The organism is Sporosarcina siberiensis, assembly GCF_042681925.1.
Taxonomy (GTDB): Bacteria; Bacillota; Bacilli; order Bacillales_A; family Planococcaceae; genus Sporosarcina; species Sporosarcina siberiensis.
Genome location: NZ_JBHUGI010000037.1, coordinates 145,017 through 202,687, shown reverse-complemented (window position 1 = coordinate 202,687; position 57,671 = coordinate 145,017). Strand labels below are relative to the sequence as shown.

At 38.1% G+C, this 57,671-nt stretch carries 53 protein-coding genes, 5 tRNA genes and 1 CRISPR repeat array (2 of these 59 cut by a window edge); of the genes, 14 read left to right on the top strand and 44 right to left on the bottom strand.

What is annotated here, in order from left to right; genetic code table 11:
• A protein-coding gene (locus ACFSFY_RS17480; protein WP_381540349.1) for an ABC transporter substrate-binding protein crosses the window boundary here: on the bottom strand, window positions 1-1,018 show its 5' portion. Its footprint begins 611 nt before the window's first position; the window shows 1,018 of its 1,629 coding nt (coding positions 1-1,018); its start codon is at window positions 1,016-1,018; its stop codon lies off the left edge, out of view.
• A 134-nt stretch (window positions 1,019-1,152) separates the two neighbouring features.
• A complete protein-coding gene (locus tag ACFSFY_RS17475; RefSeq protein WP_381540347.1) occupies window positions 1,153-1,527 on the bottom strand; it encodes a hypothetical protein in 375 nt (124 codons plus the stop codon).
• Window positions 1,528-1,808: 281 nt separating this feature from the next.
• On the opposite strand from ACFSFY_RS17475, the gene ACFSFY_RS17470 reads away from it, so the two are divergent.
• Entirely contained in the window at window positions 1,809-2,639 is an 831-nt protein-coding gene (locus tag ACFSFY_RS17470) for a metallophosphoesterase family protein (protein WP_381540411.1), read from the top strand.
• A gap of 252 nt (window positions 2,640-2,891) precedes the next feature.
• Here ACFSFY_RS17470 and ACFSFY_RS17465 read toward each other — a convergent pair whose 3' ends face one another.
• The 9 genes from ACFSFY_RS17465 to ACFSFY_RS17425 all read right to left on the bottom strand — a co-directional run bounded on the left by ACFSFY_RS17465 (window position 2,892) and on the right by ACFSFY_RS17425 (window position 12,692).
• Window positions 2,892-5,468: a YfhO family protein gene (locus ACFSFY_RS17465; protein ID WP_381540409.1), complete on the bottom strand. Its 2,577-nt coding sequence runs from the start codon at window positions 5,466-5,468 to the stop codon at window positions 2,892-2,894.
• 35 nt (window positions 5,469-5,503) lie between these two features.
• A complete protein-coding gene (locus ACFSFY_RS17460; protein ID WP_381540344.1) occupies window positions 5,504-5,881 on the bottom strand; it encodes a GtrA family protein in 378 nt (125 codons plus the stop codon).
• Window positions 5,868-6,836 carry a glycosyltransferase family 2 protein gene (locus ACFSFY_RS17455; protein WP_381540342.1) on the bottom strand — a complete coding sequence of 323 codons (969 nt, stop codon included), beginning with the start codon at window positions 6,834-6,836 and terminating at the stop codon, window positions 5,868-5,870. Before ACFSFY_RS17455 ends, ACFSFY_RS17460 begins: the two co-directional genes overlap by 14 nt.
• 35 nt (window positions 6,837-6,871) lie before the next feature.
• A complete protein-coding gene (locus ACFSFY_RS17450) occupies window positions 6,872-7,603 on the bottom strand; it encodes a glycerophosphodiester phosphodiesterase (protein WP_381540339.1) in 732 nt (243 codons plus the stop codon).
• Between the two features lie 24 nt (window positions 7,604-7,627).
• The gene (locus ACFSFY_RS17445; protein WP_381540337.1) at window positions 7,628-8,452 is read right to left on the bottom strand and encodes a carbohydrate ABC transporter permease; all 825 of its coding nucleotides are present in this window, start codon (window positions 8,450-8,452) and stop codon (window positions 7,628-7,630) included.
• Between the two features lie 16 nt (window positions 8,453-8,468).
• Window positions 8,469-9,338 (bottom strand): carbohydrate ABC transporter permease, encoded by an 870-nt coding sequence (locus ACFSFY_RS17440; RefSeq protein WP_381540335.1) that lies wholly within the window; start codon window positions 9,336-9,338, stop codon window positions 8,469-8,471.
• A 1-nt stretch (window position 9,339) separates the two neighbouring features.
• On the bottom strand, window positions 9,340-10,422 hold the full coding sequence (locus ACFSFY_RS17435; RefSeq protein WP_381540333.1) for an ABC transporter ATP-binding protein: 1,083 nt from the start codon (window positions 10,420-10,422) through the stop codon (window positions 9,340-9,342).
• A gap of 24 nt (window positions 10,423-10,446) precedes the next feature.
• Window positions 10,447-11,265, bottom strand: coding sequence for an HAD family hydrolase (locus ACFSFY_RS17430; protein ID WP_381540331.1), 819 nt, complete (start codon window positions 11,263-11,265; stop codon window positions 10,447-10,449).
• Between the two features lie 119 nt (window positions 11,266-11,384).
• Window positions 11,385-12,692 carry an ABC transporter substrate-binding protein gene (locus ACFSFY_RS17425; protein WP_381540329.1) on the bottom strand — a complete coding sequence of 436 codons (1,308 nt, stop codon included), beginning with the start codon at window positions 12,690-12,692 and terminating at the stop codon, window positions 11,385-11,387.
• Between the two features lie 328 nt (window positions 12,693-13,020).
• Between ACFSFY_RS17425 and ACFSFY_RS17420 the strand changes: the two genes are divergently transcribed.
• The 4 genes from ACFSFY_RS17420 to ACFSFY_RS17405 all read left to right on the top strand — a co-directional run bounded on the left by ACFSFY_RS17420 (window position 13,021) and on the right by ACFSFY_RS17405 (window position 15,427).
• A complete protein-coding gene (locus tag ACFSFY_RS17420; RefSeq protein WP_381540327.1) occupies window positions 13,021-13,740 on the top strand; it encodes an ABC transporter ATP-binding protein in 720 nt (239 codons plus the stop codon).
• Window positions 13,741-13,752: 12 nt separating this feature from the next.
• A complete protein-coding gene (locus ACFSFY_RS17415; RefSeq protein WP_381540325.1) occupies window positions 13,753-14,496 on the top strand; it encodes an ABC transporter permease in 744 nt (247 codons plus the stop codon).
• 65 nt (window positions 14,497-14,561) lie between these two features.
• On the top strand, window positions 14,562-15,020 hold the full coding sequence (locus tag ACFSFY_RS17410; protein ID WP_381540324.1) for a LytTR family DNA-binding domain-containing protein: 459 nt from the start codon (window positions 14,562-14,564) through the stop codon (window positions 15,018-15,020).
• The gene (locus tag ACFSFY_RS17405; protein ID WP_381540322.1) at window positions 15,017-15,427 is read left to right on the top strand and encodes a DUF3021 domain-containing protein; all 411 of its coding nucleotides are present in this window, start codon (window positions 15,017-15,019) and stop codon (window positions 15,425-15,427) included. The genes ACFSFY_RS17410 and ACFSFY_RS17405 overlap by 4 nt, the downstream gene beginning before the upstream one ends.
• Before the next feature lie 132 nt (window positions 15,428-15,559).
• On the opposite strand, the gene ACFSFY_RS17400 is transcribed toward ACFSFY_RS17405, so the two are convergent.
• The 13 genes from ACFSFY_RS17400 to ACFSFY_RS17340 all read right to left on the bottom strand — a co-directional run bounded on the left by ACFSFY_RS17400 (window position 15,560) and on the right by ACFSFY_RS17340 (window position 31,834).
• Window positions 15,560-16,756, bottom strand: coding sequence for a class I SAM-dependent rRNA methyltransferase (locus ACFSFY_RS17400; protein WP_381540406.1), 1,197 nt, complete (start codon window positions 16,754-16,756; stop codon window positions 15,560-15,562).
• A gap of 159 nt (window positions 16,757-16,915) precedes the next feature.
• Window positions 16,916-17,512, bottom strand: coding sequence for a hypothetical protein (locus tag ACFSFY_RS17395; RefSeq protein ID WP_381540320.1), 597 nt, complete (start codon window positions 17,510-17,512; stop codon window positions 16,916-16,918).
• A 421-nt stretch (window positions 17,513-17,933) separates the two neighbouring features.
• Window positions 17,934-20,079: direct repeats of the CRISPR family, unit length 32 nt; unit sequence ATTTCAATCCACGCACTCATATAGAGTGCGAC.
• A 167-nt stretch (window positions 20,080-20,246) separates the two neighbouring features.
• Window positions 20,247-20,537: a CRISPR-associated endonuclease Cas2 gene (cas2, locus tag ACFSFY_RS17390; protein ID WP_381540403.1), complete on the bottom strand. Its 291-nt coding sequence runs from the start codon at window positions 20,535-20,537 to the stop codon at window positions 20,247-20,249.
• A 10-nt stretch (window positions 20,538-20,547) separates the two neighbouring features.
• Window positions 20,548-21,579 (bottom strand): type I-C CRISPR-associated endonuclease Cas1c, encoded by a 1,032-nt coding sequence (gene cas1c, locus ACFSFY_RS17385; protein WP_381540317.1) that lies wholly within the window; start codon window positions 21,577-21,579, stop codon window positions 20,548-20,550.
• Window positions 21,576-22,235 (bottom strand): CRISPR-associated protein Cas4, encoded by a 660-nt coding sequence (gene cas4, locus ACFSFY_RS17380; protein WP_381540315.1) that lies wholly within the window; start codon window positions 22,233-22,235, stop codon window positions 21,576-21,578. Before cas4 ends, cas1c begins: the two co-directional genes overlap by 4 nt.
• On the bottom strand, window positions 22,222-23,100 hold the full coding sequence (cas7c, locus tag ACFSFY_RS17375; protein WP_381540312.1) for a type I-C CRISPR-associated protein Cas7/Csd2: 879 nt from the start codon (window positions 23,098-23,100) through the stop codon (window positions 22,222-22,224). The genes cas4 and cas7c overlap by 14 nt, the downstream gene beginning before the upstream one ends.
• The gene (gene cas8c / locus ACFSFY_RS17370; protein WP_381540309.1) at window positions 23,087-25,045 is read right to left on the bottom strand and encodes a type I-C CRISPR-associated protein Cas8c/Csd1; all 1,959 of its coding nucleotides are present in this window, start codon (window positions 25,043-25,045) and stop codon (window positions 23,087-23,089) included. The genes cas7c and cas8c overlap by 14 nt, the downstream gene beginning before the upstream one ends.
• Window positions 25,042-25,770 (bottom strand): type I-C CRISPR-associated protein Cas5c, encoded by a 729-nt coding sequence (gene cas5c / locus ACFSFY_RS17365; protein ID WP_381540307.1) that lies wholly within the window; start codon window positions 25,768-25,770, stop codon window positions 25,042-25,044. The genes cas8c and cas5c overlap by 4 nt, the downstream gene beginning before the upstream one ends.
• A 15-nt stretch (window positions 25,771-25,785) precedes the next feature.
• Window positions 25,786-28,227, bottom strand: coding sequence for a CRISPR-associated helicase Cas3' (gene cas3, locus ACFSFY_RS17360; RefSeq protein ID WP_381540304.1), 2,442 nt, complete (start codon window positions 28,225-28,227; stop codon window positions 25,786-25,788).
• Window positions 28,228-28,722: 495 nt separating this feature from the next.
• The gene (locus tag ACFSFY_RS17355) at window positions 28,723-29,454 is read right to left on the bottom strand and encodes a MerR family transcriptional regulator (protein ID WP_381540400.1); all 732 of its coding nucleotides are present in this window, start codon (window positions 29,452-29,454) and stop codon (window positions 28,723-28,725) included.
• 172 nt (window positions 29,455-29,626) lie between these two features.
• Window positions 29,627-30,511 (bottom strand): DMT family transporter, encoded by an 885-nt coding sequence (locus ACFSFY_RS17350; RefSeq protein ID WP_381540302.1) that lies wholly within the window; start codon window positions 30,509-30,511, stop codon window positions 29,627-29,629.
• A gap of 85 nt (window positions 30,512-30,596) precedes the next feature.
• Window positions 30,597-31,604 (bottom strand): NAD(P)H-dependent flavin oxidoreductase, encoded by a 1,008-nt coding sequence (locus tag ACFSFY_RS17345; RefSeq protein ID WP_381540301.1) that lies wholly within the window; start codon window positions 31,602-31,604, stop codon window positions 30,597-30,599.
• A 35-nt stretch (window positions 31,605-31,639) separates the two neighbouring features.
• Window positions 31,640-31,834 carry a YwbE family protein gene (locus ACFSFY_RS17340; protein ID WP_381540298.1) on the bottom strand — a complete coding sequence of 65 codons (195 nt, stop codon included), beginning with the start codon at window positions 31,832-31,834 and terminating at the stop codon, window positions 31,640-31,642.
• A gap of 175 nt (window positions 31,835-32,009) precedes the next feature.
• Here ACFSFY_RS17340 and ACFSFY_RS17335 point away from each other — a divergent pair, with 175 nt between their 5' ends.
• Window positions 32,010-32,456 carry a MarR family winged helix-turn-helix transcriptional regulator gene (locus ACFSFY_RS17335; RefSeq protein ID WP_381540297.1) on the top strand — a complete coding sequence of 149 codons (447 nt, stop codon included), beginning with the start codon at window positions 32,010-32,012 and terminating at the stop codon, window positions 32,454-32,456.
• A 3-nt stretch (window positions 32,457-32,459) separates the two neighbouring features.
• The gene (locus ACFSFY_RS17330; RefSeq protein ID WP_381540293.1) at window positions 32,460-34,934 is read left to right on the top strand and encodes an MMPL family transporter; all 2,475 of its coding nucleotides are present in this window, start codon (window positions 32,460-32,462) and stop codon (window positions 34,932-34,934) included.
• 77 nt (window positions 34,935-35,011) lie between these two features.
• Here the strand turns inward: ACFSFY_RS17330 and ACFSFY_RS17325 are convergent, their stop codons facing one another.
• Window positions 35,012-36,583 (bottom strand): amidohydrolase, encoded by a 1,572-nt coding sequence (locus tag ACFSFY_RS17325; RefSeq protein WP_381540291.1) that lies wholly within the window; start codon window positions 36,581-36,583, stop codon window positions 35,012-35,014.
• 108 nt (window positions 36,584-36,691) lie between these two features.
• On the opposite strand from ACFSFY_RS17325, the gene ACFSFY_RS17320 reads away from it, so the two are divergent.
• The 5 genes from ACFSFY_RS17320 to pstA all read left to right on the top strand — a co-directional run bounded on the left by ACFSFY_RS17320 (window position 36,692) and on the right by pstA (window position 41,256).
• Entirely contained in the window at window positions 36,692-37,132 is a 441-nt protein-coding gene (locus ACFSFY_RS17320) for a YtoQ family protein (RefSeq protein ID WP_381540290.1), read from the top strand.
• Between the two features lie 259 nt (window positions 37,133-37,391).
• Window positions 37,392-38,165: a phosphate ABC transporter ATP-binding protein PstB gene (pstB, locus tag ACFSFY_RS17315; RefSeq protein ID WP_381540398.1), complete on the top strand. Its 774-nt coding sequence runs from the start codon at window positions 37,392-37,394 to the stop codon at window positions 38,163-38,165.
• Between the two features lie 164 nt (window positions 38,166-38,329).
• Window positions 38,330-39,328, top strand: a complete 999-nt coding sequence (locus ACFSFY_RS17310; protein WP_381540288.1) for a PstS family phosphate ABC transporter substrate-binding protein — start codon at window positions 38,330-38,332, stop codon at window positions 39,326-39,328.
• A 90-nt stretch (window positions 39,329-39,418) separates the two neighbouring features.
• On the top strand, window positions 39,419-40,369 hold the full coding sequence (pstC, locus tag ACFSFY_RS17305; protein WP_381540286.1) for a phosphate ABC transporter permease subunit PstC: 951 nt from the start codon (window positions 39,419-39,421) through the stop codon (window positions 40,367-40,369).
• Complete coding sequence (gene pstA / locus ACFSFY_RS17300; RefSeq protein WP_381540283.1) at window positions 40,369-41,256, top strand: phosphate ABC transporter permease PstA; 888 nt, start codon at window positions 40,369-40,371, stop codon at window positions 41,254-41,256. The genes pstC and pstA overlap by 1 nt, the downstream gene beginning before the upstream one ends.
• Before the next feature lie 79 nt (window positions 41,257-41,335).
• Here pstA and ACFSFY_RS17295 read toward each other — a convergent pair whose 3' ends face one another.
• The 13 genes from ACFSFY_RS17295 to ACFSFY_RS17235 all read right to left on the bottom strand — a co-directional run bounded on the left by ACFSFY_RS17295 (window position 41,336) and on the right by ACFSFY_RS17235 (window position 52,136).
• Window positions 41,336-42,943, bottom strand: coding sequence for a GGDEF domain-containing response regulator (locus tag ACFSFY_RS17295; RefSeq protein WP_381540395.1), 1,608 nt, complete (start codon window positions 42,941-42,943; stop codon window positions 41,336-41,338).
• A gap of 153 nt (window positions 42,944-43,096) precedes the next feature.
• Entirely contained in the window at window positions 43,097-44,446 is a 1,350-nt protein-coding gene (gene glmM / locus ACFSFY_RS17290; RefSeq protein WP_381540281.1) for a phosphoglucosamine mutase, read from the bottom strand.
• Between the two features lie 42 nt (window positions 44,447-44,488).
• Window positions 44,489-45,769, bottom strand: coding sequence for a CdaR family protein (locus ACFSFY_RS17285; RefSeq protein WP_381540278.1), 1,281 nt, complete (start codon window positions 45,767-45,769; stop codon window positions 44,489-44,491).
• The gene (cdaA, locus tag ACFSFY_RS17280) at window positions 45,762-46,601 is read right to left on the bottom strand and encodes a diadenylate cyclase CdaA (RefSeq protein ID WP_381540276.1); all 840 of its coding nucleotides are present in this window, start codon (window positions 46,599-46,601) and stop codon (window positions 45,762-45,764) included. Before cdaA ends, ACFSFY_RS17285 begins: the two co-directional genes overlap by 8 nt.
• A gap of 127 nt (window positions 46,602-46,728) precedes the next feature.
• On the bottom strand, window positions 46,729-47,364 hold the full coding sequence (locus ACFSFY_RS17275; RefSeq protein WP_381540274.1) for a zf-HC2 domain-containing protein: 636 nt from the start codon (window positions 47,362-47,364) through the stop codon (window positions 46,729-46,731).
• A 12-nt stretch (window positions 47,365-47,376) separates the two neighbouring features.
• Entirely contained in the window at window positions 47,377-47,940 is a 564-nt protein-coding gene (gene sigW, locus ACFSFY_RS17270) for an RNA polymerase sigma factor SigW (RefSeq protein ID WP_381540271.1), read from the bottom strand.
• A gap of 209 nt (window positions 47,941-48,149) precedes the next feature.
• On the bottom strand, window positions 48,150-49,055 hold the full coding sequence (rocF, locus tag ACFSFY_RS17265) for an arginase (protein ID WP_381540270.1): 906 nt from the start codon (window positions 49,053-49,055) through the stop codon (window positions 48,150-48,152).
• An 84-nt stretch (window positions 49,056-49,139) separates the two neighbouring features.
• A complete protein-coding gene (locus ACFSFY_RS17260) occupies window positions 49,140-50,873 on the bottom strand; it encodes a putative bifunctional diguanylate cyclase/phosphodiesterase (RefSeq protein WP_381540267.1) in 1,734 nt (577 codons plus the stop codon).
• 206 nt (window positions 50,874-51,079) lie between these two features.
• Window positions 51,080-51,150, bottom strand: a tRNA-Gln gene (locus tag ACFSFY_RS17255).
• Between the two features lie 182 nt (window positions 51,151-51,332).
• A tRNA-Tyr gene (locus tag ACFSFY_RS17250) sits at window positions 51,333-51,417 on the bottom strand.
• A 244-nt stretch (window positions 51,418-51,661) separates the two neighbouring features.
• Window positions 51,662-51,733 (bottom strand) — tRNA-Glu (locus tag ACFSFY_RS17245).
• Between the two features lie 249 nt (window positions 51,734-51,982).
• Window positions 51,983-52,058: transfer RNA gene (locus tag ACFSFY_RS17240), tRNA-Thr, on the bottom strand.
• 3 nt (window positions 52,059-52,061) lie between these two features.
• Window positions 52,062-52,136, bottom strand: a tRNA-Asn gene (locus ACFSFY_RS17235).
• Window positions 52,137-52,308: 172 nt separating this feature from the next.
• Here ACFSFY_RS17235 and ACFSFY_RS17230 point away from each other — a divergent pair.
• On the top strand, window positions 52,309-52,971 hold the full coding sequence (locus tag ACFSFY_RS17230) for a polysaccharide deacetylase family protein (protein WP_381540264.1): 663 nt from the start codon (window positions 52,309-52,311) through the stop codon (window positions 52,969-52,971).
• Window positions 52,972-53,039: 68 nt separating this feature from the next.
• Here ACFSFY_RS17230 and ACFSFY_RS17225 read toward each other — a convergent pair whose 3' ends face one another.
• Window positions 53,040-53,726, bottom strand: a complete 687-nt coding sequence (locus ACFSFY_RS17225; RefSeq protein ID WP_381540262.1) for a KinB-signaling pathway activation protein — start codon at window positions 53,724-53,726, stop codon at window positions 53,040-53,042.
• 143 nt (window positions 53,727-53,869) lie between these two features.
• On the opposite strand from ACFSFY_RS17225, the gene gerD reads away from it, so the two are divergent.
• The gene (gene gerD, locus ACFSFY_RS17220; protein ID WP_381540260.1) at window positions 53,870-54,460 is read left to right on the top strand and encodes a spore germination lipoprotein GerD; all 591 of its coding nucleotides are present in this window, start codon (window positions 53,870-53,872) and stop codon (window positions 54,458-54,460) included.
• A 23-nt stretch (window positions 54,461-54,483) separates the two neighbouring features.
• Here gerD and ACFSFY_RS17215 read toward each other — a convergent pair whose 3' ends face one another.
• The 5 genes from ACFSFY_RS17215 to rpsI form a co-directional block, all read right to left on the bottom strand.
• Window positions 54,484-55,542, bottom strand: coding sequence for an Mrp/NBP35 family ATP-binding protein (locus ACFSFY_RS17215; RefSeq protein WP_381540258.1), 1,059 nt, complete (start codon window positions 55,540-55,542; stop codon window positions 54,484-54,486).
• 79 nt (window positions 55,543-55,621) lie between these two features.
• Entirely contained in the window at window positions 55,622-56,335 is a 714-nt protein-coding gene (locus tag ACFSFY_RS17210; protein ID WP_381540255.1) for an N-acetylmuramoyl-L-alanine amidase, read from the bottom strand.
• A 125-nt stretch (window positions 56,336-56,460) separates the two neighbouring features.
• On the bottom strand, window positions 56,461-56,757 hold the full coding sequence (locus ACFSFY_RS17205) for a rhodanese-like domain-containing protein (RefSeq protein ID WP_381540254.1): 297 nt from the start codon (window positions 56,755-56,757) through the stop codon (window positions 56,461-56,463).
• A 67-nt stretch (window positions 56,758-56,824) separates the two neighbouring features.
• Window positions 56,825-57,532, bottom strand: a complete 708-nt coding sequence (locus ACFSFY_RS17200; RefSeq protein WP_381540251.1) for a YetF domain-containing protein — start codon at window positions 57,530-57,532, stop codon at window positions 56,825-56,827.
• Between the two features lie 132 nt (window positions 57,533-57,664).
• Window positions 57,665-57,671: the 3' portion of a 30S ribosomal protein S9 gene (gene rpsI, locus ACFSFY_RS17195; protein WP_381540249.1), read on the bottom strand. Its footprint extends 386 nt past the window's final position; only the last 7 of its 393 coding nucleotides appear in the window; its start codon lies off the right edge, out of view; the stop codon is at window positions 57,665-57,667.

The following is a 57,671-nucleotide window of genomic DNA, read 5'->3' as shown; positions in this document are numbered from 1 at the left end:
CGGCTTTCATAACGGAATCGTAGTCAAGTGCCATATTAAACGCATGGCGCATATCTGGATTCGTCATCAAACCTTCTTTTTTATTAAAAACAACAACTGGACCGCTTGCTAAAGCTATTTCAGTTTTCAACTCATCCATGCTTTTAAGTTGGTCATAACTATCTACAGGCATTGCAATGCCGATGTCATACTCCTCTGTAGTCATACCCGCAACACGAGTTGAACTGTCCGCTACAAACTCAATAAAAATAGTATCCACAAGCGCTTCACGTTTTCCAGCTAATCCACTCGGTGTTCCTTCAACAGGTTGATACTCTTCATAGCGTTCATACTTAATGTATTGATCTTGCTTCCATTCAACAAATTTATATGGCCCTGTACCAATGTATTCGGTAATTCCATCTACAGGTGCATTATCAACGATTTCTTTTGGCATAATTCCACCAAACTGATTAAATGATGCCAAAACATGTAACGCTCCTACAGAAGGTTCAGGTAGAGTTAACGTCACAGTATATTCATCTACTATTTCAAATTTCCCATCACCAATTGCATTCTTCGCTCTTCCCGCCTTACTAACCCAACGTTCTAACGACGCAACAACATCTTCTGCTTTCATTTCGTTGCCATTATGGAATTTGATGCCTTGTCTTAAGTTAAATGTGAATTGCAAACCATCTTCACTTTGTTCATAACTTTCAGCAAGCATTGGTTCAACTTCATAATTTGCATTTAAAGCTAAAAGCGTTTCAAAAATTGGTCTTGCTGCGTCCTTTGTTGCAGTCGCAGTTCCCATATGAGGATCCAAAGATGGCGGTTGTGTATTTAAAGCTACACGGATTTCTCCACCTGTATAAGCTGAATCAGTGCTTGGTTCATCAGTTTCTGTCGATTCAGTAGACTTGTCCGGCTCTGTAGTTTCTTTCTCATCTTCATTCGCCGAATCATTTGTACAACCTACAATAAAGATAAATAATAATCCAACCAACATAAGTAAGCCATACTTTTTGATTTTCAATTAAACTCCCCCTTATCTCTTACTAGTAGTATTAATGTTTAATTATAAACAAAGTCTTATCTCAATACAATGAAATTTCAGAATATATTTATTACTAAAAAAACAGAACCCACTCATCATGGATTCCTTAAAGTTTATTTTTCAGCTGTGATTTCATAAACATCGAACACGTTCTTATTAAACAACACACATATCGTTATATTTTCTTTACTAAAGAAACGAATCATATCGCTGCTTCTTTCTTCTACAGGTTCCCAACCCCATTCCTTAATCTCATTAAGATAATGTGCTGGGGGGCCATTTTCATCTCCGCCAATATTTTTTAATTTATATTTGGAAGACTTCGATATTTCACCCACACAGGCTTCAGGTTTAATTTCACTCGAATTTTTTGGTATCGGAAAACCATAATTAATTAGCGACATACGATATCCCTCGTCTGCACTGTATACATTCGAACAACCAACCATCGTAACGGCAATTAAAAGAAGTAACACGATTCGCTTCATGATTAAACCCTCCTCACAAAAACTTCACAATCTATTGTTATCAGAATACTAAAGATGGAACAGTTTGTCATCCGACATATTGGTGACATTTAATAACAAGAATTTAAAAGGCGATTACTTCGACATGCTACTTATACTTAGTACGAATTTACAAATTCTTAACCGTATCTTACTAAAACGTTAATATGCCTTCTTTATAATAAAGAGTAGAAATCGTTATCCTTACTGATTTCTAAACTAAAAAACGAGCATGACTCGAGAGGAGATTTCATTTGAAAATTGTGCTAATTGGTGATTTGCACTATCCCGCAATTGACGAAACAGTCCCCGGTCTTTTTGAAGCACGTGAAGAGTTTTACGAACAATTTATTGGATGTTTTTTAAACGTAGACGCGGATTTGCATGTATCCGTTGGAGACTTAACAAATTTCGGTCGTCCACTAGAACTTAAAGGTATTTATTCACTACTAGGAGACCACAGAGAATTTATTCATGTCCTTGGCAACCACGATGTGTACTCATTACCCAAAGATGAGTTGTTAGAAATTACAGGACAAAAGCGATATAGCTCATTTGAAACAGACCAAGCAGTTTTTGTATTTTTAGATACAGCAAGAGAATTAGATTTTGAAGTTTGGGGTGGTTGGGTAGACGAAGACCAACAAGAATGGCTCGAACATATTGTACAAGAGTCGGGTGAAAAGCCATTGCTCGTATTCGCACACCATCCCGTATACAATACTACCGAAAGATCAGATGGTGAAAATGGTTCGATTCATCCCAGCATTGATATGTGGAGGATTCTCGACCAAAAGCAAGGCGTTGGAATTTATTTTAACGGCCATACTCACAAGGATTCAATCGTTCAGCGTGACAATTGGTCATTTATTCAGACCTCATCATGTTTAGACCAACCCGCTTTTCGATTAATTGATATTGGTGATGAAAAAATAACGGTTTCCGCCATTGATATAGACACTGAAGAACTACTTGAAAAAGCAGCAGTCATCTACGAGAACATTAATCATTATACACACCAGCCCGATGCGCGTGGATCCGAGGATAATCGTAGTTGCGTAATTCCACTCGCTATAACTGCAAACTTGGTTTAGTTCGGCGAGAAGGGGCTGTCCAGAAAGTCAGTTAAAACTGATTTTCTGTGACATCCCCTTTTTTTATTGGCTCGCCTTATATATAGTTAGTCCGAAAGTCACTACTTGCAAGCAAATGAGCGCGTGGAGCAAGGAAACACAACCGGAGTGCAAGCAACGAGTGCCGAGTGCAAGCAAACCAAACTGAGTGCAAGCAAACACGATTTGCTTGCACTCAGTTCAGCCATTACGGCCTTCATTTTCTCCGGCAGCCTATTTCTTCTCCCTAAAAGCAATAAATGTCACTAGCATAGAAAGTAACGTTAGGAACAATGCTGGAAAAAAGAATGGTGGATAATACTTAAATTTCACATCATTTATACCTGGTTTCAACTTTATACCTGTAAATGCATAGTTTGCTCGCTCAATTGTTTGTTTTTCACCATTGATTTTAACAGACCATCCTTTCTCATAAGGAATGGGCACAGTCAAATACTTTTGTCCTGTATCATTTATATAAGATAACGTAGCCGTGTTGCCTTCCCATATCACCGGAATCTCTTTCTCTACCTCGCTTTTTCTTTTGGCTGATTTAAGTACTTCGTAATTCTCACCGAATAATTCAAAGTCCTTTAATGAATAATTCCCTTTCGGAAGTCGAATGGAAATACGTTTTTCATTTGCAACTCTTATTGTGAGGTCATTGACATTCGTTCGGTAAATGGATTCGTTATTCTTTCGCTCTGTTACGAAATCATTCACTTTTAGGTTATAATCTTTTCCGCTTCCTATCTTCTTCAGGTAAAACGAAACGAATAGATCTTCGATGTCTTCATTTATTTCTTCTACTACAATATCCAGTCCGCCTTCCTTACCCGTTACTGTAAGGATATCGTCCTCATATTTTGAATTCACTTCTACAACCTGTGTTTGACTGATTATGTTCACACTCTCTGGAATCGGACGATTTTCATCCAAGGCATTCTCCAAAATGATTCCTCGGAGCATCGCTTGCTCTTTCGCTAAAGCTGAGGCAACTGCCAAACTTTTCTCTGAATAAACTTCCGTTGTTACACGGGCAAAGGGTAATGCATAATTGTTTTTATATGCAGTATAATTCCCTTCTTTAGCGTATTTAGAAAATCCATAAGGAACATTTCCATCTTCATTTTCCGAAATGTAGTATTTCCCATTTAGAATTCCATATAAGTTCGCTCGATTTCCAAGTGAAGCATAGCGACTTACACTTTCTCTTCCCATATCAATCTTTAAATCATTCAAATAAAACGATAGTAAATGTTTGTTTAATATACTGGAATAGACACTCATTCCCTTGAAGTCTTGAACAATTGGCGTATTATTTCTCGTTGGAACCATCCAATCTATTCGTGCCAATGGATCACTTTCATTCGCCTGAATCTTCCCTACTAGCTTTCTTTGGTCAACACCAAAATAGTCTTCACCTAGCATATATTCTTTCGAGACTCCGTTCTCTAACCCTATCTCTTTTGCTTGATACATTAACTTATCTTGTTGAAACATATTTACGGTTAAAAGACTTGTAATTAAAATCATCAGACCTACGAACCTGTACGCCCACTTTTTCCGTTTCCATGCCGCAAAAATTACCGAACAAATAATAATCAACGAACAAAACACCATATAACTGTCTTTAATCGATGAGATAATTAATTTCGGGTCGGCAACGTATGAAAGAGTATACAAACCACATATCACAATAATCGCAAATGTAAGTTGCCGTTTTTTCACAGTCTTCAATAGTTGGAATCCAGCTGCCGATAAGCCTCCTGCCGCCAAAGAAAGAAAGTATTCCCATCTGTACTGCGGTGCAGAAAAACCATTAAACAAACTCGCAACAAGTGGACTGTAATGTAAGATTACTAATACTCCAGTCAGACTGGCAAAAAGTGCAAAACGCCGATCCCTGTAAAACGAAAATAGGAATAAACACAGGAATGCAAACGTAGGTAAAATAACAATACGTCCGTTCAATAAAACGTTATCTACCACACCAAACATAGATATCGAATCTTTATAAGGAGGTCTGTCATTATTTAAATAACCATAAACAGAAGGAATGAAAAAGACTGCACTTACACCGAAACCCAGCAATCCACTCATTAAAAATTGTTTTGTTTGCTTTAACTTATTTACTTCATTTTCACTTAATCGAAAGAACCAACGAAACAGGATATAAATAGCCGCCAGTAGAAAATTCACATAAGCAAAATAAAAATTATCAATCATACTTAAAGACACTACAACAATAAACCAGCGCGGATTGTGATGCCGAATAATTTTTTCGACACCAATTAACAGTAAAGGCAAAAATAACATTGCATCCGCAAAAAACTCCCAGTACGTTACATGTCTAAAATAAATGATGCTTGTACCGTAAATACTCGCCCCAATAAAGGCAGGAAACAATTTGAATTTCATCATCGAAAAATAGGTTGTCGTTACCGTAATAATTAATGTCAATCGAATGATGCTTATGAAAATAACTGCATTCGCCCAGTATAATAAATCAGGCTTTTGAATAATATGTAACACTTCTAGTAAATACGTGAAAAGAACTGTACTTATGAAAACGAGTGAAGTAGAAAAATAATAACCCAGTTGTGAAAAAGTTCCTCCTCCAAAACCAAACTCGTTCGAATAAAAAAAGTTGCCGTTTGTATACTCATTATATAAAAAATATTTAAATGGAATCATTTGTGATAACCCATCATTCAATCCCGTCATATACCTGCCTTCCAAGAACTCAGAAAAAAAGAATAAATGACTTAAAAAAGCGAGCAGAAAACTACTTATAAGAAGGATACCCATCCGAAACCGATTACCTCTATTTCGAAAGAAAACTTTCACGCGGACTTCAGCACCCTTCCCGTGATGATAAAGGTAATCGGAATTGTAACAACTAATGCTAGAAGAGGTGCAAACTGGCTATTTACATGTAATGATTCAACCAATAATACGAGCAATAACATCGTGACGATTACATTCACAAGTTGTGTAAGCGGAAAATAGAAAAACTTTCTCCATGTGATTTCCACATTATATGTATACTTCGTGTTAAGAAAAAATGATCCAACAATACTGATTACGACTGAAAAGATATGTGCAACGAAATAATGCAAGTTTAAAAAATGAAGACAGAACAAAAAAACGAAATAATAGATGGCTGTATTTAATACCCCTACTACTATAAACTTCAAGAACTCTTCATTAATAAACCGCATGTTTTTCTCTCTCTTCAACGATCGATTGCTCAATGTTTGTCTGTTTGATCAAAAAATGAGGCCTTTTCTTTGTTTCATTATAAATCCGACCAATATATTCACCAATTATCCCCAAAGAGAGTAATTGAATTCCCCCTAAAAAGAGGACCGCTGATATTGTTGTAAAGTATCCTGGCACATCCACACCGTGTTTACTTATTTGAAAAAAAGTAATGCATATATATAGAAGAGCAAGAGATAAAGCAAATGATCCCATATAGAAACAAAGACGTAATGGTTTATTGTTAAACGAAACAATCCCATCAATTCCGTAATTTAGAAGCTTTGAAAAAGACCATTTTGTTGCTCCTTCTTCACGTGCGACATTTTCATAGGAAATCGTTTTTTGTTCTAGACCAATCCAAGAGTAAAGACCTTTCGAAAAGCGATTTCCTTCACTCAGCTGCAACAATGCATTAACTGCTTTCCGATTTAACAACCGGAAATCTCCTTCACCATCCGTCAATTGAACATCCACCGCCTTATTTACAAAGCGGTAGAATGATTTAGAAAGTGCGGAACGAACAGGTGAATCCCCTTTTCGGTTTCTTTTCGCAATCACTTGGTCGTACCCTTCTTCAAATCCTTTCAACAACTCAGGGATCATTGAAGTTGGGTGTTGCAAATCTGCATCCATCATAATTACAGCATGACCCTTAGCATGTTGGAGGCCAGCTAAAATAGCCGACTCTTTTCCGAAGTTTCTCGTAAAAGAAAGATACCTTGCCTCTGGATAAGCAAATATAACTTTTCGAATTTCTTCCATTGTTTCATCCGTACTACCATCGTCAATGAAAATGATTTCAAAGCCATAATAGTGACGATTCATTTCGTGGTGAATCGCTTTACATACATTTGCGATGTTTTCTGCTTCATTATACGAAGGGATAATAAATGAAATCGTCAAATTGTTCATAAGCTCACCCACTTTTCAAGTTTTTAACACAGACTTTAGATCAGTAAATTCCGATTATCGACTACTAAATCCGGATAATTTGTAGTAATGATCAAATCGCTGCTTATTTTTCCAAGCTTTAAAATTGCATCTGCATCATTGACGGTCCACGCACCTACTAAAACGTCCACATCTTTTAGTGAATCTACAAATTCTTTTGTTATAAACTCATGATGCAATCCAATATAACTTGCACTCGTATGCTGTATTTGTTCAGCCTGTAATGTCGTAACGCCCAGATAAACAAGACCAATTTGTATAGTTGAATCCAGCTCTTTCATTTTCATTAACGAAGGATGATCAAAAGAAATGACGAGCACTTCTTGCTGCATCTCAAGTTGTTGGATGAGTTCCACGACTTTCACTTCTATATCTTTATAAAAACGGGCTTTCTGTTTTAATTCAATAAACACTTTCGTTTTCCCCTTAGCCAGTTTCAACACTTCTTCTAATAAAGGAATCTTTTCGTTTGAAAAGCTCTCGTCAAACCACCGGCCCACATCAAGCGTGCGTAATTCTTCAACTGTGTATTCACTAACTAAACCCTTTCCGTTCGTTGTACGTTCCAGTGTATAGTCATGAATGACAACGGGTACCCCGTCTTTTGAAAGATGAACATCCAATTCAATTGCATAAATCGATGTGTCTTCTATCGCAAGTGAAAATGCAGCAATTGTATTTTCAGGAGCCTTACCCGACCACCCTCTGTGTGCTACTGCTTTCAGCATTTAAACTTCCCCATTTCATTTTCATTATTTTACTCCAGTGTAAACAAACGCTTGGATAATCTGACGTTGAGCAAAGAAAAACACGATGAGTATTGGAATAACTAATATTAAGTTCCCAGCCATTAACACGTTCCATGCAACACCGCCATCTACTTCACGTAGTTTTGTAATACCGAGCGGCAACGTTCTAGAAGCATCCGTTGTCGTCATAACAAGTGGCCAAAAGTAATCATTCCAGTGTGTAATAAAACTAAACAGAGCAAATGTTATCAGAACAGGTTTAGCGATAGGCACCATGATTCGCGTGATAATCTTCCATTCACTTGCATTATCTAGCCGCGCTGCTTCCAAAAGCTCTTCCGGAACCTGCTTAAAGGACTGTCTCAATAAAAAAATTCCAAATGCGCTGGAAGCAAAAGGCAGAATTAGAGCCCAAAGCGTATCGAGTATCCCCCATGAACTCATTTGCAAATAGACAGGTAGAAAAATAAGTTGTGTTGGAATCATAAGTGTGATCATCGTTAGAGCGAAGAAAAAGTTACTCCCTCTAAATTTATATCGGGCAAAGGCATAAGACGCGGGAATAATTGTTAAAAACTGCAAAGCCAATATCCCTACCGAGACAATCACACTATTAAGAATGTATTTGGGGAATGGACCTGAATTCCAAGCCTTGGAAAAGTTTTCCCACAAAAACTGATTTGGTATCCACTTAGGTGGAAAAACCATTGTCTCACCTAACGTTTTAAATGACGTAGATACCATCCACAAGAAAGGAAGGGCAAAAATACAAACGACCAACAATAAGGCAAGTCCATTCAAAATATTTTTCAGTGGCGTTTTCTTCATAAATACCATCCCTTTCTTATTGATAATGAACTTTCTTTGAAAGTACTTTGAAATAGACAATCGTTAACAACCCAATAATGATGAGAAGTAAAACTCCCGCAGTTGATGCATAACCGATTTTAAAGAATCGGAAGCCGTTCTCATATATGTAATAGACTATTGTGTTCGTTGAGTTAATGGGCCCCCCTTGCGTCATAATTGAAATCGTTTCAAACACTTGGAACGAATTGATCACGCTTATTATTGTTAAGAAAAACATTGTTGGGGATAGCATTGGTATCGTTAGATGTAAAAACGTTCTGATTTTACTTGTGTTATCAAGTGAAGCAGCTTCATATATATCTCGCGGGATACTTTGAAGACCAGCTATAAAGATAAGCGTATTAAAACCAATTCCTTTCCACACCGCAACAATAACAAGTGAGATAAGTGAAGTGTTCGGATCCGTTAGCCAAGCAACACTAGATATACCAAACAAATTTAAAAACCAGTTCAATAATCCGTAGTCTTTATCCATAATCCACATCCAAAGCATTGATATAGATACTAGAGAAATGATATGTGGGCTAAAAATGGCTCCTTGAACAAATCCATACATTGTTCCTTGTTTGTTTAACCAAAGTGCAAAAAGCAAAGAGATACAGATTGTCAACGAAACAGTTAATGATGTATATAGAAAGGTATTTCTAAGGACTTCAAGAAACTTCTCATCTGCAAGAAGAGTTGTAAAGTTCGACAGTCCTACAAAATCTTTAACCGGATTAACAAAATTCCAATCATACATACTCAAGTACATCATGTATCCTATTGGGTAAATGAAGAATAAGGAGAATACAAGAATTGCTGGAAAGATCATTGCATAAGGTCGAAATTTAATCCAAGCCATCTTAAATTCCTCCAACTAACTCATGTTCACGGGCGAAATCATCAATTGAGACTGACCTAATTCGGCTTCCTTCTTCATCAAAAAAGTAAAGATTTTCATAAGGAATGTTGATATGAATCTGTGAAATATCCAACATAGGATCTATAAAACTTTTTACATTCATCACTCCAACACTGTTTTCAACTGTATAAATCGTTTCCGAACCTAATGTTTCTACAGTTATTACTTTGCTAAGCAATGATATTTGATGTGCAGTTTCGTTCGATATCGTAGTCAAAGTCGCTTGTTCAGGCTTAAACCCGATATAATATACACTCTTATTAAAAAGCGGAAGAACGTTTTTCATATCGTCATATTTCAATACATTCATTGCGGGAGTTCCGATAAATTCTGCTGTAAAGATATTATTCGGATCATAATACATAGTCATAGGAGAATCTACTTGCTGAACTTCCCCTTTATTTAATAGAATTATTTCATCACCCATGGACATTGCTTCCACCTGGTCATGAGTTACATAAACGAATGTTGTTCCCAGACGTTTATGTAAGTGAATCAATTCCTTTCTCATCTGCCCACGAAGTTTTGCGTCAAGATTTGACAGTGGTTCATCTAGAATAAAGACTTTCGGCTTTTTCACCATGGCTCGCGCTAAAGCAACACGTTGTCTTTGACCGCCCGATAAATTTTGTGGTTTCTTATCCAGATATTCTGTTAAACCAACGATTTCACTAATCTCTGCTATTAATTCATTTCGCTCCGCTTTTGGCACCTTATTATTTACGAGTCCAAACTCAATATTTTTTCTAACCGTCATCGTTGGATAAAGTGCATAGTTTTGAAACACCATTGCACTATTCCTTTTTCCAGGAGGGGTATGTGTAACACATTCGTTGTCAATCCAAATCTCACCACTTGTAGGCTGTTCAAGTCCCGCGATCATACGAAGTGTAGTTGACTTCCCACAACCTGATGGTCCAACAATAACTGTAAATGAACCGTCCTTAATGGTTAGATTTATATTATTTACCACTACATCATCTTTAAATTTTTTCACGATATTTTCCAACCTAATTTCAGCCATTCAAAACATCTCCTTTTTTCGCTTTTATATATAAATCGCGGTCTTGTTACTTAACAAATGGGCTAACTCTTCAATTGTTTCAACTGAGAAATCCCATTCATTCGTCCCGTGGTGTTCATACTGCGAAATAAGACAAGTTCTTCCTCCCAGTTTTTTGACTGGAAACAAATCATTGTAAGGATTATCTCCTATCGATAAAATCTCGTTCGGCTTATATCCATTTTCGATTAATTCTTTAACAGCCATTTCCATACCTAATGGTTTTTTTGCATCGTATACATACTCATCGAATAACTCATCCATTTGAAGATGTTTCACAAATGCAGGACCAGTAACTCCAGGCGTGTTTGTCATAAGTATTTTCTTTTCTACTTCAAGTTTCCCTATTTGATCGAATAATGGAGAATGTCGATAAATTTCGGTTGGCTTTTGAATCATTTCATTGCGCACTTTTTCAAATGCAGTGCTCCGTATTTCCTGATTCACTCCATATTGTTCCGCATAGATATTTGCAATCCCCCATGGATCTCCGATGAAAAAGAGCGTATCCATCACTACATTTTGACTCGATTTTTCAATTCCATTCCAATAATATGTTTTTACCGGCAAAAAATTTTCATGGGCATGAACAACAAAACTTTCTTTGTCCATGAAGTAACCTAAACGAACAGTATGTTTTCCTTCAAGAATCAAATAACTTTCCTCAATCTTTAGATCGATTTCTTGCTCTGTCAGAGAACCTTCCAATAAATACTGTATATAACGCCCTAAGAAGGTATAGTCTTGATATAATGTCCCATCCATATCGAAAATAATAACTTTTATATCATTCAGCCGCTTCATTTGTTTGCTCCTTTTTAAGAAAACGAGGGAGAAGAGTCTATCAGAATGCTCTTCTTCCAAGTTTTTTATTTGGATTTTGCTATACAATCGTATTGCGTCCGATCTACACAACGAAAACTTTATTTTAACAATCGATTTGAAAGTTCAGCAGCCTTGTCTAGTGCATCTTGAGGGGATAAATCTTCTTCAAGTAATGTTCTTGTTATTTCATCTCTTAATATTGTTGAGATTTCGGGATATGCTTCAGCCATTGGGCGTGCATGTCCATTTTTCAATTGATCGACGGCAACTTTATATTGAGGTACTTCTTCATACAGGGCTTGCATTTCTTCCGAATCAATAGCAGATAGACGACTTGGTAAGTAACCAGTATATTTACTTGCATAAATTGTTTGCTCTTTCTCTGTCATCCATTTGATGAACTCCCAAGCAGCATCTTGTTTTTCAGATGATAATCCCGCTATCATCACAAGGTTTGCTCCACCTGTTGGAACTCCGCTTACTTTATTTGCAGGCATAAACGCAGTGTTTACTTTAAATCCATTCTCTTCAGACAATGCCAAAACATTTGAGAGGTTAGCTGTTGAAGAGAAATACATCCCTGAACGACCGTTTGAGAAGTCTTGTATTGCTATAGCTGATGCCTCTTCTCCACCCGGTATTTTTATAATGCCTTCCTCGGTAAGCTCTTTCCAAAATGTTAAAGCCTCAACACCGGCTTCATCGTTAAATGTGACTTCAGATTCATCATCAGAAATCATTTGACCCTTTCCCTGTCTTACAAAAGCTTCGAAAAACCACATGTCGACAGGCATACTCATACCAACCGTTTCCCCTTCTACCGTAAGTGCTCTTGCATACTCTTCAAACTCTTTCCAATTCTTCGGTCCCTTTGGATCAAGTCCAGCTTTTTCAAGCATATCTACATTCAAATATAGAATGGGAGTACTTCGTAGATAGGGAAGTCCGTAAAGCTTTCCGTCCACATAGGAATTCCCCATTAGACCCGGATTGAAATCTTCCAAATCAATATCGTCCTTCTCAGTAAATGGAGTTAAATCCTGTGTCATACCGGATTTAGCAAAAACACCAATAGTCGCAATTTCATTCAATGTGACTTCAGGAGCATTCTTTGCTGCGAAAGCTGCCTGAGTTTTCGAGTGAAGGTCTGCGTAGTTTCCTTGAAATTCTGCATTGACTAGAATTTCATCCTGTGAATCGTTAAACATTTCTACTAGATTCACGTTATTTTCCCCTATTTTATCTCCAAATGGATACCAGTACGTAATTTCAACCCTACCGCTATCGGCCGACGCTGAACTTCCATTTTCCTTTTTCTCTTTACTGGCTTCGTCGGCCTTGTCACTACAAGCACCTAGTACTAAAATTATTGCCAGGAAAAACAATGCTTTGGTAAAAGTTTTCAATTTGTATTCCTCCATTTCTAGAATTAAAGTACATGCTTAGAATGAATGTTATTTTTTTACGATTTAATCTACATCCACACTTCCTTTCAGATTGAGAAGGTCACTTCGATGAGTTCTAGTGGTGAACCTGTATCTTACATTTCAAACTATACCGTTCATTTGTTAAGCAATTATTAGGAACATGTAAAGGTTCTGTTAAACCTGCATTTCACCGAGCACTTTCTACGAGTTAGCTACCTATTCAGGCGAGTCGTCTAAATTTGAGCGTACGGAAACCAATATACGTATACACTTTATATACAAAGTCAATTCGAATGGGGGATATAAAGTGGCTATTATTAGCGTTAACAATTTACAAAAAGCATATGGAGCAAACATAGTTTTGAAGGGTATTGATTTCGAGGCTTATGCGGGAGAAGTAATTGGGGTCATCGGGAAAAATGGGGCAGGGAAATCGACGTTTCTTGAAACCCTTATGACAATTAAGGGATATGATGCTGGAAGTGTCGTTTTATTTAATTATGATTTAAAAAACATTACTGCAAACCAACTTGAAAAAGTACGCAAAAACATTTCCGTCGTTCTACAACCAACTCAGTTTTATAAGACGTTAAAAGTAGGTGAGTTGCTAAAGTTGTTTAAGTCGTATTACCAATCTCCTGTTGATATTGAAAACATTATCGAAGATTTCAAATTAGAACCGTATCGGAAAAAGTACTTTGACAAGCTTTCAGGCGGTTGGAAACAAATTGTCAGTCTTGCAATCGCCTTTTTATCGGAACCCAAACTGCTTATTTTAGATGAACCAACGACTGGCCTTGACCCGCATATGAGAAATCTCATTTGGTCTTATATTAAAAATTACAATGAGCGAACCGAAGGGACAGTCATTTTGACTACCCATAATATGGACGAAGTCGAAATGTATTGCGACAAAGTAATGCTGATAAATAATGGAGTCAATGAAGTGTTTAACACTACGAGCGATTTACTAACGTCAGGTTACAAAACGATTAATGAGTTCTATTTGAAAAATGTAGAAATTTAAGGAGGGAACCGCATGCTAGCAACACAACTTAAGTTCGACTTACTCATGTTCACGCGCGAATTATTTTACTTATTATTTATCGTAGTCGTTCCACCAGTTACGTATATATTCATGGGGCAATTGTATGGTGATTTTACGTACGCTGGAGATCTTAGTTACGGGCAAGTCTATACCCCATCGTTTATCTTACTTATTACCTTTGGTGTGATCTTTTTCACATTTGGATTTGAACAAGTAATGAATCGAACTACGGGCGTAGAAAAAAGAATTCGCCTCACACCTGTACCGAAAAAAATATTGTTGTTTTCCAGTATTTTAAAATCGATTATTCTAACAAGTATCGGATTTTTCTTAGTTTATACCATCGGAATCGTTGCTTACGATTTAGAATTCCAGCTTATTAGTTTAATTAAATCATACGTTTTCTTCATTCTATTAAATGTAATACTTCTCATCACTTCTTCCGCAATCTACTCGTTATTCAACAATGTGAACGGTGCACTTGTGTTTTCCATTATCATTTTCCAAGTCATTATGATTACCGGTGGATTCGCCATACCCATCGAACTTATGCCAACATTCGTTAAAACAATTGCAAATTTGAATCCGGTTTATCATATGAACCAGCTCTTTATAGATGTTTGGAACAATCAGCTTTTGTTTGACAAGAGTACAATGATTGCCACCGGATACATCGTCAGTTTAGTAGTTATAGCACTATTCGTCTTGCATTTTTCAAATAAGCGGAACTCTTAAAGTCTGATAATTGCAGACACGTCGCCCTGGAACGACTACAATTATATCGAGAGGAGTGTCTAAAATTGAAAGTTTCCTTAACGATTGATAGTGATTTTGAAGAAACAAAAGTGATTATTCAATGCAAAGAGATGGACAATTCCATACAGGAAATCCTTGATTTTTTAAAGGGGCAAGAAACAGATTTTCTCATTGGAAGAGATGGAGAAATGCAACACATTTTAAAACCTGACGACATTCATTATTTCCACACAGAAGAAGATAGCGTCAAGGCGGTAACCTTAAATGGATCTTATAAACTGAAAGAAAAGCTATATGAACTTGAGGCTCTGCTCCCTTCAAATAAATTTATTCGACTTTCGAAATCGGTTATAGCGAACTTACATGAATTAAGTCGTTTCGAAGCGTCGTTTAATGGCACTCTTTGTGTCTATTTTAAATCAGGCACAAAAGAGTATGTATCAAGAACATACGTGAATTCCATTAAAGACGCATTAAAAATGAACAGGAGGAAAAATGGATGAAAACGTTTTTAATTAGAAGCATACTCGGCATTTTCTTCGGGGCATTTCTTGCACTTGTCGCCATGTTTGCAATTATATACTTAGAAAAAATGGAAAGCTTAAACTCAAACCTTTTCGTAAAGAACTCACTTGGAGCGGTCTTTTGCGGTTGGTTTTTCACTGTATCACCGTTATATTTCGAGAATAAGAATATGAATTTACAACAGCAGACCGTCCTTCATTTCGCTACAAGCGTGCTTCTTTATTTTGTTTTGGCATTTGTAATAGAATGGATTCCGTTCACAATAATTAGCGCTTTACTGAACTTGGCTCTATTCATTATCGTTTATTTAATTATATGGACTTCATTTTATCTGCATTTCAAAAGAGAAGCCGATAAGTTAAATGCAGAACTTAATGATTTATAATCAAAAAAATGCCCTACTTGAGTTATCCAAGTAGGGCATGGTCATTGTATAAGCCGGACTTTCCATCATTTCCCAAATCCATCAGAAAAAGCCATCGTCAATAAAAATGACAATGGCTTTTTATGTTGTTACTTATTTTGTTTTCCGAATCACAACAACTTTTAAATAGTTGAATTCAGGATAATCGCGGTTTGTACGGAAATCTCTTGGCAATGTAGATTCCTCAAGTATTTTATATCTAGAGCCGGCTTCATTAAATGCCTCTTCTATAAATGTCTTAAACTTCTTCATTCCAAAACTCGCATTATTCGTCGAAGCTACAATTACGCCGTTTTTCTCAGTAATTGCAATTGCATCCATCAAAAGTGCAGGATAATCCTTCGCTGAACTAAACGTATATTTCTTCGAACGCGCAAAGCTTGGTGGATCTAAAATAACAAGATCAAATTTCAACTCATGACGTTTTGCGTAACGGAAATAGTCGAAAACATCCATGACTTTAATATCTTGTTGCTCATAATCGATACCATTCACACTAAATTGCTCAATTGTTTTCGCAAGGCTTCGTTGGGCAAGATCAACGCTTGTCGTCTTCTTTGCACCGCCGAGCATTGCAGCTACAGAAAATGCTCCAGTATAAGAGAATGTATTTAACACATTCTTACCTTCAGAGTAATTATCACGAACGACTTTCCGCATATCCCTTTGATCTAAAAAGATTCCAGTCATAGCTCCGTCATTTAAATTAACTGCAAATTTCATACCGTTTTCTCTAACAATAATAGGGAAATCACCTTGCTCACCTTTTACAAAGTCATCTTGTTCAATATATTGACCCTTCGTATCGAATCGCAATTTCTCGTAAATTCCTTCATACTCGATAATTTTATCAAACACACTGTATACATGGTGTTTCATTGAATAAATACCTTCGCTGTACCAGCTCACTAAAAAGAAACCATCGTAATAATCAATAGTTAGTCCACCAATACCGTCGCCTTCTCCGTTAAATACACGGAAAGCAGTTGTATTGGGGTTTTCAAACAGTTCTTCACGACGCTCGAATGCTGCTGCAATTCTTGACTCGAAAAAGTCAAAATCAATTTCGACCTCTTCTCTTCTTGTAAGTACCCAACCAATTCCTTTATTTTGAATGCCGTAATACCCTTTTGCGACGAACTGTCTGTTTTTATCCAGTAAGCGAACAATAGTCCCTTCAGTTGTCAGTACATCAGAATTAATAATGGCGTCTTTCAAAATTAAAGGATAGCCTTTTTTAAAATCTGCAATATTTCTTGCATTTACTTGTAAATCAATTGTTTTTGTCATATTGTCATCCATTCCATCGTTTTCTCCATTATCGCACGTTTTCTCCACAATAGCGAAAACAAAAAAGCGACCTGGACATAGAAGGTCGCCAAAAAGGGCTGTTATTAAAAACTGTTTTCTATGTTCGAATACTGTTCATTTCCGTTTATATCGGACAGATTATGCCAGTATTCGAAACACAAGACTTTTCCAAGCACTCATATGCGCAGTGCGTCGTTCTTCACGACCCCTTGCCATATCTAAATACGAATGTAAATTTCCTTCATAAACATGGTTAAAGCATTTAATTTTCGAAAAATGATGCGGTTGAACTAAACTTGGTGATACGGAAAACATCGGTAAATCACTTTCATTTAGAACTGTGGCAACGAATTGTGAACAGAAATAAGCACGCTCACGATCAATCCCCTTATTTACAGCAACACCAAATAATCCTATGAAGTTGAATCGATACTGTTCTTTATTTTGTTCAATGTGACGAATTTTAAATCGAATACGTTCAAATTCTCTTTCAGATACTTTCCAACTGAAAACCGCACAACTAGCTTCTCGAAATATACCTTCCGCAACATTCTCTTTAACAAATCCTGCTATGAAAGGGTTGCTTTGATATTTTCGGCCGAAACTGTACACTTCAGTTAACTGCTCATCGAAAGCAATCGATGCATGATTAAAATCTTTCCGAGTATACATGCCGATCATTTTGGACAAAACGGTTCCAGTATCCGTTAATACAATATAAATCGTTTTTCCCATGGCGCTTCCCCCTGCTTTCCCGTTCGTCGGGAGACAGTGCCCCCTCTTGGAGTCCCCATTCCAATTATGGACTAGTCAAGTTCTTTTCATAACCGACGAGAGGTGGTATTTCACTAAGACTTCAGTCGTAGTTTTTCTCTATACTGTATTATACGTTTTATAATAGCCATTAGTTTCAATTCCAAAAGTTATTTTTTATAATAATTAAAAAATGCCTAGAGGACGGTATTGTTCTCCACGCACAGACAGTTGTTTATTTATCGAGAGTAAATTCAAGGTTGATTCATTTTATTCATTATCTCATATTTTCCGAATTGCTGCTGATATATTTTAGATATCTTCAAAATTTGTACAGACCTACACCAAGGACTCACAGAGAATGCGACCGAACTTATCTGAAAAAGAATTAAGCACAAATCTGATTTCAATCCACGCACTTATGAAGAGTGCGACGCAATCGAGGCAAGTCCTAACCAAACATTACGATATTTCAATCCACGCACTCATATAGAGTGCGACAAATCGAACGACTTGCGAGAGCCTACAGTCCGGAATTTTAATCCACGCACTCATATAGAGTGCGACCTTGGTACACACCGGACGGTCGACTTGCTAACGTATTTCAATCCACGCACTCATATAGAGTGCGACATCTAATGACTAAATACAAGATTGTACGCTATTTAATTTCAATCCACGCACTCATATAGAGTGCGACCTCAAATCTAAATCTTGTTTCTGATGCTGGACTTATTTCAATCCACGCACTCATATAGAGTGCGACGAAGTAATGACTACCACACAGGAGGACAAAACTGCATTTCAATCCACGCACTCATATAGAGTGCGACCCTGAAAACAATCCTCTTGTCGGCGCTTTAAGACATTTCAATCCACGCACTCATATAGAGTGCGACGTCGTTTCCGGTAGAACGCTGTGGAGATGGTTGAAATTTCAATCCACGCACTCATATAGAGTGCGACGGCAAAAGACGCGGGGTTGAAAGTTGGGAAAATGATTTCAATCCACGCACTCATATAGAGTGCGACCACATCAAATCCGACTGATGCAAACACGGGAACAATTTCAATCCACGCACTCATATAGAGTGCGACACAAGATTTGTTGCCTTTGCAATACACAGGATTATTTCAATCCACGCACTCATATAGAGTGCGACCTCGTGTTAGTTACGACAGGGAAAGTGTTGAGTTATTTCAATCCACGCACTCATATAGAGTGCGACGCGACAGCACTCAACGAGATAGCGTACATGACAAGATTTCAATCCACGCACTCATATAGAGTGCGACCGATATGCACGCTGATATTATCGCGGGTGCCGAGATTTCAATCCACGCACTCATATAGAGTGCGACATTTAAGAAAACGGCAGTTGCGATTGCTCGTAAGATTTCAATCCACGCACTCATATAGAGTGCGACCTTTCCGAGTGCCATATCGACTCCGTTTGCTACGATTTCAATCCACGCACTCATATAGAGTGCGACTCTAAATCAATTAATACATACGTTACACAGGCGATTTCAATCCACGCACTCATATAGAGTGCGACAGAAGATGGATAAGAGATTTTGGTCTCCCTGCTAGATTTCAATCCACGCACTCATATAGAGTGCGACGCGAAGGTTGCGGGCGTACCTGTGGTTAAAGGCGATTTCAATCCACGCACTCATATAGAGTGCGACCTTGACGGCATTAAAGAAGGATGCAAAGGGTAGTATTTCAATCCACGCACTCATATAGAGTGCGACGTGCTAATCGTTATGGTACGCCTGGTGAATTACAATTTCAATCCACGCACTCATATAGAGTGCGACCAGTAGCCATATTAAAACCTCCTTCTATAACAGAATTTCAATCCACGCACTCATATAGAGTGCGACGAACAATGGAAGATAGGATTCCGTATGACAAGTGATTTCAATCCACGCACTCATATAGAGTGCGACCCGCCTAAAGAGGACGATGGCTTTGATAGCTTTCTATTTCAATCCACGCACTCATATAGAGTGCGACATACTCAGCTGAGAATCTTGAAAAGGTTGTTGCAATTTCAATCCACGCACTCATATAGAGTGCGACGCTGCACAAAACAGTTATGTGGACGCTGGTATTGAATTTCAATCCACGCACTCATATAGAGTGCGACTTCTGCGTCTTTACGAAGCGATATTATACGTGGTATTTCAATCCACGCACTCATATAGAGTGCGACACGGTGCGCCACACGACATTCAGCTTGAACTCGATTTCAATCCACGCACTCATATAGAGTGCGACACGTAAAAAGGCGCGTAGCTTTACCATCAGATTGATTTCAATCCACGCACTCATATAGAGTGCGACTGAAACGATATTTAATCGTGACATCATTATTGCTATTTCAATCCACGCACTCATATAGAGTGCGACGCCAAAAAGCAGTCGCAATATGATACGGAAGTAATTTCAATCCACGCACTCATATAGAGTGCGACGGGGATAGATGTTAATTATGTTCTTGGAGATAGATTTCAATCCACGCACTCATATAGAGTGCGACTGCGAAAAAGTAATGAAATAACTAAGTTTCATTGGATTTATTGTGAATTCAGATCATTTCACACTTAAACACATACTTAAAATACCATTATTAACAAACTACTGGTGATTACTCAGCTATTTTTGGTGCGAATCTGCCAGTCTTTTCATGTGTACTTCAGACTCGCACTAGAAGATTAACGGTCCTTCTACGTTTAAACTTTCTTTTGCACCTACATGCTTTATCTTGTTTTTATAATTTTTCCCTAGTTTATAAAACCTCAAACTATCCACAGCCGGATTAATTATTTTTTCTAATTCAATTTCTAATATTTTCAATTGAGTTGAATCAACAATACATTCAAAGACTGAATTTTGAACACGTACTCCAAAATCCTCACACTTTTTTGCCACTCTTCTTAATCTTCTTTTACCCCCAACTGATATCGTACTGACGTCATACGTTATTAAAACCAAAATTGTAAATCACCTACTTCCATAGGAATGGTGGATATGCATCCAAATCTCCTCTAATAAAACGAGCCAATAACAGGGCCTGGGCATGTGGAACAAGCCCCCAAGATATTTTCTCCTTTAAAAATGGATGTGTAATTTGTTCGTCTTTTCTATCGTGCCAAAGTTTGAATATCTTCTTCCGTGCCTCGTCAGTCATGAGCACTGCTCCACTCTCCTTTTTCAGAAAGTCAGAGGCTTGTACTTGTTTTTTATTAATTAGTGACAAAACAAATCGATCTCCACAAACACTTCTCAGTTCTTCCATCATATCTAGAGCTAATGACATTCGTCCAGGACGATCTCGGTGTAAAAAACCGACATAGGCATCCAAACCAACAGTTTCTAATGCTGCACCTACATCAGAAGCTAGTAAAGTATAAACTAGAGATAACAATGCATTGACATTATCTAGGGGTGGCCTTCGATTTCTTCCTTTAAAGAAGAAGTCTTCTTTTTGTTGTAAAATCATATCATCCATCAGAGAAAAGTAGGTACTTGCAGCATTCCCTTCTACTCCTCTTAACACTTCTAGATCGTTAATAGTCATTAACTGCTTCATCGATACTGTTAGATGTTTAGATACATTTTTAAATTTTTCAACATCTATTCGTAATGCATGATCTCGTGTCATTCTTTCTAAAGTCCATTTCGAATTGTAAAGCTTTCCAACCAGAAAATGTCGTGCAATTTCGGCACTTTTTTTCTCATCATCAGAAATTCTATATTGGGTTTTTCGTAATACGACATTTCCATTCGATGGCCCAATTACTCTTGCACGGAAGCGACCGTTAGTAGTTAAAAATGTGATTGCAATATCTCGTTCTATACAAGCAGCCATCAAAGCCGGACTAGCCCCTTGACGCCCAAACGTGCAAATGCCTTCTAAGTTATGCAATGGTACCCGACCAATCGATTTTTCATCTTTAATGATAGAGACATTTTCACCCTTTAATGCGAGATAAACGTCTGGTATAGTAACGTATAATGTAGTTAACAGTTTCCTCATTCCGCCAACATCCTCTGCATATAACTTGCAACAGATTCTTTCGTCAACAATTCTGGTAAGCAAATATGACGTAGCGAACAATTGTTACAATGTTTTCCTGTTTTCACACGAGGCGTATGTCTTCTTCTATAATATTCATGCATACGTTCCGCTATTAATCTTACTCGGTTTTTCAGCTCTTCTGTAATCTCTACTTTTACTCGGCGACGAATTTCATGATAATAAAGATAACCCTCTGGAACCGGACAAAACAACATTTCTTCTAAACACACGGCTTGTGTAACAAGCTGAAAAATATCTGATTGGTCTTTTTTGGGTTTCCCTCTTTTATATTCAATAGGAATTGGCAAATAAGTACCTGTTTCATTTTGTAAGGAAACACCATTTACATTACGGTGAAATTCGACAACATCACAAATACCAGTCAGACCTAACTTTGAAGAATGGACTGGCAACCCCCGTACGTATAGGACATCATTTCGTTTTTCTCTAATAAAAGGGTCATCTGCCTTTTCATGCAAATGACTTCCTTCTATTGTTAAAACATTTTCCGCCCATTCTTGTTCAATGTGAATTAGTGCCCACTGCCTTTCACAGAATTGAAAATGTTGGATGCCTGATAACAATAGATAATCTGAAGCGTCATAGCCCGTCATATTCTTTCACGGATAAACCTTCAAGACTTTCTATTGAAATTGTATAATCTTCTATCGATTTCGGAAGTTCATTGGAATCATTCAAGTCTATTTTTACTGAACGATGTACCTTAGCTGATGAGTATTGGCCCAACTTCGAATTATGCACCCACCAAAAGACTTTATTTATCTCCATACTACCATCTGGTCTTGCTGATGAAGTGTCATTTGCAAACAGGGTAATAAGTGCCTGTTTCAACTTTTCTGCATCCTCTTCAGAAAAGCCAGTTCTTTCTGCTAATTGTGTGTTGATACTTCCGCAAAAGACATATACGCCAAAATCAACACGATGCTTCATCCCCATTGTATCCGATGTTTTTTTACTCGGATCTTTTTCATTCGTGGTAGAGTTTACACTTTTAGTAATCTGCATACTCGTAACCTCAACTGGCGAAATACTAGTTGCTGTATGAATAGAAACAGGCCCACGGACACCTACTGAAACATCACTACCTTTAAAGGCAAATACTTGTCCAAATGCTCGAACGTCGTACCACGCTTTACTAGCTAAGGTTTCAACTAAATCTTCTTTATTTGCCTCCTTATTTTTCTTTGCAAAATAAGGAGCAACATCTTCATTCCCCTCTACTCGGGCAAAGATACTACGATACTCATCATTTCTACGCTCATCTGATTGCACCAAGATTGATTCCCCCTCGTCTTGTAAGCGGTTCCGAATCTTTCGCTTGATTGCAACGTCAGACACTTCACCATGCCCATCATAATCTTGCCGTGGACGGTTACCGTTCAATGGGTCACCATTTGGATTCGCTTTATCAACTGTAAATATGACAGCAAAGTCAATTTTATTTTTAATTATCGGCATTTTCATTCTCCTTTTTAAGTTCTGTTTTTGTGTACAATTCCTTTACTTGGCTACTATATCCAAGTAAAAACATCGGACCAAGGGCATCATTATTCATATCTTCCACTTGGATATCTGCTTCAATTTCACGAATTAGTTTATTTTGAAACCAAATCTTTTCTCCCTGACGCACCTGGTAAGGATGAAGTTGTCTGCGTATTGTCATCCAAGTTCGGGCGGGACGTTGTGAAAAGGCATTAAAATAACGCATTGCATTTGTAGCACGTTTTTCCCCACGACGATTTAATTCATTTCGCTCTAGTACTTCCGCAACTCCAAGTAGCCGACCAAACAGATAATCTCGAGACTTATTTTCAAGATCTAATGCCATGTTGATTTCCTCCTTTTCATAGTGCTTTCTGATAATTGCACAAGCAATGCCCAGTGTTCGCTGCCATTCTCCTGTTGGACTTGACAAATCATTTTTAAAGCTCATTGGATTTTTTATTCGGTTGAAAATTGTCAATACAATATCTTTCGGTATCATTGCATAATCAACGATACAAGGAAGTAAACGAGTATAGAGTTCCTTCTTTATTTTATCATCTGTCCGTTCTCCATAAACCGCTTCAACAATTTGATAGGTCGAAGGCGTCCCAATATAACCCACCATCTTCTTATTAGCAACATCATAATAACTTTGATACCATTTACATGTACCATGCCAATGAGCTAATCGATCTAAAAACAGGTTACTTTCCAACTCTTGGTAATAAACAATCGCTAATCTTCCAGTTGTCGCAGCATCTACAGCCATCACAACAATACTTTTAATACCACCAAGTCTAAAGGTGTGTTTTTTCCCCTGAAAGGCTTGCTGTACTTGTTCTGCAATTACAAGACTTGTATTATCTTTTTCTGTTACTATTGTTTCTGTTTCAAAAATTGATGCCAGTGGATGATCCAACATACCTAGGGTCCCATCAAATGGTTGAATATCTATTAGACTTTCTACACCAAACGTAATAAAGTTTCGCGTATCTGAACGATAACCCTGACGCTGAATGAGCCAACGCATTGCATTATGTGCTTTTTGGGAGACATCATAACCAATTTGCACTGCTTGATTCGGATTGTCAAAGCGGCCACGATATGTAAATCCCTGTTTATCATTCGAAGAGATTAGCTTAGACATATCACCCGCATTTCTTAGACGCGAACCGTGACGATCGGTTAAAGGCATTATTTGTCCAGTTACATAGCAAAGCCCAACTTCCACTACCTTATCCATTTTATTGGCAAGGTATTGTTGGTATTTTCCAAATAACTCTTTATCTTCCCACACGACTGGATCTTCTGGTGTTTCGCTTAAAATGGTAAAACGAACAGTTGCCTCACTGCTATCTCCAGTAACAACTTTATAAATCTCGGGTTTTTCAATTCCATATTTTTCGTCATCTTGCCTTGTCCATTTTTCAACGAGTTTTCCATTTTCATCCTCAAATAATATCTTCGCCGAAATTAGATCCTCAATTACTGTGCCTTTCTTTACGTAGTTATATATAAGTTCTACTTTGCGATGAGTAAACTCGCTCTTTGCCCACTCCTTCATTTGATTAATATACTGTGAATAGTTGCCAGCCCGTTTCTCTGCTCCACCATATTTCAAATAATCTCCGGCAACATAAAATACTTTGTCGTGTAAGAAATAGGCGGCTACTTTGGAACCAGCACGGTTGGCAGAATCCAATGTGGCTGGTAAAATCGTTCGTGCTTTGTCTTTTGGAATTACTATCGCTTTGAAAAAGTTACCATCAAGGTCTAATTTAATTTCAATTTGGGCACTTTGCGTGACATGAGATACAGGTAATAAAGTAAAGGGTTGTCCCTCTCCACGCTTATTAAAGTCACCGACTTTGTCACTATTATTTTCATAAACATCATACAAGCGTTTCATCCAGCTCATTTTTTCACCTCTTCCGGAAATGTTTCAGTATACTCCTCTTCTACAGATTTAAAATTCTCGCCCACAACGAACATCTTGGCTTCCTTCTCCTTAATTGGACGAACTAGCGTACACTCTTCAGGATGATCGAACATAATAATTCCGTTTTTCATTACAGGTATCCAAATCCTTGCTTCCAATTCATTTATACCCGTTTCATCTGGATAATTAAAACCGTGAAACATTGGCCCAAAACCAATTTCTCCATAATCGTCATAAAAGCCTTTCCCACTATTAAACTCACAAGCCTCAACATATCCTTGGCATTCTCGACTACCAAGAAAAATATCACGACGTCCACCTCGACTTACTGAACGCTTCGCAATATTATGGTGTTTATGTTCGTCTCGATCATAAGCAAGATCTTCACGATGTTCATTGAACTCGAAATGAGCACGTACCTGATATGCCGGATTTCTTAAATAAGTGTAATATGCCAATTCATTTGAAGAGTTTTGGTACTTTGTTGGGCGCAGTCCCTTCACCTCTGTTTGTATTGGATTCATTACTCGAACCTCATCGATATACCAAATTATCGTAGGCTTCCAATACACCGATTCCACAATACCTTTTAATGCTTGGTAGGTCGGGATCTGATATGTGAACTTCTCACCACCAATTTTAGTAATTGGATCTGTAAAAAGACCATATTTAGCGTGAACAATAAACTCAATTTGATTTCTCATAATATCTCACCTCCTTTAAAAAATGGAATGACTTAACTTTCCTTCTCCTTCTACTTCCAAACCATACTCCTCATGATATCCTCCATCCTTTAAAGCATATATAGAATCATTAAAAAGCGATGTAATTAACCCTTTCGATGCTAAGTCTTGCAACGTATGACGATATACATTTACACTATATTGTTGTGCTTTCTTCAAATATTCGTTGAGCTTAGTATAATCTTGAATATCTTCATTTAGATTATTAATCAATTCTTTTCCTTCACCGTATGGAACTAGTATCGCCGTTGTTGGCGCCTCAATTACTTCGAAATGGGACTCTAGTGTCTTGTACATAGAACTCATCAATGTTTTGGGATCATCATTTGGTATTGCGGCAATATATTTCGGACAACGATCCAATAATTCAATAAGTTCCACGTTAAGTTTGGAATTTGTCATCTTAATCTCTCGGCTAGCTTTGTTTAAATAAAAATCGAAATAGGTTTGGATTGCCACCGGACTTAGCAAATCATTTGCCAGCTCACTTCGACTTAGAACATCTTCTTCAGTCACTTCTTGACCCAGTGCAATTTCTGGTAACTTTGATAGCACTTCATCCTTTGTGCGAATAATATAAACAATCCCTTTTTCTCTTTCGGCGTTTCGATTACACCTACCAGCCGCCTGTGCTATAGAATCCAGACCAGCAAGTGATCGAATGACACATTCAAAACTAATATCCACGCCTGCCTCAATTAATTGAGTACTGATGCAAATCACCTTTTTATTAGCATGTTTAAGTTGCTTCTTTATATTAGCTAAAATGTCTTTACGGTGTTGTGGACACATCGATGTACTTAAATGGTAAACAGTACAATCTGTTTTCTTTGTTAACTGCTGATACACGTTCAGAACTGCTTTTTTCGTATTTAAAATAATAAGTAAGGATTTATTTTCCTTCAATACATCTACTGCAAAACTACCAATCTTTTCTGCTGACCATCCTTCGTTCTCTACTTTGTTTTCGATAGAAACGCGTTCGAATGCTTTAACAACGTCTGGTAGGTTTCTAACCATTTCTGCATCTTTAGACATTAGTAATGGATATGCTGTTTTTGTGAGTGTTGGTTGTGTTGCTGTACATAGAATAATACTGCTTTTCCCAAAATGATGTAAGAAGTTTACTGCACTATTGAATAAAGGAATATGCTTAACCGGAACTGACTGCACCTCATCAAAAATTACAACAGAATTTGTAAGGTTATGTAGTCTCCGTGCCTTACGGGTACCCTTCCCATAAAACGTATCTAAAAACTGAACCATCGTCGTAAAAATAATTGGATGATCCCAGTTATCTCTAGCAAGCTGTAATTTCTTTTGTGCAGCTTGTCTATAAGCGTCAGGTTCACCATCACTAGTCACGTCATCAATCACATTCGAATGGTGCTCCATTACTTTTTCTTTGTTTTTAATGATTTCCCGAACAGCATCTGCATTTTGCTCTATTATCGTAGTATACGGAACGACATAAATGATTTGGTTTTTACTTTCCAGTTGGGCATGCTTTAGTGCATATCGCAAACTTGCCAAGGTTTTTCCTCCGCCAGTTGGAATCGATAGTTGAAAAATAGACGAGGGTTCCTCCGCTAATTTATCACACTGCTCCGACATTTCGGAACGTAATTTATTAATTGGCTTTGATGCATCTGTACCGGTTGCCCATTTTTCCAATTGATTTATCAAATGATTATAGCTATCTTTGAAAAAGTCTTGGTTTGATTGATGCATAATAGATGTATCCCTCTCATCAAATCGACGAGAGTCCGTTCGATCTGCATCAATTAGACAGCTAAAAATATACTTCATCACTAAGCTTAAATAAATATAGGGAGAGTTTTTTGTTTTACCTTTAGTATTTGGGTACTTCTGCAAAAGTTGCTGTAAGAGTGAGAAAAAAATTTCCATTTCCCCTAACGAAGCATAATAAAGACTCCCAACTTTCTCTTTATTACCTGATATACTCAGAAACTTTTTTTGTACTTCCTCATAGTAAGGAAGATCTTCCCTACACACTCTTCTGAAAAAGTCGGACCGACTTCCATCAGGCTGTATAAAGTTTTGTAAACCGGAGTGATGGGATAAAATAACCATTCCAACCACTTCAACGACAATGTTAGAAACTTTATCAGATTCAGTTTTTGGTACATCTACATAATATGTTTCATATAAATATTTTGCACCAGCGGTAGAATGATCGATTCTCTCCAACGGTTCCCCTGTTTCTTTTACCGCATCTTCAATATAAGTACTAAATGCTTTGGTGTTTTTACCCATATCATGTAAAAAACCAGATAGTTCAGCCATCGCTGAAAACCCCGTTTTTTTCCCGTACTCTTTCGCAAGGGCTGAAACTGACAATAGATGACTTTGGACAGTTTGAATGCCAAAGTCCGATTTTCTCATATGAGCAATCATGACAGGTCTCCTTTTCAAAGTGACTATAATTTACGAAATCAAAGCATTCAATAAATTACATGCCTAAACAAAAGCTTTCCTAGTGGTATGAATCTTATTATTTTTATATTTTCTAGAAAATGTTCAAGACACCGATAATTTATATCTCTCTTTTAATCTTTTATAATGTAGACTTAAAAACCTTTACTTCTAAGTACTTTAAATATATATATATCCTCACTGAGTATGCTAACTCGAATTGTCAGAATAGTCAACGTGGCTTTAGAAATATAAAAAAACGAGCCCTTTTTACTTTGAAAGTAAAAGGGCCCAATTTTATAAATGTTGAAAAGCACTTATTTTCAATCCACGTACTACATTTAGTACGACGCAAATATTATATCATATCAAATCTAATTCCAAAATAAGAAACCATTCATACAAATCCAATACATTTCGGATAAGTAAAGTAACTATTATCGCCTAAGAAGAAACTGCGTTTAAACTAATTTCAATTCAAAACTTCTTTCCATTATAGACTCCCATAGCGTCCCTCAAAAACACCGAAAGCCCCTCGCCAAAAGCATCTCTGTTCTTCTTAAAACGTTCATCATCCACATATATTTGACCTAGACCCGAGAATGCTTCAAACGAATAGGTACCTATTTTATTTAAAAAATCATACCATTCACTAATTCCCTTTTGAGCTTCTTCTGAAGTCGGATCCAAATGACGTAGTTTTGCCAGGTTGAAGTACATTCTGTTCATTTCCTCTGCTTCATTTGTTCCAAATTGCGAAACTTTTTTATTCGATTCCTCAACCGCTTTATCGCCCCAACGTTTTTTTGCTTCTTGTTCATATGGATTCTCACTAAAATCAAACCCTTCAAATTTCTCTTCATTTGTCATGGTAATCTCTCCTTTTTCATTTAATATCGTCTTCTCAATTGTTTCAATCATTCGGTCGAGCTGTTTTCGTTTCTCTATTAGCATTTTGCGCTGCAATTCAAATGCTTCTTGGCGGTCAAATGCAGGACTTGTAAGTAATACTTTTATTTTTTCCAATGGAAATTCAAGCTCTCGAAAAAATAGAATTTGTTGTAAAGTCGCCAAATTATCATAGGAATAAATTCGATACCCGGCCTCTGTTAAATGATCTGGCACCAGCAGTCCGATGTCATCATAATGATGCAATGTACGAGTAGTTACACCTGTTAACTGCGACACTTCTTTTACTTTCACCACAATAACCTTCTTTCAATTTCTAACTATAGAGCATGACGTAACGTAAGGTTCAAGCGAAAAAAAAAGGGCCATTTCAATTTAATGAAGGCTCTTTTAACTGGAATATTAATTGAATACAACATGTAAGTGAACAACTGCTCTTTGTGCCTTTATAACCGTCAAATGGGTAATCCACTCATTTCTTCTCGATATACAACTTTTTCCCGCCTAAAAAGCTGAATTTCGTCTCGGATACTATAATTGCACCGAGTATTAAAATTGCACCAATCGCCATTTTACCAGTCAGTACTTCACTTAAAATGAGTACTGAAAAAAGCATTCCCCAAAAAGCTTCCGTTGATAAAATAATTGCCGCCTTCGTTTCGGATATATACTTCTGGGCAACGGTTTGCAACAAAAATGCAAGTGTTGTTGAAAAAACTCCTAAGTAAATGAGGGGTAACAAACCTTCCGATTCCATAGTGAAAGTAGTTTCTCCCTTAAATAACACCACGATGACCGAGATGATTGCAGCTGTTGCCATCTGAATAATCGTTATTAATACAGGATCCTCAGTTCGGACGAATCTTGATGTATAAAATATATGAAACGCAAAGGCAAAAGCACATGCTAATGTGAGCATATCGCCGAGATTAATTTCAGACGAAAGTTTTAGTGATAAAACTGCAACCCCTGTCACTGCCATCACTGCTCCGATTAGTTCGAATACATCGAGTCTTTTCTTGTAAATAACGAATCCTATGAAAGGTACAATCACAACATTAATTGCCGTTAAAAAAGCATTTTTGGAAGGTGTTGTATATTGAAGTCCTACAGTTTGGAGTGCAAAAGCCAAATACAAGAAAACTCCTAAAACCATGCCTTTTATTATCGTACTTCTAGTAGTCTTATTAAACCTTTTATAAAAAACAATGCTTAAAATTATAACACCTATTAAAAATCTTCCGGCTAATATTTGATATGGCGTATAATGATCCAACGCAACAGCACTCGCAACAAATCCACTACCCCAAATGATTGCGGTAATAATAAGTCCTATTTCTCCTATATATCTTCTCATTTAGTCCCCCACCGTCATCTATTCATAACCAATCTATTGTATAGTCTCGCGTCGGATTGAGAAATCTTTATTTTCAGTCACTTAATCAAAAAAGTGCTTTAAGGATTTCCTTAACTGTTCCTCTTCTACTCAAATGTACATTTTCACCAGCCCAAAGGGACATGTATTGTGGATTCCCATTTTCTTGTGCTGCTTTTCGAACCGCTTTTGTTAAATCATTTTGATAGGGATAAGGAGCAATCGATTTCCCCTTTAATTCATCCATTAAACGGTTGCCTATGCCCCTTGCAGTTTTACCAGAAATTGCATTGGTAAATTCAGTACATCCTTCTTCTGCGCTTATTACTGCATCCTTATACATTACGTGTGCACCGCTTTCATCCGCTGCGATAAGTATCGTTCCAACTTGAATCGCTTCAGCACCAAGGGAAAGCAAGGATTCTTTGCGCTTTTTATTTGCAATAGCTCCTGCCGCAATTACTGGAATTCGAACCGACAAGAGGACTTCTTTTATCAACTCATCCAAAGCAATGAGTTTTAGCTCACCCAAAAAGGATCCCCTATGACCACCCGCTTCGCTACCCTGTATAACGACAGCGTCCATTCCAATTTCCTCAGCGAGCTCGGCTTCCTCTTTTGTTGTAGCGGTACCAATGAGAAAGACATTGTTTTCTTTTAGCCGTAGTACTGTTCTTTCATCAGGTAGTCCAAATGTAAATGAACAAACTTTCACAGCCTCTTCGATGACCACTTGAACTTGTTCGTAAAATTCAGACTTTGAAATAGGTGCATTCCATTTGGACATTCCCAATTCCTGACCAATTGTTTGCAGTGCTGCAAGAGCTTCTTGGATTGTTTCCTCACTATATTCTATTTGTTCAGGAACAAATAAGTTTACTGCAAATGGTTGCGACGTCTTTTTTTTCACGTTCCTTATAAAGTCCCGTGTGTCATCTGCCGTTAAATAACCGGCGCCTATCGATCCAAGTGCACCCGCTTCAGACGCCGCAGCTACAAATTCAGGTGTTGTAACCCCCGCCATCGGTGCTTGAATAATAGGGTGTTTAATTCCTAATTTTTCTGAAAGGTCCATATGAATTGCCTCCTTTATAAATAAGATGACAAAATCTAACCTAGAATTTCACTTACCCGACCAACTTGTCCATCTTCCAATCGAACTTTAATGCCGTGCGGATGAAAACTAGAATTCGTTAATAAATCTTTTACAACGCCCTCCGTTTTTACTCCTGAGCGCTGATCTTTTTTCAATACAACTGCTACTTTCAAACCCGCTTTTACATCACTTCGGTTACGTCCGTCCATTTTTATTACTTCCTTTCTATATTGAATATCCATAACTATTTAGTGCCTTGCTTATACGTTAGTTTACCACAGAAAAAGCTTTGGATATATGATATAAACAGTCACCATGCAAGATTGTTGACATATAGTAGTCTATGCCCTAAACTACTATTTATGGTTGAGGGGGTATACTATATTGAAAGAGAAATTACAAGAAGCTGTTGACTTATTTGAAGAAGTGATGATATACGGCACAGAACAGGTCATAAAGAACATGGATGTACAGATTTGGAAAGAATATTCACCAGAGCAAATCCAAGTATTAAAAATCCTGTCGACCTATGGGCCGCAATCCAATGGTAAGCTCGCAGAAATGCAAGGAGTACATAAAAGTGCCATTTCGAACCGCTTAAAAAAACTTGTAGACAAGGGTCTCATTACATCCGAACGCGATGTAATTGACCAACGAGCAAAAGTATCTAAATTAACGGATATAGGAAGAGAGGTTCTTCAAATTTCGAACGATGCTGTATACGAAAATGTTGAAAGTCTGTTCAGAGGACAAATTACTGAAGAAGAACTCGATGTTTTTGTAGAAACTTTTCGTAAACTAAAGACAATTTTACAAATGAAGGAGATCTAATAAATGAGAACAGTACTGAAATTCAAATGGCCCATTTTTATAGGCTTACTTATCTTGACAACCGTTTTATTTTTCCTAGCACCTGATTTAACAAAGCAGGCAGAAAATGCCGGGTCGCTTCAACTTCCAAGCAGCGCGGATTCACAGAAAGCGGCAGATCTTTTAGAAGAAGCCGGCGTGTCAGAAGACACCATTTCGCTCGTCATTCCACTTACCAAACCAATTGATGATTCTATAAAAAAAGATATTTCATCCGTTGCGAAACAAATTAAAGATTTAGGTAAAATGGTTACTGGCGTGCTCGATCCATTTGAAAACAAAGATATGGAGGCCCAACTTGTATCCAAAGACCAAATGACCGTACTGGTACCCATCACAGTGGACGGTACACAGGACGAAATTGTAGCTCTCGCTGAAAAAATACGAAGTGAAATCCTGCCTAAGGATCAAACGATTTACTTAACAGGCGAATCCATTATCGAAAACGACGTCAATGTCAGTGCACAAGAAGGATTAAAAAAGACTGAGATTATTACCGTTGTACTTATCTTCGTTTTATTATTAATTGTGTTCCGCTCCATTGTTACGCCGATAATTCCACTTGTCGCAGTAGGAATTACATATTTATTAAGTCAGTCTCTAGTTTCATTTTTCATAGACTGGTTTGGCTTCCCGGTTTCAAATTATACGCAAATTTTCCTCGTTGCGATTTTGTTCGGACTTGGAACCGATTATTGTATTTTACTTTTAAGCAGATATAAAGAAGAACTTCTAGCAGGCCATCCCGTAGAAGAAGCAGTGATCAACACGTATAAAACTGCTGGTCGGACACTTTTCATTAGTGCTCTTGCTGTATTTATAGGATTTACGGCAATTGGATTTGCTGATTTTTCAATCTTTAAATCTGCAGTCGCAGTGGCCGTTGGTATAGCTGTATTAATGATTGTTTTATTTACAGTTGTTCCGCTCTTCATGGTTTTATTGAAAGACAAATTATTTTGGCCCTCTAAAGCAGCGGCTTCTCACAAAGACAGTAAACTATGGATTGCATTCAGTAAAGTTTCTGTAAAACGACCGCTTTTTTCTATGCTCATTGTCGCAGTAATTACCGTTCCACTTCTTTTAACATATGATAATGATTTGTCATTCAATATGATAGATGAAATTGATCAAAGCAAGGAATCTGTTATGGGTCTGAATGCCATTTCCAAGGCTTTTGGTGAAGGAGATTCTCTTCCTGTTCAAGTCATTTTGAAAAAGGATAGTTCCATGATGAATGAAAGTGACATTACTTATTTGGAACTCATAAGTCAGAACCTGGAGAAAGTCGATGGTGTAAAAGCGGTTCGCACATTGACTCGTCCAACTGGGGAAATTATCGAAGACTTTTATGTAGACCACCAGATTCGACTAATGGCCGATGGACTATCCGGTGCATCCGAAGGTCTTGATGAAGTGCAAGGTGGGCTTAGTCAAGTACAAGGTGGACTAGATGGACTGGGAAGCCAGTTGACTTCTGGAGCCGGCGTCCAACCCGGTGGAATCCAGTCACAATTAGGAGCACTCGCAGGTGGGCTGCAAGAACTGTCCGCTGGTGTTGAAGCCTCGAATAACGGTATTGGTGAAATCAATTCAGGTCTTGAAGAACTCTCTTCTATGCTAAAAGAAATGAGTGAATCTGCAAGCGTTCGTGATACTGGGCTCTTTATCCCGAAAGGTACGCTTGCGACTAGTGACTTTAAGCCGGTCCTTGAACAATATGCATTTGATAATGGATCTGGTATTTTCCTAGAAGTGATTTTGGACAAAAATCCATATTCACGTGATGCAATCGCTGTAGTTCAAGAGATTAAAGATTCGATAAAACGTTCTGTAATTGATACACCGTTCGAAAATGCTGAAATTGCGTATAGCGGTATTTCAAGTACAAACTCTGATTTATCGACGATTTCATCGAATGACTTTACACGAACTGTAATGATTATGCTCGTTGGCTTGTTCGTTGTACTGACAGTCTTATTCCGATCAGCCATAATGCCCCTTTACATGCTCGGGTCATTATTATTAACGTATTACACATCTATTTCAATTACGGAGCTTATCTTTGTCAACGGACTCGGATATAACGGTATTAGCTGGGCTGTGCCATTCTTTGGATTCATAATGCTCATAGCACTCGGTGTCGATTACTCCATCTTCTTACTCGATCGTTTTCGTGAAGAAAGCATCAATGGATTAACTGTCCGTGATGCGCTTATGAAATCCATGGCAAAAATGGGTACGGTCATCATTACGGCTGCAATTATCCTTGCGGGCACATTCGGGGCAATGATCCCATCAGGAGTATTGAGTCTCATGCAAATCGCATCCGTCGTCATTACGGGGCTTCTCTTATACGGGCTCATTATCTTGCCACTACTTATTCCAGCAATTACTGTTTCATTCGGTAAAGGTGTTTGGTGGCCATTTAGAAAATAAATACATTAAAAAGGATAGATACAAGCCACTTGTTTCGGCTTGTATCTATCCCTTTTTATACTTTTAAACTTTTATACTTACTTTTTAAACATAACCTCTCCGCCAACAACTGTCATCACAACTTTTGCTCCTAGAATTTCTTCATCTTCTTCCACTTCAAACAAATCAATGTCTAGTACAGTGAAATCAGCGTCAAATCCAATCGCAAGTTTACCACGCGAATTCTCTTTACCAATCGACGCTGCACTTCCAGTTGTAAAGAGGCCTACGGATTCAAAACGACTAAGTTTCTCATCTGGTAAATAGCCTTCATGAGTTTCACCAGGTTTCCTTCTTGTGACACCTGCATAAATTCCAAGCAGTGGGTCAACTTCTTCGACCGGAGCATCTGACCCCCCACCGCAAATGAATCCACGGTCCAGTAAGCTCTTCCAAGCGTATGCCCAATCAAGACGTTCTTCGCCTAAGCGGTCCATCACCCAAGGAAAATCAGACGATACAAATATGGGTTGAAGATCTAATACGATTGGCAGCTTAGCCATGCGTTCAACAAGATCATCACGCAACACATTGACATGAATGAACCGATCCAATTTCCCTTGTGGAACGGGATTCTTTTCAATCGCATCAAGAGCCTTTTCAGCTGCCGCATCCCCAATAACGTGAATCGCTACAGCCTCCCCGTACTTCCTTGCGAGAACGACTAAATCATTGATTTCATCATCGGTAAGAACTGTCATACCAGAAGTTTCTGGCGTATCTGAATAAGGATTGCTTAGTAAGGCTGTTTTTCCGCCAAGCGCGCCGTCAATGAAAAACTTCAATCCACCGGGTTCGACCCATGGTCCATTATACGTCGCTTCGTCTTCCATTATCTGCGCAAAGATCGTTGAACGCTTCAGTAAATGAGCACGAAACTTTTTCTCAGGGCCTATAACATCATTGTATGCTTGAAGTGCATCGTGATAATCGTCTGTATACCCAAGGTCATCCGTTACAGCACCCGTTAGTCCCAGCGATAAAAGGTCATCCGCGGCACTTCGAAGCGCATTTTTCAACGATTCTACAGTTGGTTCTGGAATTAAATCTGAAATGACGTTTACTGCACCTTCTAATAATAAACCAGTCGCTTCACCGTTTGCATCCCGCACAAATACTCCGTCCGCTGGATTTGGTGTATCTTTTGTAATCCCGGCAAGTTCTAGAGCCTTTGAATTGGCAACACCTACATGTCTACACGCGCGTCTTAATAACATTGGTGAATCTGTCACTTTATCGAGCTCATAACGTGTAAATATTTTTTTATCTGGATAATTATTTTCGTTCCAGCCATCCCCTAGGAACCATTCATCCGCACTTAAATCTTTATGACTTGCCAGAAGCGTATCCATCACTTCATCCGCTGTATTTGCTCTTGATAAGTCAAGACCAAGAAGCTTTTCTCCGTGCATAATCATATGCATATGGCTGTCCACAAAACCCGGATAAAGAACTGTTCCTTGTAGATTCACCTCGTTGTTTGCTTGTCCTTTTAGTTCCTCATATGTACCCATTGCTATAATTTTGTCATTGTCTGTTAAAAGTGCTTCAACGCGTTGACCTTCTTCTTCCATAGTATAGAACGTACCACTATGCCAAATAGTTTTCAAAATAATTCCCCCTGTCTATACCTATATTCTAAACTTTCAAACAACAACGAGCAAGAGTCTTACCTTAATGTTATAATATATATATATATGCATTGGAGGGAGCCCGTTATGAATTTAACCGTTTACCTAGCAGGAGAGATTCACAGTACTTGGCGTGATGAGATCAAGCAAAAAGTAGCCGCACTGAATTTACCCATTCATTTTGTTGGTCCAATGGAAAATCACGACCGGTCCGATAACATTGGGGAAGAGATATTAGGCAAACAACCGAGTGCTATCTTTAAAGACGCTGCCGCTTCGAACTTTAATAATCTTCGGACGGAGATTTTAATGAAGAAAGCAGATCTAGTCATCGCACTTTTCGGAGAAAAATACAAACAATGGAATACAGCTATGGATGCCAGTGCCGCTGTTGCTTACGGGAAACCGCTGATACTCATTCGGAGCGAAGATCATCATCATGCACTGAAAGAACTTTCAAGAAAAGCAAACGCCACTGTAGAAACAGTTGATCAAGCGATAAAAGCTTTGCATTATATTCTCGAATAAAGATTAAGACAAAAACACTTCTGATATCTCATCAGAAGTGTTTTTTTGTTTGCCAATTCGACAGGAAAGCATCGTATTTCATCACAGTTCCCCAGTGGATTGTTCGAATTTACAAAACCTTAACACCATCTTCATATTGTCTCAACAATCTTTCTGTACTATGAAATGTATAAAGATTTTATAAATCAGTCCAAATATTGAATGGAGGATTCTCATGACATTAACTAGTGAACATAATAAAAACACGAAATTTCGTGTTATGGAAAATTCAAACTGGAAAAAACCCGTATATGAAACAAACGGTTTAAACCTTTGGTACGGATCATCTCATGCACTAAAGAATATAGACCTCTCTATTAATGAAAAAGAAGTAACAGCTATCATCGGACCTTCTGGTTGCGGAAAATCAACCTATTTAAAAACACTCAATCGGATGGTTGAACTCATACCCGATGTAAACATTTCAGGAAGCATTACGCTCAAAGGAGAAAACATATTTGATAAATCGATTCCCGTAGAAATGATTCGCTCCAAAGTAGGAATGGTTTTCCAAAAACCAAATCCATTTCCAAAATCAATTTATGAAAACGTTGCTTTCGGCCTTAAAATACACGGAATCCGGAACAAATCTTTGCTGGATAGAATTGTTGAAGAAAGTTTGCAAAAAGCGGCACTCTGGGACGAAGTGAAAGACCGGCTTCATAAAAGCGCATATGGTCTTTCTGGTGGTCAGCAACAAAGACTTTGTATTGCCCGCTGTTTAGCAGTAGATCCGGAAGTAATACTAATGGATGAACCCACTTCTGCACTCGATCCTGTATCCACACATAAAGTCGAAGAGTTAATCAATAGCATAAAAAATGATGTCACAATTGCCATTGTCACGCACAACATGCAACAGGCTTCTCGAATTTCCGATCGAACTGCATTTTTCCTGAATGGAGAAATTATCGAATGTGATCAAACAACTACAATCTTTAATAACCCTTCTGATCCACTAACAAACGACTATATTAATGGCCGATTTGGCTGAATATACAATTCTGTATTCATCTAGGAATCAAACAGGGTTACATATTATATAAAGTTTACAATATATTTACAATTCCTTAATGAGTCCTTAACATTCGATAGATATACTAGAAATTGAAAGAGAGAGTAAGTCTTTCAAAAAACATTTAGGGGAGGACAATTCAAATGAAGTTCCAAAAATATCTTTTGTTTTTAGTCATCACAGCACTTGCAGTTTTGTTAGCAGCATGCAGCACGGATACAAAAGGAAATGAAATAGAAGATGAAAAACCTAAGGGTCAGGAAACTCCTAAAACAACAAATGAAGATTCAACTTTAGAGGGTAGCGTTGTCATCGATGGTTCTGGTACAGTATATCCATTAATGGCGAGAGTCGCTGAAGAGTATATGTTAACTGAACAAGAAAATGTTTCAGTTGAAGTAAGTCGTGCAGGGACAAGTGCTGGATTTAAGAAGTTCTTAATTGAAAATGGTACCGATTTTAACGATGCTTCTCGTAATATAAAAGATGAGGAAACAGCAGAAGCTGATAGCCTAGGCATTGAAGTTAAGGAATTGAAAGTTGCATTAGACGGCTTAACTTTCGTTATCAACAAAGACAATGACTGGGCAAATGAAATGACACCGGAACAACTGATCAGCATTTTCAAAGCAGATAGTGGCATAGAAAAATGGTCTGATATCAATTCAGAATGGCCAGATGAAGCAATTAATCCAATGGGTCCAAACGAAAATCATGGAACTTATGAGTTTTTCTATGAAAATATTTTAAATAAAGAAGATTTAGTAAGCAGTGTGAGTCTTCAACAAGACTACTCAACACTTGTTAGTTTAGTGTCCGAAGACAAAAATGGAATTGCCTTCTTCGGTTTTGGATACTACGTCAACAACAAAGACAAACTGAATGCCGTGCATGTTGACTTCGGTAGCGGTCCAGTTGAACCATCACTCGATACAATCTCTGAAGATGGCGACTATGCAAACTTTACACGACCGGTCTTCACATATTTAAATGTAAACTTTGCAAAAGAAAAACCACAAGTTCTCGATTATGCAATTTACGCGGTTGAAAATTTCAATAAATTCTCGGGCGAGTCAGGATTCGCACCCATTTCTGATGCTGAAGCAAAAGAGAATTTGGATTTCCTTAATAACCTAAAATAACATTGAAACAAATAGAAAAAAGAAGAAGATGAGTGCATCACTGCCCTCATCTTCTTCTATCTTTTATAAATAAAAGGAGTGCAAAGTTCAATGTCCATACGCAGTGAGCTAGATAGAGAGATCAGTGTACGGAATTTAATCGAACAAAAAAGGAATTCTAGAAGTTTTAATACGCTATTCGAGAAAGCAGTACCTTATTTTCTGTTCGCAATTGCAGCACTATCTGTTTTAACTACCGCTGGCATCATCTACACATTACTATCAGAAACAATCGAGTTTTTCAAACGAGTTCCACTTGCAGACTTTTTAACCGGGACTGTTTTGAAACCTCTAAGCCAAACGCCTGAATTCGGCATACTTCCGCTCGTCATGGGAACCATTACTTCGTCGTTAATCGCAATGGTTGTTGCTGTCCCCATCGGGTTAATGTCTGCAATCTATTTAAGTGAATATGCTTCTGTAAAAGTACGAAAAACGTTAAAACCGCTTTTAGAATTACTCGCGGGAATACCTACAATTGTTTATGGCTTTTTTGCATTCACTTTTGTCACTCCACTCTTAAGGGAATTTATACCACAAATTCAAGCAACAAACATCTTAAGCCCAGGGATTGTGATGGGCGTCATGATTATTCCAATGATTGCATCGTTGTCTGAGGATGCAATGAGTTCGGTACCAAATTCAATGCGGGAAGGTTCACTTGCACTAGGCTCAACTAAACTAGAAGTAGCTGTTAAAGTCGTCATTCCAGCTGCTTTATCAGGAATTATCGCTTCCTTTATATTGGGGATTTCGCGTGCAATTGGCGAGACAATGATTGTTACGATCGCAAGTGGGAGCACAAAAAACTTCACCTTTGACGTTACCCAGTCCATGCAAACAATGACGGCGTACATTGTTGAGGTGACAGGCGGAGATGCACCTGCTGGCTCAACAATTTACTACAGTTTGTATGCTGTTGCTATGACGTTGTTTGTCTTCACACTTCTGATGAACCTAATTGCAAGAACTGTTTCACGCAAGTTTAGGGAGGAATACTAATGATGAAAGAATTGAGACCGCACAATTTCTCAAGGAGAACAAAACTGCGTTTACTATTAAATCACATTGCGAAAACTATTTTTCTATTGTCTACTCTTTTCGGAATTGTTGTACTATCCATTTTAATTTACCGAGTTTTTTCCCAAGGTATTGGCTGGATTAATTTAGATTTCATCACAGGGAAACTTTCTACACGGCCTGAACGCGCCGGCATAATGGGTGCCATTCTTGGTACGTTTTGGCTTATGTTAGTCGTCGCCCCTGTCACAATGTTTTTAGGAGTGGGTACAGCCATTTACTTAGAATTGTATTTAAAAAAAGGACGCTTACAGGGGTTCATTCAAACAAATATTGCCAACTTGGCCGGTGTTCCATCGATTGTCTATGGAATATTAGGGTTAACAGTTTTCTCCAGAGTAATGAATTTAGGGAATGTTGTTCTTGCAGGAGGACTTACAATGTCACTTCTGATTCTTCCCATTGTTATCGTTGCAAGTCAGGAAGCCATCCGTGCTGTTCCAAACCCTCTAAGTGAGGCATCTTTTGGAATGGGAGCAACGAAGTGGCAAACAATCAAACACATTGTGTTTCCTGTTGCATTACCTGGAATTTTAACAGGGGCAATTCTATCCCTTTCACGTGCGATTGGGGAAACAGCACCTTTAGTAGTCATCGGGATCCCCGCGCTGCTCATGCCCTTCCCAGGGGGCATCTTAGATAAGTTTACAGTACTCCCTATGCAAATTTATTACTGGACTCTCGATTCTTCATTAACAGCAGAATATGCAAACTTGGCATCTGCTACAATTATTGTGCTCCTTCTTGTTTTGCTTGTTTTAAATACTACCGCCATTATCATTCGCAATAAATTTCAAACAAGTAATTAATATATCAATTTAAATTCACAAAAAAAAGCAACAAGCTGGGTGTTTACTTACCCCATTGGCTTGTTGCTTTTTTAACGGATCATTTCAACAATATTCGTGTAGCTAATTGTTGGACTCGAAATAGTACATCTGCTGGTTGGAACGGTTTCATGATGTAATCATCCGCCCCTAAACCAAGTGCTTCTTTAATATCAGATTCCTCTGTACGTGCTGTCATCATAGAAACCAAGACATTTCTTTTATTAGTATCTCGTTTCAGAAGTTCAAGAACTTCTAGTCCGTCCATTTCAGGCATAATTCGATCTAGAAGAATTATGTAATATTCCTCAGGGCTATACCAATCAGACTCTAAGAAGCTAGGACCATCTGCAAATACATGGATCGATATATCAATATCAGACAAAACCCATTTTGCCAATTCTTCTGCTAGCATACTTCGGATTAATCTATCATCGTCAACTAATATAATATGCAACTTCCGATTCATCTGTGAGGTTTTCTTATTAAAAATCACAGTCTGATTTCGGCCGCTACGCTTTGCTTCATAAAGCGCCTTATCTGCGGAAGATATTAGTTCTTTAAGGTCACCTTTGTAAGATGAAATACCCGTTGAAAATGTAACGGAAAATTCACTGTTCGATTCGCTAAAAACAGCAGCATTAAATTTTTTGCGAATTCGATCCACAAAAACCGTTGCTTCAATGGAGGATGCACCTTGAAGTAGAAATGCGAATTCTTCACCACCATATCTAAATGCATGGTCCGTTTCTCGACATTCCTCTAGTACAATTTCTCCTAACTTTCTAAGGACATTATCACCTGCAGGATGACCGTATGCATCATTCACTTTTTTAAAATGATCGATATCCATCATGACTAGTGAAAAAGACATTCCCGCCCTTGCATAACTCTCTGCAAAATAGACGCACATGTCATCAAAATATCGTCGATTTCCTAGCCCTGTAAGACCATCTGTAATAACCGATATTTCGATTTCTTTTCGCATCTTATCTCGATTAATTAAATAAGCGACAAAAATTTCAGTATCTAAAGGTTTAGATAGAAAGTCCATGGCACCTTTTTCAAATGCCATTATCCGATTTTTGCTTGAACCGTCAACGCTTGTAACAGCTATCGTTACATGTCTCGCTTGTGCTGTTTCCGCGATTTGATTAAGCACTTCAAAACCAGTCATATCTGGAAGATTTATATCTATTAATACAAAACCTGGACGCACCGAATAAAATTGCTCCAAACCACGCTTAGCATTCAAAGCAATAATTACTTGTGCACCCATACTTTCCAAAAACTCTTTTACAAATGAAACAAATTCTAAATCATCATCAATAATTAGTATTGAGGTTTTCACATCAAAACGATATCTGTGTGTATCCGGTAATTTATAATGACTTTTCTCATCTGTATCATTTAGATATTGTAAAATTCTTTTCTTAAAGTTATTCAATGTATGCACTGGAATTTTCGATTCATTATCTGGTGATAATATCTCCAATTGACCGGAACAAAATATCGATAATTCCTCCATACCAATGGTACCGGATGTCCCTTTCAATGTGTGAAGAAAAAGGTAAAGCTCAGATTCAGATATTGACTCCTTTTTCTTCCATTCAAGAAAAGTATCTTTAATACGGTCCATCAATTTTTGACGATAGTCTTCTTGAGTCATCACTATTCAAATCCTCCTGATCGTGAAAATAGACATTTAATCATCGTTTGGCAGTGAAATGAATTAGGATAGGCTCTTAGGTTTCTCCAAATATGAGAAGGGTTAGTCGCAATATAAAACTTCAAAAAAAAGGAGTACCTTATCTAATACTCTTTATTCTATGCCCATTTCATTTCGGACAATTTCGGAAATCCGCTCAACATTTACTATACACTCTTCCTCAGTTGGAGCTTCGACCATAACCCGAACAATTGGTTCGGTTCCAGAAGGGCGGACAAGTACACGTCCATTCCCAGCCATCTCCGCTTCAACTTCTGCAATTACTTCTGCCACGCGCTGATTGTTAACAACCGCGTCCTTATCAGAAACACGAATATTAACAAGTCGTTGCGGATACACTTTCATCTCTCCTGCTAAATCAGACAGAGTTCGGCCTGTGGATTTCATGATATTTACAAGTTGCAAACCTGTTAGTAAACCATCACCAGTTGTATTATAATCAAGGAAAATAATGTGGCCCGATTGTTCTCCACCGAGATTAAAATTCCCTTTTCTCATTTCTTCAACAACATATTTATCACCGACTGCGGTTTTGATACTTGTCATTCCTTGTTCTGAAAGTGCTTTATAAAATCCTAGATTACTCATTATTGTAGAAACAATTGTACCTGATTTTAAACGTCCTTGTGAATGGAGGAAACGACCGATAATATACATAATCTGATCGCCATCAACTATTTCTCCATGCTCATCAACTGCAATGAGTCGATCACCATCGCCATCAAACGCAAGGCCAATATTTGCACCTTTTTCGACAACAAGCTTCGCTAATGACTCTGGATGCGTTGATCCAACATTGTCGTTAATATTTAGTCCGTTTGGAGATGCTCCCATCGTTGAAAGATCTGCTTCTAAATCTGCAAACACATGAGTTGCCAGTGTAGAAGTTGCACCATTAGCGCAGTCGATTGCTACATGGATTCCTGTAAAGTCTTCATCTACGGATTGCTTCAAATACTGAATATACTTATGACCGCCTTCAAAGTATTCCGTAATTGAACCGACATCTGCTCCTGTCGGGCGGGGCAAGTTATCTTCAGAGGCATTTAGTAATTCCTCGACCTCATTTTCCTGTGCATCTGTTAATTTATAACCATCTGCACCGAAAAACTTAATACCATTATCTGCCATAGGGTTGTGAGAAGCGGAAATCATTACTCCAGCATTCGCATTCATGACACGCGTCAAATAAGCCACGCCCGGAGTACTTATTACTCCAAGCGTCATAACCTCTACTCCAGTTGATAAAAGTCCCGCAATAAGCGCATTTTCAAGCATATGACCCGAAATACGTGTATCCCGTCCAACTAGCACTCTTGCTTTACCTTCCGATTCTCTCGTCAATACATGCCCGCCGATTCTACCAAGTCTAAAAGCAAGCTCTGGTGTTAGTTCCTTATTTGCTACCCCACGAATACCATCTGTACCGAAATATTTTTTCATTTCCATTCTCCTTTTCAATCCTGCACATTCAGTTGCGTTCAGCTAAGCAAGTTCAACCTGCATGGTTACTTTATTTTCTGAGAGTAACCATTTCAAATCACCTGGTCCATCAACCGAAACAGAAAGCTCTTGTTCGCCTTCTTTGGTCGTATCTTCCATATTTACAAATACGGTGAAATCAGATTTCTCGAGCGCTTCAATTACATCAAGCTCCGCATTAACGGTTAGTGTAAGCAAACCATTCACTGGTTTTAGAAATGTACTTTTATATTTATCATCCAGACCTTTTACTACAATCTGCATATTTTCAAATACTCTTGTCCCTATTGACGGTGTATCTTCTTCTCCAAGACTATCTGAAGAAGAAGTATCTTCTTCAATAACTGTCTCTGTTGCCTCAACTTTTACTTTGATTTTATCTAAAGACATTGAGGAAACACCTTTTGGTTTTTTTAAGTTAACATCTAATGTTTCCGGGCCTATCACTCCCGAGATATCTACATCTACAGTGAGTATATTGATATTATCGAGAACCTTACGCGGACCCGAAATATTAATCTTTGTTTCTGACGGTGTTAATGTACCGATTTCTACACCCGGTTTCTTAGTTCCCCGCGACCTTAAGTCAATTGGTACATCTTTATTGTATTCGGCAATCTCAACTTTAACAGACACTTCTTCTGGTGATATTGTTACATTTAGTTTATTCAAGTCTTTATCTAACACTCGAACTCTCGCCTTCTGCTCAAATGACTTATTAATCCCACCATCTCGAGTCGAAGTAACTTTAACAAAACTGATTGATTCAATCACACTTTTTGCACCTGTTACCTCAACAGTTGCTGGACTTACTTCCATATTGACAACTTGAAAGTCCTCGGCAAGCAAACGGTCGTTCAACTCCGGATCTACCCGAAAAGTTTGCGTCACCTTTTCTTCAATCAAAACTTCAATCGTTGCAGGGTCTAATCGAACATGTAACTTTTCAGATATATTCTCAGATTGCAACTCCACCTGATGCTTGCCCATCGGCAAGTCGTTTAAATTAACAAAAATCGAAAAGTCTTTTAACAACTTTGTTGTTTGAACGATATTCGGTGGACCTTCAATTGCCATCTTAACCGTCGCAGGAACACCCGTTACTACAAGATTTTCATTATCGTAAAATACCTCGACAGGAATATCATGTATACTATCCACCTGATCACCCGGTGTCTTTCCATTAACGTTAACATCCATTGCTTTTACTGAAAAGAAAAGTACAATGGCAAGAAATAGAGCAGTAATTCGGAGAAACCATGGGCTATCCATTAATTTATCCATTCTTTCTCCACCCCCATTTCCACTTGGAGGACACTGTCTGCTCACTTGAATCGCCAAACCATACTTTACGCAAACGAGCTTCAAAATCCTCCATACTAAGGTCTCTATCCAGTTCACTGTCCGCCGCGATACTAATAGCACCCGTTTCTTCAGAAACAACAATGACCACGGCATCAGTCACTTCACTTAGCCCTATTGCAGCACGATGTCGTGTACCAAGCTCTTTCGAAATTAATGCACTTTCTGATAAGGGCAAATAACACCCTGCCGCCGCAATACGACTTTTCTCAATAATAACTGCCCCGTCATGTAAAGGTGCATTTGGTATAAATATATTTATAAGTAATTCCGAAGTAACAACAGAATCTAAAGGAATCCCTGTTTCAATATAATCACTTAAACCCGTTTCCCGCTCAATAGATATAAGTGCACCTATACGACGTTTAGCCATATAACTAACGGATTTAGACATCGCTGTAAGCAACCGTTCTCTTTCTGCTTCTTCTTGCAACATAGAACGGGCAAAAAGACGACCCCTACCAAGTTGTTCAAGTGCTCGACGCAACTCTGGTTGAAAGATAATAATAATTGCAAGAAAACCCCACCTAATAACTTGTTCCAACATTTGTTGGAGTGTATCAAGGCCAAAAAATTCTGTTGCAATACGAGCAATAACAATAACAAATATCCCTTTCAACAGTTGGACTGCTTTTGTGCCTTTAATAATCGTCAGTATTTTATAAATCACAAACCAAACGAGAAGCACATCCACTACGTTCATGAATATTGATGTAAAAGGGCTGAAATCAGCAAATCTATCTAATAATGGCATGTGCTTCACCTACCTTCATTCACGAGTCATAATAGTTACAGTATATCATAACCAGACTACAAATCGCTTACTAGAAGAACAAAAAAAACGATCGGCTCCAATTAAGGTTCTTACCGATCGCATACATTCACTCTACTTCGCCGCTGTCTTTTTTAGATGAAGGCATTACTTCTTTAACCGTTTTCTTCATCTTATACCATAGCCAATCAAACAATTCTTCAATTTCTTCACTTGTTCCTGTCACAACTGCCGTGGACGCCATATATTTAGAACCTTTAATAACCGTAATATTGCCATCCACTTCGCCTTCAACTCGAAGGTTTCCGTTTCTAACAACAATGTCGCCTTTCACGATTTCCCCAGCCGGTACAAGAACAGATTTACCCTCAATAACTAAATTAGACTGTTCTGTTACGGAGAAGTTTTGATTACCTCCAAAGTCTGAAAATAGTGTTGCACTCATAAGCACAAAAAACATAGCTGCAGCAGCAAGTATTGGATGACGACGTAGCCAACGTTGAACCCCAGCCTGGGGCTTCTCTTTCGGAAGACGAGCCATAACACCATCAACGAAGCCGATAGGCGCTTGAACTGATTCAGCTTTTCGAATGAAGGTAATGGGTATACTTAGCTCTTCCATTAGCATACGACACTCCACACATTCAGCCAGATGCTTATTCAGCTGTAGTTCATCATCCGGACTGATGTCACCATCTAAATACGCGTGCATATTGTGAACGATTTGTTCAGGACACGTATTCATATATATTCCCTCCTACAAATTACTCAACTGTTTTCGAAGTGCGGCTCGACCTCTATGGACACGTGTTTTCACGGTGCCTAGTGGTAATTCCAAAATGTCGCCGATTTCTTGCAGTGGTAATTCTTCAATATAACGTAAGATGATTACGGAACGGTACTTATCAGGTAGCTTTCCAATTTCATAATGGATTCGCTCTTGCGTTTCCATTTGCTCAACTTTATCTTCTGGCAGTTCATCATCTGCAGCAATCTGCGAATACATAGTTAAGCCTTCCGTTCCTGGCACATTTGCATCTAAATAATAATCTGGTTTCTTTTTCCGGATTCGATCGATGCATAAATTGGTGGCTATCCGAAACAGCCATGTCGAAAACTTTCTTTTTTGATCGAATGTATGAATGTTGATATACGCACGAACAAATGCTTCTTGCGCAATGTCTTCGGCCTCTTGGGCGTTATTGAGCATTCGATAACAAATATGATAAAGACGGTGTTGAAATAAAGTAACAATTTCTTCGAAAGCATCTTGATTTCCTTTTAATACTTCATTTATTCGTTTGTTCACCAAATCATCCATCGCAATTTCCCCTCCGCTCTATGCGGCTCTTCTTTGTATACGTTTGAAGGTCACAACAGGTTTCATTTTTTTGAAAAGTATTTGTAACTCTTATTTTAGCAGAGAATACAATTCTTTTCCCTTCTCAACATGGATTCATAGGTTTCATTCAAAACAAAGGAAGTAAAAAGGCTTATCCAGTTAGCGGACAAGCCATTTAAATAAAATTATTATATGAGTTTCTCACCGAACAATGAGCCCATCAGACCAACGGCAACATCTGCAGTCTTGTTCTTTTCATCAAGAATCGGATTCACTTCTACGAATTCAGCTGATGTGATAATTCCTGAGTCTTCCAACATTTCCATTGCAAGATGACTTTCTCTATAACTAATACCACCTGGTACTGGAGTTCCAACCCCAGGTGTATAAAGTGGATCTAATCCATCAAGATCAAGCGATAAATGAACACCATCTACTTCTCGCGACTGTAGGTAGGCAATTGCATCTTCCATTACATAAGACATGCCGTACCGGTCTATTTCATGCATTGTGTATACCTTTATTCCTTTTTCTTCAATTAATGCTCTCTCACCTGGATCTACAGAGCGAGCACCAATGATTACAATGTTTTCTGTTTTCACTTTTGGCCCTTCACTGTGTAGATTGACGAGGCTATCATGACCCAAGCCAATACATACAGCTAATGGCATACCATGAATATTGCCCGATGGTGATGTTTCTGCAGTGTTCATGTCCGTGTGAGCATCGTACCAAATAACACCTAGATTATTGTATCCCTTTTTCAAACCAGCAAGTGTGCCTATTGCAATACTATGATCCCCTCCGAGCACTAACGGAAATTTACCGTCCGTGACCGCTGCTTCAACTTGCTCCGCCAGTTTTGTGTTTGCTTTAATAACTTCATTTAAGTTTTTAAGACCTACATCGCTACTTTCGATACGCTCCACGGCATCTACAAGGATGTCGCCTTCATCTATAACATTATGACCAATTGCTTCAAGTCTTGCGACTGCACCTGCATAACGTATTGCACTTGGACCCATATTTACTCCACGACGGCTTTGTCCAAGATCCAATGGTACACCAATAATTGAGATTGTTGCTTTTTCCATAGTTAAATACCTCCTAAATAGCTTTACTTATATTATAGTAAAGCAAATGTATGCTTTGGTTCAACCAGACAACAAACTGAATAATTATTCGATAATCCTTGATTTCTCCATGAATGCCTCACATACTTCTGGTGTAGTTGGCCTGCTATAATAATAACCTTGCCCTTCTTGACAACCATAATCCAACAAAATTTCGGCCTGTTCTTTAAGTTCGATTCCTTCTGCAATTACATTTAAACCTATGGTATTCGCAAGAGATATAATCGTCTTCACAATCGCACGGCTCTCCTCTTTTTCATGTAGATCCTGTATAAAAGTCATATCAATTTTCAGTGTGTCTACTGGGAAATCTTTTAGATAGCTAAACGTGCTATATCCTGTTCCAAAATCATCAAGAGATACTATAATACCTTGTCGTCTTATTTCTTCTATTATAGTATGCACTTGATTCATATTTGCAAGCACACTTTCAGTTAATTCTATTTCAAGTAATTCGGGCAACACATTCGTTTCTATAAGGATACTTTGAATCTTTTCTATAAAAAACGGTTCCTCCAATTGGATTGTAGACATATTTACAGCTACGCGAAATCCAGTAAAGCCTTTGTTATACCACTTCATCGCCTGTTTACACGCTTCACGCAATACCCAGTTTCCTAAAGGAACAATAAGCTTTGTTTCTTCAGCTATGGGAATAAATTTATCTGGTGATATTCTTCCTAATTCAGGATGATCCCAACGAACAAGCGCTTCTAACCCGGTAACTTCTCCACTCAAAAGATTCACTTTTGGTTGGTAGTCCAAACTAAAATGGTTTAGTTGTATGCTTTTCCGTAAATCATTTTCGAGTAAAATCCTCTCAAGTGTTTTAGTCGCAGCACCATGCTGATAAATTTCAATACCGCCACCACCCTTTTCCTTTGCGCTTTCAAGTGCTTTCTCTGCTTTCATTGGAAGCTCGAATGATTTCAGAGCATGTTCGGGGTAAAGAGCAATTCCCAAACTAATTGATAGTGCATGTACTTGTCCTTTTACTTCAACCGGCTTTTCAATACTTAGCTGCAATTGCTTTGCAATTCTCATAACATCATCGGTGCTTTCTATATCCCTCAATATGATGCCGAATTCATCACCAGATATTCGACCGATAATATGACTATCCATCAATGCTTCCTTTAATCTCTCTCCAATAACAGACAAGAAGTAATCCCCAGTTTCAAAACCGAGTGAATCATTTATGTAACGGAAGCGGTCCACATTTAGTCGGACGTACCCTATTTTCATTTGATTCTTCTCTGCATGTTCCAATTCCTCTACAAGCTTTTTACGCAGCGATAATCTATTTGGTAAATTCGTCAATTGATCATTATAAGCAAGATTATGGATCATTCTTTCCGACTCTTTTAGTTCGGTTATATCGTTTCGAATTGAAACGTACTGATATGGTTTACCTTGATCATTTAAAAAAGGTACTATTTTCGTATCTACCCAGTAATAGGTCCCGTCCTTCTTTTTGTTACACACATCTCCACGCCATATTTCACCACGTCCAATGGTTGACCACATATCTTTGAAGAAACCAGATGAATGCACACCAGAATTAATAACTCTATGAGTAGAACCCACCAGTTCCTCAACCGGATATTTTGAAATCTCAACAAATAAATCATTCACATATAAAATCATCCCGGCCCGATTGGTTATTGCCACAATCGATGTTTGATCAATTGCATATGTTATATCAGCCAACATTTTCTCTGTACTTAAAGTGCCGTCATGTTGGATTGTTTTTTGTAGTTCTTTACTATCTTCACGCATATACTCAACTCTTTTCGATATATACAATATATATTATTTGATTTCTTTTTAGATTTTAGTTGTATAAATTGTACAATATAGTTGATAAGGCTGACTAGTTACAAGTCTAAAAATAAAAAAAGCCCATTTCTTTTGAAAGAAAAAGGCTCCTTAAATCATTTTAAAGCAACATGGTTTGTATAACAAGATGAAGCAAAAACAGTAAACTGGGGTAGCTGGATTCGAACCAACGATGACGGAGTCAAAGTCCGATGCCTTACCGCTTGGCTATACCCCAAAGTGTTAAAGTACTATAAATCTTTCATTAATGCCACGGTTGCTATCCCTAAGGAATTGCGGAATCTTGTCTTAAAGATATTTTCAACATAATTGCCTGTTAAAAATCTCTCAATTACTTGGGTATGCAGGTACATTTGCTTAAATAATATTTATAAAACGAAAAAAGTTTTATAAATATTTTGGTGGTGGGGGGCAGATTCGAACTGCCGAACCCGTAGGGAGCGGATTTACAGTCCGCCGCGTTTAGCCACTTCGCTACCCCACCATTATGGTATAAAATGCATTGCTTTATGCGTGGTATATTTATCAAATGCATTTGCACGCTCAAGCAGAGTTTTCGGAACTGAAACGTTCCGGCATAACTTGGTTCAACTTCTTGAATTTGAAACGTTCCGGCATAACTATTTTCGATTGGTGCCTCGAAAATATGCCTCAATATCAAAACGGGGTTTTGATAAGTTATTTTAGGAAGAATTATCAACACGAAGTGCGTGTTGATAATTCTTTAATGACCCGTACGGGATTCGAACCCGTGATACCGCCGTGAAAGGGCGGTGTCTTAACCGCTTGACCAACGGGCCTAATTAGTAAAACTGAATTCGTTTTGCTTATGTATAGATGCTGCTTGAATAGCTTACAACAAGAGTACAAATGTTATATTAGCAAATTAGGCTGTAGTGTGCAACCCCTAAATCCAATTTAATTACTTTTTAATTTATCTGTTAAAATAGATAAATTATTCACAAGTTCTTGTAATCCACATTTGGTTAAAAGGCATAAAAAAAGCTGCTTGCGATTATCCACAAACTGCATGTACTTGAGGGTTTCTCTGGAGCTTCCAACCGGAATCGAACCGATGACCTCTTCCTTACCATGGAAGCACTCTACCTACTGAGCTATGGAAGCATATGGCTCCGCAGGTAGGACTCGAACCTACGACCGATCGATTAACAGTCGATTGCTCTACCACTGAGCTACTGCGGAATAATGAACTTTTCAAAGAATGTCTTTTAGGACAACTCTTACTATAACATCGGAAAACAAAAAGTCAACACTTTTTCGTTCCATACCAACTTTCATACAATAACATCATTTAAGCATATCAGTCAAGGATGCTTCATAAAATATACATAGATTCTTTGAAAGGGGGACAACTATGAATAAAAAAGTACTCATTATTATTTTCATGTGCCTCGGACTTATTTTAACTTTTCCCCCGACACCTGAAAATTCTTCATTCACTTCTGTCTTTCGTGTTACTGAAAAACCTGCTGCGATTGTACGTGGTACATATGGGGCCGCAGTAACCGTCAATGTTTCATTTGGAGATGATAATGTAAAACAGTGGATTCAAGACCTAGAAAAACCTTATCCGCTCCTTTTTATCCAAATGGATTGGGCAGATCGCTATCCAGAAACCATTCAGCTTATTAACAAAAAGAACATTCCCATTGGCTTGCTCGGCGATAGCGGTTCCACATATCAAGAAGATGCGACAAAACTGCTTGGTGAACTCAAGCAATTCGAAAAACATTTTGATGTAAAACCTTTATGGTTTCGCACGATGGACGAAGTTTTTCCAGTGTTCTTGCATAGCTTACTCCAAGAAGCAGAAATAAATGCACTTAGTTCTTCAATCCGTTGGAAGGGTGGCGATATTCCTCCAATTGAAGATGGTGAAATCATTTCGGTATCTCACCACAGAGAGGATCGAATATCACTTATTGAGTTAAAAAAACTCTTTGATAGTCACGAATTTCATTCTGTAGAGGATGTGCTCTTCGGTACGTCGGTAAAAATAAAAAAAATTCCAGAATAACGCTCTAAGTAAATAATAATTAGAAAACAGCACAGACTGCCAAGACAGGCAACTGTGCTGTTACTCTTTTATTTCTTGTTTTTGGCTGCTTTTTTTTCAGCTATCTCACGAGCCTTTTTTCGCTCATCCAGTCGTAATTTGTCTTTGTCCGACATAGTATTATACTTTGGCAATGCCAAGATTTGATAGGCATTAACTGCAAGTAATGGGAATAAAAGAATGGTAACCCAAGAATCAATATTTCCCGAACGTACCATAAGTGCAGGCAACCATTCAAGTGTTGTAATAACAATCATAAAGAAAAGTGCCGAGATAAGTGTATGCTTTTTCGTCCATTTCGCCTTAAAGTATGCAGTGACAGATGCCGTAATCACAAGTGTGGCTAGTAAGAATAAGTAAAGTAACGTCCTACTATTATCACCTGATGTTAGTCGGAATCTAAAGAAAATCAGATCGAATAAAACAACAATTATTATTAAAAGTTGAACCCAGTTCCACAGTGTAAGTGTTTTAAAAATATTTACACCAAACTGATGAACTGTTAAGTACGCAAAGAAACCCATTTGTGCGACAACACTCATTGTAAAACCAAGAAAAACCATCCATAGGAGCGCTCCGACAAATTGCCATACTTCACCGTCTTGCAAATATTGTGAAAAGAAATCCCAACGAACAATTAAACCTACAATCGCCGTGGTCAATCCCCCAATTAATAATCCATTCAAAAAAAACTTAACCCAGTTGCGTATAGTCACGATACGTATCCCCCGTTTTTGATTTCTTCCAACAGTGTAACAACGTTTAAAGAAAAAATCTATTTCCTTGACATGTTTAATGCATATAAAACGTTCGTTTGTGAACAATAAATGAAAATGCTTCTCGAAGGGAATGTAATCCCGTGATAAATAAAATGTTTCAAGTATTTTTAATCGCTTTCTTATTAGCTGGATGTGGGATGCAACAAGCTGCACCGTCATATGATGAAATGAAGAAAATGATGACAGATGCCCTTCAAACCGAAGATGGTAAAAAAGCATTGCGACAAATGCTAACGGATCCAGAACTTCGTGAACTCATCATTTTAGAACAACCAGAAGTAAAAAAGTCAATCGAGGAAACAATGCTCTCTAAAGAAGGTGAAGATTTTTGGAAAAAGACTTTTGAAGACCCAAAATTTACGGAATCGATTGCCAAAAGTATGAAAAAACAACAAGAAGATGTTATGAAAGAATTAATAAAAGACCCTTCATTCCAAAAGGATTTAGAGGATTTCTTCAGCCAGCCGGACATGCAGAAACAGATGGAATCTGCTATGCAATCCGCAAACATGAAAGAGCATCTTCAGAAAGTTGTCGAAGAAACGATTAATAGCCCCTTGCTTCAAATCAAATGGCAAGAACTTATAATGGCAGCAGGTAAATCTTCTGAAGAAGGCGGTAAAAAAGACGAAAAGAAATCAGAAGAAGAAAAAGGCGGAAAAGGCAATTAGCCTTTTCCGCTTTAATTTAATTATTATTTCTCGATTTTCTTTTGAACGGCTTTTGCAATATCTGTATAAATCTGACCAATTGGATGGTCTTCTGCGTAAACAGATGGTGCGAAATCTTCCTCGTCCCAGTCTGGTTGTCCAAGTGGAATTTGTCCAAGTAAATCCGTGCGCAGCTCTTTAGCCAAACGCACTCCTCCACCTGCACCGAATACCAATTCGCGTTTACCTGATTCCTTCGATTCAAACCAAGACATATTTTCAATGACACCTAGCAAAGCGTGCTCTGTTTGTAGAGCCATCGCTCCAGCCCGAGCTGCAACAAAAGCTGCCGTCGGATGTGGCGTTGTGACTATGATTTGTTTTGAAGCTGGAATCATTTGATGGATATCAAGTGCAATATCACCTGTACCCGGTGGTAAATCGAGTAATAGATAGTCAAGGTCTCCCCATTCTACATCACGGAAAAATTGATCTAGTGCTTTTCCAAGCATTGGTCCACGCCAAACAACTGGAGCGTTATCTTCTACAAAAAAGCCCATAGAAATAACTTTCACGCCTAAACGTTCAACCGGAATAATCCGATTTTCTTTTACGGCGGGTAAATCAGTAACGCCCATCATATCCGGCACACTAAATCCGTAGATATCAGCATCAATTAAACCAACCTTTTTACCTAAACGCGCTAATGCAACTGCTAAGTTAACCGACACGGTAGACTTACCAACCCCACCTTTACCAGATGCAATTGAAATAAATTCTACCTTATTCATAGGAGAAAGTAGGTCTTGCGCTTCAGACGCTTGAACAGTTCCTCGGAATTGTTCAAGAACTTCCTGCGATAATTCTTCAAAACGAATGCCTACAGATCCAGCACCTGCACCTTTTAATATATCGACGACTTTCATTTGGAAAGGAAGTTGTTCCGCAGTGTTAATTTTTGCAAGTGCAAGTTTAACACTAACATGCTTCTTTTCTTCACGAATTGAAACTTCGATAATACCGTTTGTTTCAGCAAGTGTTTTATGTAAAAATGGATCCTTAAGCGGCCCAAGCAATTCACGAGCGGTTTGTTCATTTATCAAGTTAAACACTCCTTGGAGGATTAGTAAAATACCCTCCAAGTATAACATAGCGAATGATTATGGACTCAACTAAAGGTCTTCAGTTCATTTCCACCGACATAAAGTCAATTATTCCTTTTGTAATGGCCTCGGCAATTTTCTCCTGATATTTCGAGTCTGTTAAGAGTGCCCGCTCCTCACTATTGGAAAGAAAACCTGTCTCTACTAAAACTGCAGGCATCGGTGCTTTTTTCAATAAATAGACCCCACTAATTGCTAGTACTTCTCGTTCTGTATTTTTTAGACCGTCACGGAAGGACTGCTGAATGGACTTCGCTAGATATTCTCCGTTCGGATGACCGCCAGCATGATAAAAAACTTGTGCACCGCGCCATCTTTTATCCGGTATTGAATTGACGTGAACACTTATAAATACATCCGGATTTTCATTAACGGCAATCTTTTCACGTAATTTTAAATCCGCTAGTTTTCTTGAACGAATTGTACCAAACTTATCTGTAGGAGAATGCTCCGCAATTGCATCCCCGCCCTGTTTACGTGTCATAATAACAGTTGCACCCTTCTTTTCAAGTTGCTTTGATAGTAAGAGAGCAATACTTAGCGTGATATCCCGTTCAACGATGTCCCCAGAAGATGCACCACCGTCTAATCCACCATGACCAGGGTCAATGACAACTTTCACACCACCCAACTCTTCGGGCATGAAGAATTTTTTCTCAGATGCATTTACTCCATAAATGACAACTACGAGTGAACATAAAAAAATAGTCCCAACCATTATCCACCGCTTCAAACTGACACCGCCTTTTTCCTTAACTATACGCAGCTACTGACAATAATATGTCCAGTTAAAAAACAGTAATGGCTGTGAATTGTGAATTAAAAAAGGAACCACATTGGGTTCCTGATTGCCTTCAATTATTCTGTTTTACCGTTCCACTCCAACATTCCACCAACCATATTCGTAACATCGTAACCTGCGTCTGATAGCGCTTGTGTAGCGCGCCCACTACGTCCTCCTGATCGACAAATCATAATATACTCGACTGACTTATCAAGCTCTCCCACGCGCGCCTCTACGTCGCCCAGTGGTATATGTTTTGCCCCTGGGATTATACCTTCAGCTACTTCATCATTCTCACGTACATCAATTAAATTTAGAACGTCGCCTTTTTCCAATCTCATTCGAAGTTCTTCTGTTGTAATTTCTTTCATATGTATTCCCCCTTTTATTTTCTTACACTTATGTTAACAGACTCTTTTACAATTGTGCAAAATACACTCATCCTTGTTTACTTTTAATATCAACATACAAGGAACCATCCGATTGAATTTGGGCGTAAAAAACTTCTTCAATTGTATTGATTTCTTGTTTCTTCAACTTTTTCATGACCCACTCTTCAGTCAACTTAAGTTCTTGCAAGTTTTTCACAACTATTTTGCCATCAGAGATTATTTCGGATGGAATGTAAAGTGGTTCCGTAATAGGTGCTTTAACATCTGCCTTTGTCGGTTCTTGAAGAGACGCTTTCTTCATTACACTTAACTCACCATTTGTCTCCAAAACCCCGTAGTGTACATCCTGAATCGAGAATACAGATTGTTCTCGTAGCATCATCATGACATCATCCATATGCAAACGTGCTTTTTTAAGGGCTTTGTCTAAAAGAATTCCATTCCGAATGATTATCGTAGGTTCACCTTCAATGATTACTCGAAGTTTACTCGATTTAAGTGAAATATAACTCAAAACTAAAGTAAGTATTGCCCACCAAATTAATGCAATAAGACCATCGATAAAGGGTACATCCGTTTGTCCTGCCATCTCAGCAGCAATCGAACCAAATGCAATCCCTGTGATATAGTGGAAAAATGTCAATTGGCTCATCTGTTTCTTGCCAAGTATTCGAGCCAAAACCAAAAGTGCACCAAATGCCACAGTCGTCCTCACGATCATTTCCCAAAAGTTAAAATCCATTAATTCTTTCATCGACATAACCCCACTACCTTTCAAGACATATAGAATGTCTGTAGTAGTGTGGTCTTATTCGTACAAATCTATTCGATAAACAGGATACAAAAAAACCCTCTTCCATATAGGAAAAGGGTTGAAAGTATACTATTAACGT

Coding starts and splice junctions, on each gene's coding strand:
- cas3 (WP_381540304.1), bottom strand. CDS start 28,227: ATGATTGCTCATATGAGAAAATCGGACTTTGGCATTCAAACTGTCCAA.
- cdaA (WP_381540276.1), bottom strand. CDS start 46,601: ATGCCATTATTAGATAGATTTGCTGATTTCAGCCCTTTTACATCAATA.
- ACFSFY_RS17285 (WP_381540278.1), bottom strand. CDS start 45,769: ATGGATAAATTAATGGATAGCCCATGGTTTCTCCGAATTACTGCTCTA.
- cas4 (WP_381540315.1), bottom strand. CDS start 22,235: ATGACGGGCTATGACGCTTCAGATTATCTATTGTTATCAGGCATCCAA.
- ACFSFY_RS17460 (WP_381540344.1), bottom strand. CDS start 5,881: ATGCGGTTTATTAATGAAGAGTTCTTGAAGTTTATAGTAGTAGGGGTA.
- pstB (WP_381540398.1), top strand. CDS start 37,392: ATGGAAAATTCAAACTGGAAAAAACCCGTATATGAAACAAACGGTTTA.
- ACFSFY_RS17310 (WP_381540288.1), top strand. CDS start 38,330: ATGAAGTTCCAAAAATATCTTTTGTTTTTAGTCATCACAGCACTTGCA.
- ACFSFY_RS17200 (WP_381540251.1), bottom strand. CDS start 57,532: ATGAAAGAATTAATGGATTTTAACTTTTGGGAAATGATCGTGAGGACG.
- ACFSFY_RS17295 (WP_381540395.1), bottom strand. CDS start 42,943: ATGACTCAAGAAGACTATCGTCAAAAATTGATGGACCGTATTAAAGAT.
- ACFSFY_RS17260 (WP_381540267.1), bottom strand. CDS start 50,873: ATGCGTGAAGATAGTAAAGAACTACAAAAAACAATCCAACATGACGGC.
- ACFSFY_RS17415 (WP_381540325.1), top strand. CDS start 13,753: ATGCTAGCAACACAACTTAAGTTCGACTTACTCATGTTCACGCGCGAA.
- pstC (WP_381540286.1), top strand. CDS start 39,419: ATGTCCATACGCAGTGAGCTAGATAGAGAGATCAGTGTACGGAATTTA.
- cas1c (WP_381540317.1), bottom strand. CDS start 21,579: ATGAGGAAACTGTTAACTACATTATACGTTACTATACCAGACGTTTAT.
- ACFSFY_RS17395 (WP_381540320.1), bottom strand. CDS start 17,512: ATGGGAAAAACGATTTATATTGTATTAACGGATACTGGAACCGTTTTG.
- rocF (WP_381540270.1), bottom strand. CDS start 49,055: ATGGAAAAAGCAACAATCTCAATTATTGGTGTACCATTGGATCTTGGA.
- glmM (WP_381540281.1), bottom strand. CDS start 44,446: ATGAAAAAATATTTCGGTACAGATGGTATTCGTGGGGTAGCAAATAAG.
- ACFSFY_RS17230 (WP_381540264.1), top strand. CDS start 52,309: ATGAATAAAAAAGTACTCATTATTATTTTCATGTGCCTCGGACTTATT.
- ACFSFY_RS17350 (WP_381540302.1), bottom strand. CDS start 30,511: ATGAGAAGATATATAGGAGAAATAGGACTTATTATTACCGCAATCATT.
- ACFSFY_RS17450 (WP_381540339.1), bottom strand. CDS start 7,603: ATGCTGAAAGCAGTAGCACACAGAGGGTGGTCGGGTAAGGCTCCTGAA.
- ACFSFY_RS17465 (WP_381540409.1), bottom strand. CDS start 5,468: ATGGGTATCCTTCTTATAAGTAGTTTTCTGCTCGCTTTTTTAAGTCAT.
- ACFSFY_RS17275 (WP_381540274.1), bottom strand. CDS start 47,364: ATGAATACGTGTCCTGAACAAATCGTTCACAATATGCACGCGTATTTA.
- ACFSFY_RS17320 (WP_381540290.1), top strand. CDS start 36,692: ATGAATTTAACCGTTTACCTAGCAGGAGAGATTCACAGTACTTGGCGT.
- pstA (WP_381540283.1), top strand. CDS start 40,369: ATGATGAAAGAATTGAGACCGCACAATTTCTCAAGGAGAACAAAACTG.
- ACFSFY_RS17430 (WP_381540331.1), bottom strand. CDS start 11,265: ATGAAGCGGCTGAATGATATAAAAGTTATTATTTTCGATATGGATGGG.
- ACFSFY_RS17340 (WP_381540298.1), bottom strand. CDS start 31,834: ATGGACGGACGTAACCGAAGTGATGTAAAAGCGGGTTTGAAAGTAGCA.
- ACFSFY_RS17205 (WP_381540254.1), bottom strand. CDS start 56,757: ATGAAAGAAATTACAACAGAAGAACTTCGAATGAGATTGGAAAAAGGC.
- ACFSFY_RS17435 (WP_381540333.1), bottom strand. CDS start 10,422: ATGGCTGAAATTAGGTTGGAAAATATCGTGAAAAAATTTAAAGATGAT.
- ACFSFY_RS17345 (WP_381540301.1), bottom strand. CDS start 31,604: ATGGACCTTTCAGAAAAATTAGGAATTAAACACCCTATTATTCAAGCA.
- cas8c (WP_381540309.1), bottom strand. CDS start 25,045: ATGAGCTGGATGAAACGCTTGTATGATGTTTATGAAAATAATAGTGAC.
- ACFSFY_RS17400 (WP_381540406.1), bottom strand. CDS start 16,756: ATGACAAAAACAATTGATTTACAAGTAAATGCAAGAAATATTGCAGAT.
- cas5c (WP_381540307.1), bottom strand. CDS start 25,770: ATGAGAAATCAAATTGAGTTTATTGTTCACGCTAAATATGGTCTTTTT.
- ACFSFY_RS17330 (WP_381540293.1), top strand. CDS start 32,460: ATGAGAACAGTACTGAAATTCAAATGGCCCATTTTTATAGGCTTACTT.
- cas7c (WP_381540312.1), bottom strand. CDS start 23,100: ATGCCGATAATTAAAAATAAAATTGACTTTGCTGTCATATTTACAGTT.
- ACFSFY_RS17440 (WP_381540335.1), bottom strand. CDS start 9,338: ATGGCTTGGATTAAATTTCGACCTTATGCAATGATCTTTCCAGCAATT.
- ACFSFY_RS17475 (WP_381540347.1), bottom strand. CDS start 1,527: ATGAAGCGAATCGTGTTACTTCTTTTAATTGCCGTTACGATGGTTGGT.
- ACFSFY_RS17405 (WP_381540322.1), top strand. CDS start 15,017: ATGAAAACGTTTTTAATTAGAAGCATACTCGGCATTTTCTTCGGGGCA.
- ACFSFY_RS17445 (WP_381540337.1), bottom strand. CDS start 8,452: ATGAAGAAAACGCCACTGAAAAATATTTTGAATGGACTTGCCTTATTG.
- ACFSFY_RS17455 (WP_381540342.1), bottom strand. CDS start 6,836: ATGAACAATTTGACGATTTCATTTATTATCCCTTCGTATAATGAAGCA.
- sigW (WP_381540271.1), bottom strand. CDS start 47,940: ATGGATGATTTGGTGAACAAACGAATAAATGAAGTATTAAAAGGAAAT.